Below are 56563 nucleotides of genomic sequence, written 5' to 3'. Positions count from 1 at the left end.
CGGGCATCGACCCGGGCAGGTCGGGGGCGCCCGCGCTCGACGAGGAGCCGCGGGCCGCCTGGACGCGGCACGCCCTGGACGCGCCCGTGATGTGCGTGCGCGGCGAGCCCGCGGACGAGGCGCCCTGGCTGGTTCCGGACGGCCTGAGCTTTCGGTCCTGGGCCCGCTCCGGCGCCCCGCGCCCGCCCACCCGCGCCGACCTCGACTACCACCTCACCACGCTGTTCCCGCCGGTCAGACCGCGCGGCCACCTGGAGTTGCGGATGGTCGACGCGCAGCCCGGCGAGGACGGCTGGATCGTGCCGCTCGCGGTGACGAGCGCGCTGTTCGACGACGCGGGCGCCGCGGAGACGGCCTACCGCACCGTCAAGCCCCTGGCCGAGCGCGCGGGTGCCACCCCGCCGCCGCACAGCCCGCTGTGGCTGGACGCGGCGCGCCACGGCCTCGCCGATCCGGAGCTGCACGAGGCCGCCGCGGCCTGTTTCGCCGCCGCGCTCGACGCGCTGCCGAGACTCGGCGCCGACAGCCACGTCCTGTCGGTCGTCGCGGCGCACGCCGACCGCTATGTGGCCCGCGGCCGCTGCCCCGCCGACGACCTGCTCGACGCGGCGCACCCGGACGGGGCGCACGGGGCCGACGCGCCCATGGACGGGACCCCTCTCTTCGGGAAGGACGCACACCGATGACCGGTTCCACGACGGGACCCCCGCACGGCTCCCCGACCGACCCCGAGGCGCTGCGGACCCGCGCGCAGAGCGCGCTGCTCGCCGCGCGCGAGCGCACCGCGCTGCTCACCTCGTGCGTCGAGGACAGTGAACTCACCGCCCAGCACTCGCCGTTGATGTCCCCGCTGGTGTGGGATCTCGCACACATCGGCAACCAGGAGGAGCAGTGGCTGCTGCGCGCGGTCGGCGGCCGTGAGGCGCTGCGGCCCGAGATCGACTCCCTGTACGACGCGTTCGAGCACCCCCGGGCGACCCGGCCCTCGCTGCCGCTGCTCGCCCCCGACGAGGCCCGGCGCTACGCCTCCGACGTGCGGGGCCGCGCGCTCGACGTGCTGGAGAGCACGCCGTTCCACGGTTCGCTGCTCACCGACGCGGGCTTCGCCTTCGGGATGATCGCGCAGCACGAACAGCAGCACGACGAGACGATGCTGATCACCCATCAGCTGCGTGCGGGCGCCCCCGCGCTCACCGCACCGGACCCGGATCCGGCGCCCCCGTTCGCGGGTCCGCCCGAAGTCCTCGTGCCCGGCGGCCCGTTCATGATGGGCACGTCGGCGGAGCCGTGGGCGCTCGACAACGAACGCCCCGCGCACCGGCGCCTCGTACCGCCGTACTTCATCGACACCACGCCGGTCACCAACGCCGCGTACCAGCGTTTCATCGACGACGGCGGCTATGACGAGCCGCGCTGGTGGCACGAGCGGGGCTGGGAGGCGGTGCGCCGCAACAAGCTGACGGCGCCGCTGTTCTGGCGGCGCGAGGCGGGCCAGTGGCTGCGGCGCCGCTTCGGCGCCCTGGAGCCGGTCCCGGCCGACGAGCCGGTGCTGCACGTCAGCTGGTACGAGGCGGACGCGTACGCGCGCTGGGCCGGGCGGCGGCTTCCGACCGAGGCCGAGTGGGAGAAGGCCGCGCGCCACCACCCGGGCGAGGACCGGTCGCTGCGCTACCCCTGGGGCGACGCGGACCCGACGCCGGAGCGGGCGAACCTGGGGCAGCGGCATCTGCGCCCGGCCCCCGCGGGCAGCTATCCGCTGGGCGAGTCGCCTCTCGGCGTACGGCAGTTGATCGGCGACGTGTGGGAGTGGACGGCCAGCGACTTCCTGCCCTACCCGGGCTTCGTGGCCTTCCCCTACCGCGAGTACTCGGAAGTGTTCTTCGGCGGCGACTACAAGGTGCTGCGCGGCGGCGCCTTCTCCGTCGACGCGGTGGCGTGCCGGGGCACGTTCCGCAACTGGGACCATCCGGTGCGGCGGCAGATCTTCTCCGGCTTCCGCACGGCGCGCGACCTCACGGCCGCCGAGACCTCCGAGGGGGTTCTCTGATGTGCCGTCACCTCGCTTTCCTGGGTGCGCCCGAGGCGCTCGGCGCGCTGCTCGTGGAGCCCGCGCACAGCCTGTTCCGGCAGTCCTGGGCGCCGCGCAGGCAGCGGCACGGGACGGTCAACGCGGACGGTTTCGGCGTGGGCTGGTACGCGGACGGCGATCCGGTGCCGGCGCGCTACCGCAGGGCCGGGCCGATCTGGGGCGACCAGTCCTTCGCGGACCTGGCCCGGGTGGTGCGCTCCGGCGCGGTGCTCGCCGCGGTGCGGGACGCCACCGAGGCGGGCGCGGACGGGGAGGCCGCGGCGGCGCCGTTCGCCGCGGGGCCCTGGCTGTTCAGCCACAACGGCGCGGTGTCGGGCTGGCCGGACTCGCTCGCCGCGGTCGCCACCACGCTGCCGCCCGCCGACCTGTTGGCCCTGGAGGCGCGCTGCGACTCGGCGCTGGTGTGGGCGCTCGTCCTGGAGCGGCTGCGGCGCGGCGACGAGGCGGCGCAGGCGCTCGGCGACGTCACCGTGGAGGTCGCACGGGCGGCGCCCGCCTCGCGTCTGAACCTGCTCCTCACCGACGGCGAGACGATCGCCGCGACGGCCTGGGGCGACACCCTCTGGTACCTGACCGCGCCGGGCCGCCGCACCGTCGTGGCCTCCGAGCCCTACGACGACGACCCGGCCTGGCGCGAGGTGCCCGACCGCACCCTGCTCGCCGCCACCGCCACCGACATCCTGCTGACCCCGCTCAAGGAGCCCACCGCGTGAGCCCGTTCCTGCTGACCCGCACCCTGCCCGACGACGCCGCGGGCGCCGCACTGCGCGCCGACGTTCTGCACGGCCTCACACGGACACCGAAGTCGCTGCCGCCCAAGTGGTTCTACGACGCGCGCGGCAGCGCCCTGTTCGACGAGATCACCACGCTGCCCGAGTACTACCCGACGCGCGCCGAGCGGGAGATCCTCATCGCCCGGGCCGCCGAGATCGCCACGGCGACGGGCGCGCGCACCCTCGTCGAGCTGGGCTCGGGCTCCTCCGAGAAGACCCGGCACCTGATCGACGCGATGCCCTCCCTGCACACCTACGTCCCGGTCGACGTCAGCGAGTCCGCGCTCACCGGCGCGGCCAACACGCTGCTCGCCGAGCGGCCCGCGCTCGACGTGCACGCCCTCATCGCCGACTTCACCCGGGGCCTGGCACTGCCCGGCACGCCGGGGCCGCGCCTGGTCGCGTTCCTCGGCGGCACCATCGGCAATCTGCTGCCCGCCGAGCGCGCCGCGTTCCTGACCTCGGTACGCGGCCTGCTGTCCCCCGGTGACGCGCTGCTCCTCGGCACGGACCTGGTCAAGGACGAGGGGGTGCTCGTCTCGGCGTACGACGACTCGACGGGCGTGACCGCCGCGTTCAACAAGAACGTCCTGCACGTCATCAACCGCGAGCTGGGCGCGGACTTCGACCCCGACGCGTTCGCCCACGTCGCCGTCTGGGACCGCGACCACGAGTGGATCGAGATGCGGCTGCGCTCCCGCACCGCCCAGACCGTGAAGGTCCCGGCGCTCGACCTCGCCGTGCACTTCGCGGAGGGCGAGGACCTGCGCACGGAGATCTCCGCGAAGTTCCGCGAGGAGGTGGTGAAGTCGGAGCTGGCGGCGGCGGACCTGTCCCTGACCCACTGGTGGACGGACGAGCGGGCCCGCTTCGCGCTGTCGCTGAGCACGGTGTCCGGGGCCGAGGCCTGATGCCGGCCGCCCCGCCCACGGCGCCGCGCGGGGCCGGTGGCGCGCCCGGCTAGTCGGCCTCAGGGCCCCGCGGGGTCCAGCGCCTTGGTGATCCGGCCGGACGCGGCCTTGGCCTCGACGGCCGGATCACCTCCGGCGAGGACCTTGGACATGTACGCCTTGATGGGGTTGTCCGCCTCCACGGCCGCCCACGCGGGCGACTTGGGCGTGGCCCGCCCCCGCGCGGCGCCGACCGCCATCGCGGCGACCCCGGCCTCCCCGGACACGGCGGACGCCAGCGTCGTCTTGTTCGGTACGTAGTCCATCGTGCGGGCCAGGTCCTTCTGCCACTTGTCCCCGGCGAGGGCCTTCACCACCTCGACGGCGCCCTTGCGCTCGTCGGTGCCGTCCCGCACGACCAGGTCGGAGCCGCCGGTGAAGACGGCGCCGGGCTTGCCCGCGGTCTTGCCGGGGATGGGGAAGTAGCCGAGCTTGCCCTTGAGCTTGGGGTTCTTTGCCTCGATGGCGCGCGCGGTGCCGGGCACGGCGATGATCTGCGCGACGTCGCCCTTGGCGAACACGCCGGACTGCGGCGGGTGCTCCTCGTCGGCGTCGGGCGGCCCGTCGCCGAGCGCCTGGAGCTGCTTGTAGAACTCCATGCCGCGCAGCGCGGCGGGCGTGTCGAGGGTGCCCCGCCAGGAGCCGGACTTCTCCCCCTTGGCCAGGTCGCCGCCCTCGTCCCAGATGAATCCGGCGAGCGTGTACCAGTCCTGACCGGCCAGATAGAGCCCCTGGTTCCCGCCCGAGTCGAGCCGCCGGGTGTCCGCGAGCCACTGCTGGCGCGTCTTCGGCGGCTGCTCGATCCCGGCCTGCGCGAACAGGTCCTTGTTGTAGATGACGACGCGGTTGGCGGCGTACCAGGGGATGCCGTACTGGCCGCCGTCGTAGCGGCCGGGTTCGGCGAGGCCCGGCAGCCAGTCCTCCATGCCCAGGTCGCGCGCGGACTCCAGGGTGAGGTCCGCGAGGCCGCCCTGGTCGACGTACTGGGCGACCTGGGTGTTGCCGACCTCGATGACGTCCGGTCCGTCGTCGTCCTTCAGGGCGGCCTTGACCTTCTCGCCGATGCCGGTCCACTCCTGGACGCGGATGTCCAGGTCGATGTTGCCGTGCTGCTTCTCGAAGTCCTCCGTGAAGCGCTTGACGAAGGCGTCCGACGCGCTGCCCCGCATCAGCCACACCCGCACGGTGCTGCGGTCGTCCCCGCCGCCTCCGGGCAGATGGCCGCAGCCGGGCAGCAGGGCGGTGGAGGCGAGGGCCAGGGTGAGGGAGAGGGCGGTGCGGAGGCGGCGGCGGTTCACGTCGGTCACTTTCTGCCTGCGGACAGGGCGGGGGAAGCCCGACGTGGGGAAGAGCTGAAGCTCGAACGGGTGTGCAGGATTTTGGTATGGACCAACCCGCAGGTCAAGGGGCGTGCGCTCATTCGTGACACTTCGGTGGACGCGTGGGCACAGTTTCCCCCCACATCCGCCGACAGGCCCCCACCCGCCCCCGGCACTACCGTGGAGGGCACCGCAACGCCGCGGAGAGGAGAAGCCCGCTCATGTCCGACCACACCTACCGGGTCACCGAGATCGTCGGCACCTCGCACGAAGGCGTCGACCAGGCCATCCGCAACGGCATCGAACGCGCCGCACAGACCCTGCGCGGCCTCGACTGGTTCGAGGTCACGCAGGTGCGCGGCCATATCGAGGACGGACAGATCCAGCACTACCAGGTCGGCCTGAAGGTCGGTTTCCGCCTGGAGGACTCGGCCTGAGCCACCGGGCCCCGGCGCAGCCCGCCCTCACGTACGGCCTTGGCGCTCCTGCGCGTCCCGCAGTTCCGCGGACGCGCCGCCCCAGCGCGCCCGCACCACCGTGAACCCGGCCCGCTCGGCGTCGACGCAGACCAACTCGTCGTCGTCCACGAGCATCCGGATCTCACGGTCGCGGGCGAGGTCCCGCAGGGCCTCCAGCTTGGTGCGGCGCGCGGGCCGCCGGTCGTGGTCGGGCCGCATCCGGACCGGCCCCGCGGGCAGCCCCTGCGCGGCCAGCCACGCCTCGGTGTCGGCGCGGCAGCGCTCGGGCCGACCGGTGAGGTAGACGATGTCGCACTCTTCGGCGCTGTCCAGGGCGAGCCGCACGCCCTTCGGCAGCGGCGGGTCGTGCGGGGCGGCGGCGAAGAACGCCGCCCAGTCCCGCGGCCTGCGCTCCAGGAAGCGCTGGCGGTGCGCGGTGTCCGCGAGGGTGCCGTCGAGGTCGAACACGGCCAGGGGCCGCTCGGCAGCGGTGCTTTCGCGCTTCGGTCTGTTGTCGTGCGTCACGCCGTCAGCGTACGGAACGAACGCAGGCTGCGGCCCGGGAACCGATGGCGCCCCTGGTGCGCGGGGGCGACTGAACCGCGCCCGGCGGACCCGCCGGAGCGGAACGGAGGACGAGGTGCGCGGGATCGCGATCGTAGCCGGCCTACCGCGTGGCACTCCGGCTCGGGGAAGGGTCGGACACGGGAACGACGTTGCCCGCCGCGTTGCAGCGGACGGTCCAGGGCGTTCCGTAGCCCTCCTCGTAGACCCGTACGTCCACGTCGGGGGGCTGTTTGCCGTCGGCGACCCGGGCGTTGGCCGCGGTGCAGATGATCTGGCTGAGCCCGAGGCCGCCGCCACCGGTCGTCTGTGCCACCGGCACCGGAAGGCGCAGGTCCACGCCGCCGTCGTCGACCCGCGCGATCAGCCGCCCGTGGATCGGGGGCACCTCGGTGATCAGGCCGCGGGCGCGTTCGGCGGTGTCGGGGCCCTTGAGGAGCAGGTCGAGGGCCTGTTGCGGGGTCGCGGCGGATCCGACCTGACGGGTGACGGCCTGGATGCCGTACGGACCGACGAAGTAGAGCTGGGCGTAGTGGCTCGCGGATCCCGGATCCCGCAGGCCGGACGCCGGGGCCCCGGCCCGGACCGGACCCGTGGAGCCGACGCCGCAGCCCGCCGAGAGGACACCCAACACAGCGGCGAGGCAAGCGAGTTGGCGCTTCACGACTGGTCCTCATGCGGGAGCGCGCGCGGGATGGTGAGAGTGAACACCGCACCGCCGTCCGGGAGGTTGGCGGCGACCAGGGTGCCGTGGTGCAGCCGTGCGTTCTCCCTCGCGATGGCGAGTCCCAGTCCACTGCCCGCGGAGCGGGCGCGCGCGGCGTCCGCCTTGTAGAAGCGGTCGAAGACGTGCGGCAGCACCTCGTCGGGGATGCCGGGACCGCTGTCGGCGACGTCGATCACCAGGGACTCCCGCGTGGCGGTCGCCCGGACGGTGACGGGAGCGGCGCCGTGGCGCAGCGCGTTGCCGATCAGGTTGGCGAGGACGACATCGATACGCCGGGCGTCGACCCGGATGCGCGGATCCTCCCGCGGAAGCTCGGTGATCACCTCGTCCGGCTCGCGCCAGCCGCGCAGGTGAAGTGTCTTGTGGACGACGGTGGCCAGACTCACGTCGTCCAGGCGCAGCACCGCCGCGCCCGCGTCGAAGCGCGAGATCTCCATCAGGTCCTCGACCATGGCGGTCAGCTTGCGGGTCTCGTCGCTGATGAGGAGGACCGCGTCGGCGGTGTCCGGCGGCAGCGCCGCCGAACGGGCGTCCTCGTCCAGGGCGTCCGTGACGGCGGCCATCGCGGCGAGCGGGGTCCGCAGTTCGTGCGAGACGTCGGCGGCGAACCGACGGGCGTTGGCCTCCATCCGCCGCAGCTCGGCGTCGTCCCGCTCCAGGGTGGCCGCCATGGTGTTGAACGTGCCGGTCAGGGAGGCGAGTTCGTCCTTGCCGACGACGTCGAGGCGCGTGCCTAGGGCGCCCGAGGTGATCTTCTCGGCGGCCGTACGCAACTGCCGTACGGGACGCAGCACCCGGCGGGCCGCGAACAGGGCGGGCACGACGGCGAAGGCGAGCGCGGGCAGAGCGCCCGCCCAGGCCGCGGTGATCAGGGCGGAGATGTCGGCACGCTCGCCCTTCAGGGACATGACGGCGTAGGCGACCAGGCCCGACGGCTTCTCCGCTGCTTGGCTCCGGCCGGTTCCCGCGCCCTGGTCCGTGCCTTCGCTCTGGCCGGTTCCCGCGCCCTGTTCGCTTCCTGCGCTCCGGCCGCTTCCCCCGTCCCGGTCGGCCCCCGCACGCCCGTCGGTGTAGCCGATCGGCATGCCGATCAACAGGCGCGGCCCGTCGGCGTGCTCCACGCGCTCGTAGAAGGTGGCGTCGCCGCTCTTGGTCGCGGTGCGCAGGGCGCCGCCGATGTCGGCCGCGGTGCCGATGAGCGGCCCCTCGTCGCGGGAGACGGCCGTGCGCCAGGCGCGGGAGCCCGAGGCGCGGTCGAGTTGGCGTGCGAAGGTGCGCAGGTCCGTGTCGGTGGGGTCGGCCGGAAGGTTGGGGGCGAGCGAGTCGACCTGGAGGCGCAGGTCGTGGACGGCGTTGTTCTGGGTGCGGTCCAGGATCGCGCTGCGGGCCTGCCGGAAGGTGAGGGCTGCGGTGATCAGCGCGCTGAGGGCGGCGACGAGGACGAAGGCGACGACCAGGCGCGGGCGCAGGCCACGGGGCAGGGAGAGCTTCATGCGGGCAGCGGGCCGAAGCGGTAGCCGAAGCCGCGCACCGTCTGGACGTACACCGGGCTCCGCGGGTCCTGTTCGACCTTGGCGCGCAGCCGCATCACGCAGGCGTCGACCAGGCGGGCGTCCCCGTAGTAGCTGTGCTCCCAGATGTCCTCCAGCAGCTGCTGGCGGCTGAAGGTCCGCTCCGGGGCGGCGCTGAGGAAGAGCAGCAGCTTCAACTCGGAGGGGGCGAGCGGGAGTTCCTTGCCCTGCTTGCGGACGATCAGCGCGTCGCGGTCGATCTCGAGGTCGCCGACCCGGGTCGGCCCCGCACCCGCGGCGGTGTCGGCCTGGGCGGGGGCGACGCGGCGCAGCACCGCCCGGATCCGGGCTTCGATGACCGCGGCCCCGGCGGGTTTGACGACGTAGTCGTCGGCGCCCGCCTCCAGGCCGATCACGACGTCGATGTCGTCGCCGCGCGCGGAGAGGATCACGAGGGGGACCTGACTGGTCTCGCGGATGCGCTGGCACACGTCGAGGCCGCTCATGCCGGGGAGCATCAGATCCAGGAGCACGATGTCGGGCTTGAAGGCGGCCAGGGCTTCGAGGCCGTCCTCGCCGGTGCCGACCGCCTCGGTCTCGTGCCCGTTGCGGGACAGGCCGAGGACGACTCCACGGCGTACGGCCGGATCGTCCTCGATCAGCAGGACACGGGTCATGCAGGGGTCCTTCCACAGCGGGCGGGTTTTCCGGCATCGCGTGAGCCATCCGGTGGATCGCTCAATGTACGGGTGGGGCGCGTGGGGCTTCCCGCTCGCCCGGGCGTCACCTCAGCTGCTCGACGTCGACCGTGCCCGCCCCCGTCACCGGCTCGGGCACCACCGCCCACAGCACGGCCCCCGCCAGCGCCAGCGCGGCCACCGCGGCCAGTCCGCGCCCGCCCCGCGCCCACCCCGCCCGCAGCCGCACCGGATCCTCCACGAACCGCGTCGTCACCACGGCGGCCCCCAGAGACACCCCGATCGCGACGGCCGTCCCGCCCAGGTCCCCGAGCGCCGACAGCCTCGGCAACAGCAGCAGATACACCGGCCAGTGCCACAGATACAGGCTGTACGAGACCTTGCCGAGGCCGCGCGGCAGGCGGCTGCCCGCGATCCGTGCCGACCGGGTGCCCGGCACCCGGGCCAGCAGGACGATCAGGACGGCCGCGGCCAGCGAGTGCAGGAAGAGCCCGCCCTGGAAGAGCAGGGGCGCCTTCTCGCCCTCGGTCACCGTCCACGCCACCGCGAGGCCGCACGCCAGGGCGAGGCACACCGGGTCGGCGGCGCGGGGCGGCACCCGGCGCGCGAGGTTCCGTACCGGCGCGGTGGCCATGAGCGCCCCGAGCAGCAGGGCGGCGCCCCGGGTGTCGGTGCCCTCGTAGGCGCGGGTGGTGTCCACCGCGGCGCCGAGCGACACGGTCAGGGCGAGGGAGACCAGGGCGCCCGCCCCGGCGAGCGCGGCCACGACGCGCTCGCCCCACCGCCCCCGGGCGGCGACCGCCACGACCAGCGGCCAGGCCAGATAGAACTGCCACTCCACGCCGATGCTCCACAGATGCGCGAAGACGCGGGTGTCGGAGGCGTTCCAGTAGCCGATCCGCTCGGCGATGTAGTGCCAGTTGACCGCCTGGGCCCCGACCCAGGGCAGGTCGTCGCGCGCGAACCGCAGCTGCTCCGCGCTCCCCCACGCCCACGTGGCCGCCACGGTCACGACCACCACGCAGCACAGGGCGGGCAGCAGCCGGCGGACACGACGGCCCCAGAACGCGGCCAGGGCGACCCGGCCGCGCCCCGCCGCCTCCCCGAGCAGCAGCCCCGTGATCAGGAAACCGGAGAGCACGAAGAACAGGTCGACGCCGAGGAACCCGCCGCTCAGGTGCCCGGCGTGGAAGAGCAGCACGGCGGCGACCGCGAACCCGCGCAGCCCGTCCAGGGCGGCGATGTGCGCCCGGCCCGCCTCACCGGGGTGCGCCGCACCGGGGCCCGCCGCACGGGCCGTTTCCTCACGCGGCACAGCGGAGCTTGCCGTAGCGCTCGTCGCCGGTCCAGGTCCGCTGGGCCCAGGAGTCCACCGGCGCCGGGGTGAACTTCTCCCGCTTGCCGAGTTCCCCGGTGAACCACTTGGCGAAGGCGGCCGCGCCCTGCTGGCAGTTGTGGATGCCGTCCGGGGCACGCAGCGCCTTCTTCGCCGCGTGGTCCGTGCCCCACACCTGCGAGGCGTCGAGGAACGCCGCCGCGCCACCGCTCTTCCTGGCGACGTCCGCGGCCACCTCGGGGGCCGTACGCATCTGTGCCTCGTGCTGCTTGTAGAACCCGTCGACCTTGATGGGCGGCGACGGCACGAACACCACCTCGGCGCCCGCGTCCTTGGCCGTGTCGACGAGCTTCTCGTAGGCGGTCCGCTGCTGCTCCCTGCTTCCCCAGTCGTACGTCGTGACCTGGTAGGCGACGACGGTGGGGCGGAACGACCCGATGTCCTTGGCCAGTTGCTTCCAGGTGTCGTCGGAGATCATCCGCGTGATCTTCTCGCCGCTGTCGACGACCGTGCCCCCGCCGTCCGACGAGGAGTCCTTGAACTCCACACCACTGGCCTTCAGGGCCGCGCCCAGTGCGGGGGCCTCGGCGCCCGCGATGGAGTCGCCCACCCACAGCACCTTCGTACCGGTCGCCGCCGTCGTGCTCTTCCCCTCGTCCCTGGTGCCGGAGCCCTTCTCCCCGCATCCGGCCAGGGCGAGGCCGAGCGCGGCGACTGCGGCGGCCCCGCCCGCGGCGTAGCGGGCCGAGCGGCGGGACATACGGGAACGGGATGTGCGCTTGCTGTTCATGCGCCCAGCACAACAGCCTCCGAGCGCCCCACCGGCCGCCGTCATCGTTTGCTCATACTCCGGGCAAGGAGCGCTCATAAAAACTTCCCGGACTCCCGCTTTGCCCCGCGGGAGACGGGAACGAAGGGGAAGGCGAGTGCCTCGCCACACCGCGCGAGGCTCATGGTGAACGGCGCGACATCATCCGCACGTGACGACGGAAGGGACCGCGATGCCTCTTGAGGGCGAGTACGAGCCGAGTCCGGCGCAGTGGATCCGCGATCAGGTCGAGCTGTACGAGAGTTCGGGCGGTACGCGGGGCACCACGCTGTGGGACACGGGCCTGCCCGTCGTCATCGTCACCATGCGCGGCGCGCGGACCGGCAAGCTCCGCAAGGTCCCGCTCATGCGCGTGGAACACGAGGGGCGGTACGCGGCCGTGGGCTCCAAGGGCGGCTTCCCGCGCCACCCGGTCTGGTACTTCAACCTCAGGGCCGACCCGCGCGTGGAGCTCCAGGACGGGGCCGAACGCCGGGACATGACGGCCCGTGAGGTCACCGGGGACGAGAAGGCCGAGTGGTGGGAGCGCGCGGTAGCCACGTTCCCGACGTACGCCGACTACCGGGAGAAGGCCGGCCGCACGATCCCTGTCTTCGTGCTGGACCCCGTGGACGCCGTGGGGCCGGACGGTCCCGCCTGACCCTGCTCGCGGAGCACGGACGGAAGGTCACTCGTCGAAGACCCCCAGCCGGTGCGCGATGGCCGCGGCCTCCCCTCGGCCCGACGCGCCCAGCTTGGCCAGGATGTTGGAGACGTGCACGCTCGCCGTCTTCGGCGAGATGAACAGCTCCTCCGCGATGAGCCGGTTGCTCCGCCCGGCGGCGACCAGCCGCAGCACGTCCCGCTCCCTGGCGGTCAGCCCCAGCGCCGCCGCCGGGGGCGGGGCCGCCTCCCCGTCGGCCTGCCGCAGCGGGATCCGGGCGCGGCCGGCCAGCGTGGCGATCTCCTCCTCCAGCGGCGCCGCGCCCAGCTCGCGCGCCACCGCCTCGGCCTGCCGCAGCAGTTGACCGGCCGCTTCCCGGGAGCCGCCGTGGGTGATCAGGGCCTCCGCGAGCCGCAGCCGGGCGGTGGCGAGGAGCATGGGGGCCCGCAACTGCTCGGTGGCGGCCACGGCCTCCGTCCAGAGCGCGGTGGCATCGCCGCCCTCGGCCGTGCGCAGCTCGGCCTTGATCATCAGGGCCTGCGCGGCCCACAGCGGTACGAACTCGGGCTGGCCCCGCATCGCCTCGCGGATCCGCGCCACCGCCGCCTCGCGCCCCGGCTCGGCCACCGCCTGCCCGCGGGCCCGCGCCTCCGCCGCCGCGGCCTCGTACAGGAGCGGCCAGCCGTAGCGCTGGTGGCCCGACGGGATGGCGTCGCCGACCGCCGTCTGGAGGAGGGAGCGGACGTCGAGGATCCGGCCGTCGGCGGCCGCGAGGGCGATGGTGACGCGGGCGACGGTCAGGGTGTGCTGCGGCTCCGGGTAGGGCCCCGTGGTCCAGCCGCCGGACTCCTCGATCAAGCGCAAAGTGTCGTCGTACGCGCCCCGGGCCAGGGCCAGTTCGGCCCGCTGCTCGGCGACCTGCCCCCAGGTGCGGGCGCTCACCCCGCGGCGGCCGATGGCCCGGGCGAGCACCGCGTCGGCGTCGGCCCACCGGCCGAGCTGGGTGAGGGACTCGGCGAGGTTGCCGTCGATGAACGAGGCGATGTCCGGCAGCCCGTGCCGCTCGGCCAGCGCTGTGCCCTCCTCGGCGACCTCGACGGCCTCACCGAAGCGACCGATGCCGTGCAGCGCCGTGGACAGGTTGCCGTAGCCGCGCAGCACGACGTCCGTGTTGCCCGGCGCCAGCTCCCGCGCGCACACGTCGCGGGCCAGTTCCAGCCCAGCCTCCAGGTCGCCCGTGTCCATGATGAGCCAGGCCAGGGTGTGCTGCGCGGCGAGGCCCGTGGTCTCGGCGCCCGTCAACCGGCAGAGCTCCACCGCCTGTTGAGCGATGTCGAGAGCCGTCGGCCCCGGCTGGTGCACCGCGTACCAGTACGCCGCGTTCATCAGCACTTCGGCGTGGACGACCGACGGCGGCAGGCCCTTCACCAGTTCCTGGGCGTGGGCGATCTCGTCCCAGCCGTCGGAGCGGGAGAGGGCGCGCATCAGCCGGTGGCGCTCGGTCCAGAACCAGGCCGCCCGAATCGGATCCCCCTCGCCCGAGCGGGGTCGGGAGCTCACGGAAGGGGCACCCTCCAGTTGGCGCAACGCCCGCTTGCAGAGGGCCAGCGCCCGCTCCCGCTCCCCCGCGAGACGCGCGGCGACGGCGATCGCGGCGAGCAGGTCCACGAAGTCTCCGGGGACGTCCGGCGAGAGGGCCAGGCCAAGGCCGTCCTCGACGCCCTGCCGCATCGTCCGGCGGCGCAACTCCTCGGGCGTGTCGTCCCACAACTCCAGTGCCCGCTCCAGCAGTTGGTGCTGCTCGGCGAACGCGTGCCGCCCCCGGGCGGCGGCCGCCGCGGCGATCACGGCGGGCAGTGCCCGGGCCGGGTCACGGGCGCCGAACCAGTACCCGGCGAGGCGTCCGGCCCTCTCCTCGGACCGTACGAGCGCGGGGTCGGCCTCCAGCGCCTCGGCGTAGCGACGGCTCAGCCGGGAGCGCTCGCCGGGCAGCAGGTCACCGGTCACGGCCTCGCGCATCAGGGCGTGCCGGAAGCGGAAGGACTCGCCCTCGTCGCAGGGCTGCAGGACGGCGGCGCCGACAGCGGTGCGCAGGGTCTCGATCAGCTCGTCCTCGGTGCGGCCCGTGACGGTGGCGAGGAGCGGGAACTCCACCGCGGAGCCGCCCTCGGCGGCGATCCGCACCACGCGCTGCACCTCGTCCGGCAGCGCCTCGACCCGGACCAGCAAGAGGTCCCGCAGGGAGTCGCTGATGCCGCCCGGGGAGCCTTCGAGGATGCTGCAGGCCAGCTCCTCGACGAAGAACGCGTTGCCCTCGGAGCGGTCGAAGATCCGGTCGATGACCTGCTCGGACGGGGCCTCGCCGCGGATGGCGGCGAGCTGGCGGCGGACCTCGGCGCGGTCGAAGCGGAGCAGTTCGAGGCGGGTGACGGTGCGCAGCCGCTCGTACTCGGCGAGGGCGGGGCGCAGCGGGTGGCGGCGGTGCAGGTCGTCGGTGCGGTACGTGGCGACGATGAGCATGCGGCTGTCGGTGAGGGCGCGCAGCAGATAGCTCAGCAGTTCGCGGGTGGAGCGGTCCGCCCAGTGCAGGTCCTCCAGGACGAGGACGAGGGTGCGGTCGGCGGCGAGGCGTTCGAGGAGGCGGACGGTGAGTTCGAAGAGCCGGGCGCGGCCGTCGGTCTCCAGGTGGCCCACGGGTGCCGCCAGGGGTTCGCCGAGTTCGGGCAGCAGCCGGGCCAGCTCGCCCTCCTGCCCGGCGACGGCGTCGTCGAGCTCCGCGCCGAGCTGGCGGCGCAGGGAGCGCAGGGCGGCGGAGACGGGGTGGTACGGCAGGGCGTCGGCGCCGGTCTCCACGCAGCCGCCGAGGGCGACGACGGCCCCGGCCGCGGCGGCCCGGCCGAGGAACTCCTGGATCAGCCGGGTCTTGCCGACCCCGGCCTCGCCGCCCACGAAGAGGGCGCGGGGCTCCCCGGCGTTCGCCCGGGCCAGGGCCTCGCCGAGGGCGGTCAGCTCGGCGCCGCGGCCGACGAAGACGGGGCTGGTGTGCCTGCTCTGCATGGTGCCGAGCATCGCATGCCGTGCGAGAAGCGGGACAACCGTTTCGAGGTCGGTGGGGGGTGCGGCGGCCAGGGGTGCGATCGAGGTGAGGGCTGCGGCGGCCGGGTGCGCGATCGAGGCGGGGGCCTCGGCGACCGGGTGCCCGGTCCCGCGGCGCCCTTGCTCCGTCACGCGGTGCGGACGTAGTGCGTGCGGCTGTCCGGGCCGGGGCCGTTGTCGGCGGCGGCACGGGCCGCCTTCGCGGCCGCCTCGGCCTCGCGGACCAGGCGGCGCCGCGCGGCGCGGGACAGGATCTCGGCCTGCCGGGCGGTCTGGAACTCGTGATGCATCGTCACGACGGCCTCCTTGAACGAGCTGGTCACTTGCTGTGTTTCCAGCGTCGTCACCGAGGTGGGGGCGCCACATCGGGAGGCTTGCGCATCCTGCCGCACGCGGGCTGCCTTAGGTCCGGGGCCGGGGCACCTTAGGGCCTGTCCGGCGGGCCCCGGGGTGACTCATTGCCGACAGCGGATGGCCCTCTGGCCGACGCCTGCCACCGGCTCATGGCGGAGCGACGTGACCGCCCTCGCCGCCCGCGCCGCGAGTGGATCATCTCGCCGCGATCCGCCGGGCCGCGTCGTGGGACGGCTCGGGGTACGAGCGGACCTCGCGGCGGACGTGGCTCGCCGGTCCCAGGCCGTCCAGGGCCTGGCCGACCTCCCGTCGGCTCCGCCCGTCCGGTGTCACGTCCAGCAAGGCGATCGTCGCACCGTCGATGTCGCCGGGGCGCAGATTCGCCAGCTCGGTGACGTCGCGGACCCGTACGCGGGCCGCGGCGGCCTGTGTGATCGCGTTCCTGACCGCGGGGGCGGAAGCCTGGCCCGCGACCAGCAGCGTGTCGGACTGGGCCAGCGTCGAGGCGACGACCGTGTGCAGATCGTCCATGGTGTAGCACCATTCCCGCGGATGCTGGCCGCGCAGCCGGGGGCAGCGTCGGCGCAACACGTGCAGGATCTCGGTCACCGCGGACACGACGGCACCGGGGGCGACGACGAATGCCAGGCGGTCGGGGTCGGCGAGGGCGACGAACTCCGCTTCGTGCGGGGTCCGTACCAGGACGGCGCTTCCCCCGAGGGTCTGCGCCGACCATGCCCCGGCGCCGACGGCCGGTACCCCCACGACGACCACCTGGTCCCCCTGGTCCAGGAACCGGCGCACGGCGCGGTGCGCGTGCGCGGCCGCGGGGCACGGGACATCGGCGGGGCAGCCGCACGGCTGCCCCGGGCCGCGGGGACCGTCGGTCGTCTGCGGCGGCACCGCGGAGCCGGGCGTGCGAGGTCCCCCGGCAGCGCCCCCGGCCGTCGGTGCGACCACGTACAGCACCCGGCGTGTGCGCAGTACGGCTCGCCAGGACTCGATCTGTCGGCGTGCGAAGGCGATCGCGGCGGGGTCGTCGCCGCGCGCGGCGAGGGCGAGGCCGCGATGCCCGCCTTCCGGCTTCTCGTAGGAGACGGTGAAGACCATGGTCGGCGCCTCCGGGAGGGCGTCCCACAGGTCGGTGTCCGGTAAGCAGAGGCTGTTGGCGGTGAGGCCCGCTCGCCGGGCATGCGCGGCGAGCAGGTGGTGGGCCGGGCAGTCGACCAGGCCGCGCGTGGGGTGCTTGAAGGATCTGGCCACGACGAGCGCGCCCTGGGTGATGTGCAGGGTGGTCGAGTGAAGTACTTCGGAGAGGACGCTTCGGTTCATCTTCCTGGTGGGGGTCGCAGGAACATACGTAGGTGAGTCACAGGAACAGACGTAGGTGATGGGGGTGGGTGCAGGAGAGGCCGCGACCACCATCCAACAGGCCGGAATCGCCTCCTATCCACCTTGGTTTCCGATTTCACCCTGCTGGGGCAGCGGAGGCAGAGCGGAGCGGCGCCCCGCCCGGATCGCTCACGGAACGCGTCCGGGACGGCGCGTGCGGTCGCCGCCGCGACTGCCGCCACGGCGCATCTCGCGTGACCGCGCCAGGAGCGCCGCGGCGGCGGGGTGCGTGGCGTTGGGCCGGAGCGCCGCGATCAGGGCACGCAACCGGTCGTCGGCGCGAGCACTGCGTACCTGGGGATGCACATCGAGGAAGTCGCGCCAGGTCCGGCACGCCTGCTCGAGGTGACCGGCCGCCAGCTGGACCTCGGCCAGTTCGGCGAGGCCGAGGGCACCGGACCGGCGTTCGTCGACCGGGCGGGACCGTAGAGACAGGCCGAGTGCCCGGGTGGCCGCGCGGTTGTCACCCAGGCTTCTGGCCACGGCGGCGTGCTGAAGGGCCAGGGAGCCGTGGTGGAAGGCACCGACCGGTGAGGCGCTGGACGACGACTTTTCCAGGCACCGTTCGGCCGCGGCCAGCAGCCGGCTGGCGCGGGTGCCGCCGAGCCCTACCTCGGCGACCGCCAACTGACCGAAGAGGAACGCCTGTTGGTGCGGCGGTACGTGACGTGCGCCCGTGCGCACGGAGGCTTCGGCCAGGCGCTGGGCTTCGGTGAAGTGCCCCAGAGCGTGGGCCTGCACGCTCAGTCCGCGCAGACCGAGCGCGTGTCCGACCGGGTCTCCCGCCTCGCGGGCGAGTTCGATGCTGGTGAGGTAGAGGCGTTGCGCGGCGGCATGGCGGTTCATGTCGAAGTGGGTGAACGCGCAGAGGTAGGTGAGCTGGGCGGCCACGGTGAACAACTCGCGCCGGACGGCGGGCTTCATGGCGCACCTGAGCCAGGGAAGCAGCGTCGTCGAGAGGAACAGGCGCAGTGGTTCGCGTACCGGCCCGGCCCCGAAGGAGGCGTCGGCTCGGGAGAAGAGGGCGAGCAGTTCCCTGGCGGAGGCCACGTGGGCGCTGCCGACGCGCGCCGGCGGGGCGGCCGTGGACGCGCTCAGGCCTGTCGAGGGCAGTGGTCCGTGCGGGACGGCCAGCGCCGCGAGCGAGTAGGCGCCGAGGAGTGCGACGCTGCGCCGACCGGTGTCGCGCAGTACCCGGTCGAGGCGTTCCACGGCGCTCCCTTCACCCGGCGGTGTCCCGACGCCGTGGTCCCACGGTCCGGTGCCGAGCAGGCCGGTGTCCTCCGCTCGGACGGTCCTGCCGAGGTGCCGGGAGAGGGCCTCCGCGACGAGCTCGGGCACGGGTGGGCGCGGGCGGCTGCCGGCCAGCCAGTGGGCGACCGCGGTGCGGTCGTAGTGGCGTGGGGTTCCCTGGGCCGCGCCGAGCGCGTTGACCTGGCGCGCCAGGTGGGCACCGGTCCATCCGGCTTCGGCCAGGAGGACGCGCAGGGCCTGGTTCGGTGTACGGGGCGATCGCACGCTCCTTTAACTGTCCCACTTCGCCGTGCGTCAGTACCGGCGTTCAACACGCGCATGTGTTCAACAGGTTTGCCTCCCGCATAGCCACTGGAAGCGCTTTCGGGCGTGCAGGCTCAGGGTGTGCCTCCATGGGCGGCCGCGCACAGTGCGCACGGGTCGAGCACGCGTCGCGGCCGTACGCCCCTTGTGCACAGCTGACCTGTCCGAACGGAAGGGTGAGATGTACACCAGCACCGCGCTCAGACCGGGGCGTCCGTCCGACTGGCGGCGTTCCGTCCATCTGTTCCCAGGGCAAGGGGACTTCTCCGTCAGCGCTCTGGTACGTGCCGCCCGCGCCGACGGCGGCGTGCTCTGCGTCGTCCGTCAGGTCTTCCAGGAGGTCGACGACATCGCGGTGGCGCGCGGTGTGCGGCCGCTCGGCCCCTGGCTGCTGGGACCGAATCCCCCCAACGGCAGGGAGCTCGCGCACGAGGCCACCGGCGTGGCTCAACTCGTCCTGTTCGGCGCGTCCGTGGCGGTCCACGAGGCACTGTGCGCCGCCTATGGAGCGCCGTCGGCCGCCGTCGGCGTGAGCTTCGGCGAGATCGCCGCCCTGACCGCCGCCGGAGTCCTCAGCGTCCACGACGGCGCACACGCGGCCCATGATCTCGCGCTTGTGCTCGCCTCCTGCCCCGGCGGACTGACCCTGCTCTCCTGCCCGGAGCCCACCGCCCGGCGTCTGCTGGAGCGGGCGGGGGCGGCGGACGCGGTGGTGGCCGTGGTCAACGACGACCGGTCGGTGGTGGTGGCCGGGCCCGTGCCCGACCTGGTCCGTGTCGAGAGGACGGCCGCGGACTCGGACGTGCCCGCCGCACGGCTGCGCCTGCCGTTCTCCTCCCACCACCCGTCGTTCGCCGTGCAGGCCGAGGCGTTCGCCACCTCACTGCGCGCCCGCACCTGGTCCGAGGCCCGCTTCCCGGTGTACTCCGCCGTGGCCGGGCGCCCCTACCGTCCGGACGACGACCTGGCGCGATGCCTGGCCGACTGCCTGGTACGGCCTGCCGTCGTGCCCGCTGTCCTGCGCCGGGCGGCCCGGCATCTCCCGGACGTCGTCTTCGAAGCGGGAACGGGGAACGCCCTGGCCTCCAGCGCCCGCAGGGTGCTGTCCGCGGACACCGCACCACCCGTCCACGCGCCCCTCGCGGAACCCGACTTCCCCTGGTGACCCCCGCTCCCCGACCTGGAGAACCAGCGATGCCCCTCGCGTCCCTGCCTGTGGCCACCCATGACGAGATCCAACGACTGCTCCACGGCCCTTGCGACTCCTCCTTCCTCTCCTCACTGCACAAGGCGCTCGCCGCCGCCTGCGCTCCCGGCGCCGCGAAGGGCGATGGCGGCCAACTGCTGCACCAGCTCCGGCTGCTGGGTGCGACCCTGCCGACGGCGGACCGTCTCCTCGACCATCCGGCGCGGCTGACCGCCGTCCACGCCTGGGCCGCGGTCGCCGACCCGTCCCTGTGCCTTGCGGCCCTGGTCCACCACCTGCTCTGCCTGGGGTCCATGGCCCAACTCGCCGACGGCCAGGGTCAACACCTGGGGCCGCGCATGGAGGCGCTGCGGGCGGGCCGGGCCAAGGGCGTCTACCTGATCACCGAGGTCGGCCGGGCCAACAGCCACCTCGCCACCCGGACGCGTGCGGAACTCGACCGGGACACAGGTGCGTTCGTCCTGCACACACCGGACCCGCAGGCCGCCAAGTTCGGCAGCGCCGGAACCCTGCACGTACCGCAGACGGCCGTGGTGCTCGCGCGCCTGGTCACGGACGGAACCGACCGCGGGACCTTCGCGTTCGTGGTCGATCTCACCGACGACGAGGGGCTGCTGCCCGGCGTCGAGGTCTCCTCGCCGCTCGGCCTGGGCGCACTGCCCCTCGACTACGTCCTGGTGCGCTTTCATCACGTCCGGGTCCCGTACGCCGACTGGCTGGCCGACGGCGCGAGCATCGGAGCCGACGGCACGTTCCACGACCCGGCCGGGTCGGACGAGCGGCGTCTGCAGCGCACCCTGCGTGTGGGGCAGGGACTGTGGGCGACCATGCCCGCGGTCGCGGCCGCGACCGCACGCCAGTCGTCCGTACAGGCCGTCAACTACGCGCGGCAGCGCCGCACTCAGGGGAGGCTGGCGCCCGGCGTCCCGTTGCTCGCGTACCGGACCCAGCAGCGCGCCGTGCTGGGGGCGCTGGCCGACGCGTTCGCCCTGACGTGCGCCGCCGCGGGGGCGCGTGCCCTGTGGGCGGAGTCCCTCGCGGCCCCTGCCGCCCCGGCCGGTGACGGAGTCGGGGCGATGGGGTTCTCGCCGTGGGCCGCCGTCAGCCGCCCGCTGGCCGCGTACAAGGCGGCCGCGGTCCGGCTGGCCGCCCGGGTCGCGGCCGACTGCCAGAGCCGCTGCGGCTTCTCCGGGCACCTCGATGTGAACGGCCTGGCCGCGTACCACGGCTTCCACCACGCCTTCGACGCGGCCGGCGGGGACAGCCGGCTCATCTTCTACGACATCGGCCGCGCCCTGGTCGAAGCAGGGGGACCGGCTCCAGAGGCAGCCCTGTCGGCATCACCCGCGTCCCCGCACTGGTGGCCCGCGACCGTGCGGCGGCATCGAGGCAGCCTGACCCGACGCCTGTCGGAGCAGGTGCGCGCCACTGACCCGAGCGCCCCGTTCGACGCCTGGAACCCGCTCCTTGAGGACGTCGGCCTCCTCGGCGAGGTCTACGCGACCGCGCTCGTGGCCGAGGACGTCACGCGAACGCTGGACGGGGTGCGCGACCGCGACCTGGCACAGGCCCTTGGGCCGCTGGCGGCCCTGCACGGCGTCATGGCCGCGCGCCGCTGGGCAGGTTCACTCCTCGCTCACGAGACGCTTCGACCGGCGGACATCCAGGCCCTGTCCGCCGTCGCCGACGATCTGTGCGACGCGGTCGGACCTCATCTGCCGCTGCTGACGGAGGCGTTCGCCCATCCCGATGACGTGGTGGGCTCCCCGCTGGCCGCCACGGACTACGACACCGCGCTGCGGGCCACGCTCACCTGGACCCGAGGAGGTACGCGATGACGTACGAGCGCCGAATCGGCGTCCTCGGCATGGGCGCCCATCTCCCGCCGACCGTACGCACCAACGCCGAGGTCGCCGAGGGCGCCGGTGTGACGGCGAAGTGGATCGGCGAACGCACCGGTGTCCTCAAACGCCACGTGGCCGGACCGGACGAGGCGGCCTCCGACCTGGCGGCGCACGCCGTCCGGTCGGCGGCCGAGGCCGCGGGCATCGACATCGCCGACATCGGGCTGCTGGTCTGCGGCACCTCGACCCCCGACGAACTGGGACCGTCGACCGCCTGCCGGATCCAGACCCTGGTGGGTGCCTCCGGTGCCGTCGCCCTCGACGTCAGCGCCGCCTGCTCGGGCTGGCTCTTCGCGGCCAAGGTGGCGCACGACTGGCTGCGCGGTACCGAGGGGATCCGGTACGCGGCCGTGGTGGGCGTCGAGACGTACTCGAAGTTCCTCGACCCGGCGGACCGGGGCACCGCCGTCCTGTTCGCCGACGGCGCCGCGGCGGCCGTCCTGGGACCGGTGGCCGACTCCCAGGGGTTCACGGACTTCAGCCTCGGCTCCGACGGCGCCCTGGCCGACCGGGTCCTCATCCCTGCGGGCGGCAGCCGCCTTCCGGCGAGCGCGGCCACGCTCGCAGGCCGCGACCACTGCATCCGCATGGACGGCCGCACCATCGGCCGGTTCATCACCGACGTCTTCCCCAGGCTGATCACCGATGCGCTGGAACGCGGCGGGCTGGCCATCGGGGATGTCGACTGCGTCGTCGCCCACCAGCCCAACCCCGTACTGCTGCGGCGGATCGGCGCCGACCTCGGCATCCCCGCCGACCGTTTGGTGGTCGTCGGCGACGAGGTCGGCAACATCGGTGCCGCGAGCACGCCGTACGCGCTCGCCCGCGCCGCCGCCCGAGGACAGTTGGGGCCCGGCGACCGCGTCCTGCTGGCCGTCTTCGGCGCCGGCATGACCTGGGGCAGCGCGCTCCTCACCTGGAGCGGGGCCCGCGCCGTCACCCCGGAGTCGGCCGCCGCACCCGTCTCCACCACGACCGCGACCTTCGCCGCACCGGCGCCCGAATCCGAAGGAGTCCCTCGATGAACGCCATGGACCTGTTCCGCCTGGACGGCGCCCGCGCGCTGGTGACAGGCGCCTCCCGGGGCATCGGCAAGGCCGTCGCCGAAGCCCTGGCCGACGCGGGCTGCGAGCTGGCGGTGACCGCCCGGACGCTGCCCGCCCTCGAAGGCACCGTACGGGCGGTCGAGGACCGGGGCCGCAAGGCCGTGGCCCTCTCCGGGGACTTCGGGGAGCCGGGCGTCGCGGCCGACCTCGTCGACGGGGCGGCCGCCGCACTGGGCGGCCTGGACGTCGTCGTCCACAACGCGGGCACCCTCCCGACGGCAGCGGACGGAAGCCCTCTCCTGACACCGCTCCAGAACAGCCGTCAGCAGGACTGGGACACCGTCGTCACCGTCAACCTCAACGCGACGGCCGCGGTGTGCCGGGCCGCCCACCCCCACCTGGCCGACTCGGGCCGCGCCAGTCTGGTCCTGATGTCCTCCGTCGCCGGACTCGTCGGCACCCCGATGATGGAGGCGTACGCCGCCACCAAGGCGGCCCAGCTCTCCCTCGCCCGCAGCCTCGCGGTCGGCTGGGCGCGTCAGGGAGTCCGCGTCAACGCCCTGTGTCCTGGCTGGACGCGCACCGACATGACCGCCTTCGCCAGTGGGGCCGGGGCGCTCTCGGACTGGCTGACCAGCCATGTGCCGCTCGGCCGCTGGGCAACCGTGGACGAGGTGGTCGGGGCCACGCTCTTCCTCGCCTCCCCGGCCTCGTCGTTCGTGACCGGGCACGCGCTCGTCGTCGACGGCGGCCTTGCCGTACCCGACGGCGGCCTGGCCGGGCATCCCAAGCCCCCCTCGCCGTTCGCCGCTGCATGAACGCCGACGAGCGAGCGCTCGTGCGCCCGGCTCCCCCCACTGCGGCCATCACCGGAGTCGGAGCCTGCCTCCCGCCCCGCGTCGTCGACAACGACACGGTCGTCGCACGCGGGGCCCTTCGCACGGACGACGCCTGGATCCGCGACCGCACGGGCATCGCGCGCCGACGTCACGCGGACCCCGCAACCAGCACCGGCGACCTGGCCGTCGGCGCGGGGCGTGCGGCCCTCGCCTCCGCCGGGGACCACCGCCCCGAGATGCTCCTGCTGGCCACCGGCACACCCGACCACCCCTGCCCCGCCACAGCTCCGTCCGTCGCCCACCGGCTGGGGCTGGGCCACATCCCCGCCTTCGACATCTCGGCCGTCTGCTCCGGTTTTCTGTACGCCCTGGCCACGGCCACGGCTCTCGTCCGCAGCGCCACCTGCTCCACGGTCCTGGTGATCGCCGCCGACACCTACACCAGCATCGTCGATCCCACGGACCGGGAGACCGCGCCGATCTTCGGGGACGGGGCAGGGGCCGTGCTGTTGGGTCCGGGCACCCGGGACGCCCCCGGAGCCGTCACGGCCGTCGACCTCGGAGCCGACGGCAGCGGCAGCGACCTCATCACCGTCCCGTACGGCGGATCCCGCCATCCGCACCACCTGCCGCCGCCCGAACCGGACGCACGCTACTTCCACATGCGGGGGCGCGCGGTCTACGCCCACGCGGTCCGCCGGATGACCCAGTCCGCGGGCTCGGCCCTCCGCCGAGCCGACTGGGCGCCGGACACCGTGCGGGCCTTCGTCGGCCACCAGGCCAACCAGCGCATCCTGGACTCCGTCGGCGACCGCCTCGGCATCGCCCCCGCCCACCGGTTCGGCAACATCGGCGAACTCGGCAACACCGCGGCCGCCTCCATCCCCCTGGTCCTGGCCGATCCCGCCGTCCACCGAGCCGTCGCCCCCGGCGAACGGTCGCTCCTGACCGCCTTCGGCGGCGGGCTCACCTGGGCCTCCGTCGCGCTGAAGTGGCCCGCCGCCGTCCCCCGGTCCGAAGCACCGCCCACCGACCTGGACACCACGCCCCTGTGCACGCCCGACCTCTCAAGGAGCCATCCGTGGACCCCGTCTACGACCACCTCGTGACCCTCATCCGCGACAAGTTCGAGGTCGACGCCGACCGCATCCGCCCCGACGCCACCCTCGCCGACCTGGACCTGGACTCCCTCGCCGTGGTGGAGCTGTACGTCACGCTCCAGGAGGAGTGGGGGATCCCGCTCGACGACTCCGCCGCCGTCGCCGACCGCACCGTCGCCGACGTGGCCCGTTCGGTGACCTCGCTCCTGGACGCGCCGGCGTCCGGACGCGAGGCCGTGCAGTGAGCGTCCGGACGCGAGGCCGTCCGGGGAGCGGGAGAATCGCCGTCACCGGCGTCGGTCTGGTGACACCGGCAGGGGTGGGAGTCCGACCCACCTGGGAGACCGTGTGCGCGGGTCGGCCCACCGCCCAGGCCGACCCCGCCCTGAGCGGCGGCCCGGTGACCATGTCGTGCCGGGTACCGCCCATGGAACGCGGGCGGGGGCGGCTCTGGCGCTTCGACCCCGGCATGCGCTTCCTGCTGACCGCCGCCCGAGAGGCCCTCGACGCGGCCCGCCTGGACCCCGCCGCGTGGGATCCCACGCGCGTGGCCGTGGTCGTCGGCACCGCGGCGGGCGGCATCGGCACCCTCGAGACCCAGCACCGCAAGCTGCTCACCACCGGCCACGGCGTCGTTTCGCCCATGACGCTGCCCGCCTTCCTCCCGAACATGACGGCCGGCCATCTCGCCCTCGAACTCGGCGTCACCGGCCCCTCCCTGCAGACCTCCACGGCCTGCGCCTCGGGAGCCACGGCCCTCATCACCGCCGGACTGCTCCTGAACTCCGGGGCCTGCGACATCGCCCTCGCGGGCGGTACCGACGCCATGGTCACGCCCCTGTGTGCCGCCGCCTTCGCCAAGATGGGCGCGCTGTCCCCCCGGAGCCACGATCCCGGCAGCGCCTCACGCCCCTTCGACAGGGACCGGGACGGATTCGTCCTCGGCGAGGGGTGCGGAATGCTCGTCCTGGAGCGCGAGCGGCACGCGGCCTCCCGCGCCGCCCGTCCGCTGGCGTTCATCGCGGGCCACGGCAGCACCAGCGACTCCCACCACCCCACGGCACCGCACCCCGAAGGGGCGGGGCTGCGAGCCGCGACCCGCACAGCCCTGGAGCAGACGGGGGCCGGACCGGACGACGTCGACCACATCAACGCCCACGGCACCAGCACGCCCCTCAACGACAGCGTGGAGGCCACCGTGATCCGGGAGCTCTATCCCCGCAGGCCGCCGTCGGTGACATCTGCCAAGGGAGTTCTGGGACACACCATGGGGGCCGCGGGAGCCATCGAGGCCGCCCTCACCGTGCTGAGCATCGTCGGCGGCACGGTGCCACCGACCGCCAACTTCACCGCACCGGACGACAGCACCACCGGCATCGACATCGTGACGACGGCCGCCCGGGCGCAACCCGTACGCCTGGCACTCAGCCACTCCCTGGGCTTCGGCGGACACAACACGGTCCTGGCGTTCGCCGCGGCCTGAGACGTGGCTCGATTCCTGTCAGCGACGGCCCAGCAGTTCGGCGACCCGTATGAACCCTTCGGCACCGTGGCCCTGTCCGATGGCGCGGCGGGCCAGGCCTTCCGCCGCGCGCATCACGCCCGCGTCGATGCCATGGGCCTCGGAGGTGTGGACGATATGAGCCATGGACGACGCGACTGAGGTGAGCGGGCTGCCCTCGGCGGAGGCCGTTCCGTTGTCCACCTCCACCGACAGCCCTTCGAAGATGGGCGGGAGGATGTCGCCGATCCCCTTGGCGAACGGCGCCAGCTCACGCGCGGTGATCCCTTCCGCCCGTGCCACCGCCACGGCGTGGGCATAGCCCGCCATGGCGGTCCAGAAGATGTCGAGCAGCGCGATGTCGTACGCCGCCGCCCGGCCGATGTCCTCGCCGAGGTGGGTGTGGGTGCCGCCCAGCGCCTCAAGGACGGGCCTGTGCTCGTCGTAGAGGTCCTTCGGGCCGCTGTGGATGAACACCCCGGCCGGAGTGCCGATGGTCACCGTCGGCGTCATGATCGCACCGTCCAGATAGCGCACGCCGTGCCGGTCCGCCCATGCCGCGGTGTCCCGGGCCCGGTCCGGTGTGTCCGCGGTCAGGTTGACCACCGTGCGCCCCTTGAGCGCGTCGGTGACGGCCTCGCGCCGCAGAATGGTGTCCACCGCGTCGTAGTTCACCACGCAGACCACCGTCAGCCCGCTCGCGGCGATCGCTTCCTCCACCGACGGGGCGCTGGCCGCGCCCCGCGCGACCAACTCCTGGTCCCGGCCCGGCGTCCGGTTCCAGACCGTGGTGCGCAGACCGGCGTCCAGGAACGCGCCCGCCAGGGCTCGACCCATCGGCCCCAGACCAAGGACGGTGACGGCAGACTGTTCCGTGTGTACGGACATGATTCAACTCCGTAGATAGATATATCGACAACGTGTATTGATGGACGAGCTGTACTGACTGATGAGGGGGACGACCATGACGCGCAGTCGCGCTCTGGACCCGGATGTCTGCGGAGTGACCGCCGCGATCGCGGTGATCGACGGGAAGTGGAAGACCACCCTGCTCTGGCAGTTGGAATCCGGTCCGCGCCGCCCCGGCGAGCTGCGGCGACGGTTGCCGGGCCTCACCGAGAAGGTGCTGACCCAGGCGCTGCGCGAGATGGAGACCGACGGGCTGGTGCACCGGGAGGTCCACGACGGGCTTCCGCTGAAGACCTTCTACTCCCTGACCACGTTCGGCCGGGAACTCTCCGAGGCGTTGGGTCCCGTCTCCGAGTGGGGCCACCGCCGCCTGCAGAAGCTCAGCGACATCCAGTCGGCTTCCTGACGCATCTCGCGATCACCCCGTCTCCCACTCGGCTCCGGTGGCCCCGCGGCCGCCCTTCATCAGGATCACCCCGTTGCCGCACGCCGCCAAGTACCCACAAAAAGGTGGCCACCCCGCCTGGTGAAGGGCTCCGCGGCGCACGGCTGCCGCGGCCGAGCGCCCACGAGGTCCCCGGCACCGCGGAGATCAGAATCACTTTGCCCACCCCGCACACCTGCCGGATCATGGAAGCCGCAGAGGAATTCAGTCGGCCACCACTCCCCCGGAGCACCCGTGCGAGAGCGACAGCAGAGCGATGTGCCGCGGACGGCGGCCCTCGGTGCCGGGGGCGTGCGGTTCTCCGTCCTCGACCGCTCCCGCACCCGTGAGGGGCACGACGGCGCGGAGCCCCTGCGGGACACCGTCGCCCTCGCGCGGGAGCTGGAGGCGCTCGGCTACCACCGCTTCTGGGTGTCCGAGCACCACGGCGTGCCCGGAGTCGCCGGTTCCGCACCGACGGTGCTCGCGGCGGCGGTCGCGGGGGCCACGCGGACGATCCGGGTGGGCACGGGCGGGGTGATGCTGCCGAACCATCAGCCGCTGGTGGTGGCCGAGCAGTTCGGGGTGCTCGAAGCGCTCTTCCCGGGGCGGATCGACATGGGGCTCGGCCGCTCGGTGGGGTTCACGGACGGGGTGCGCAAGGCGCTCGGCCGCGACAAGCACGACGCGGACGACTTCGCGGAGCACCTCACCGAGCTGCTCGGCTGGTTCCGCGGCACCTCGGACACGGGGGTGCACGCGCGTCCGGCCGAGGGCATGCGCGTCCCGCCGTACGTCCTCGCCATCGGCGAGGGGGCCCGGATCGCCGCGGAGGCGGGGCTTCCGATGGTCGTCGGCGACATCAGGGGCCGCGAGAAGATGCTCGCCGCCGTCGACCGCTATCGCGCCGCGTTCCGGCCCTCCGCCTGGTCAAACGAGCCGTACGTGATCATCTCGGGGACCATCGCCGTAGCGGAGTCCGAGGAGGCGGCCCGCCGTCTGCTCATACCCGAGGCCTGGTCGATGGCGTACTCCCGCACGCACGGCACGTTCCCGCCGCTGCCGCCCGCGGAGAGCGTCGAGGAGCGCGCGGCGACGGGCGCGATGACGGAGAAGGAGCGCGGCTTCTACGAGTCGGGGCTGCGCGGGCACATCCACGGCACCGAGGACCAGGTCGCCGCCGAGCTGGAGACGCTACTCAAGGAGAGCGGCGCCCAGGAGGTCCTGGTGACCACGAGCACGTACGACCGCGAGGGTCTGAAGGACTGCTTCCGGCGGCTCGCGCGGGTCGCTGGCCTGCGGGCTCCCGGGACGCTGGCACCCGGGCCCTGACACCGGCCGCCGGGGCTCGCCCCCGGGCCCATGCCCCGCCGCCCGATCCGCCCCGGGGTGCGGATCGGGCCCCGGCCTAGAATCGTGGGGTTTGCCCCCGAGCCCGGTACGGAGCCCGCCCATGCACAGCCGCCCCGCCCACGAGCACGACCCCTTCGTACGGGTCCGGGGTGCCCGCGAGCACAATCTGCGCGGGGTCGACGTGGACGTCCCGCGTGACGTCCTCGCCGTCTTCACCGGCGTCTCCGGCTCCGGGAAGTCCTCGCTCGCCTTCGGGACGATCTACGCGGAGGCGCAGCGGCGCTACTTCGAGTCGGTCGCCCCGTACGCGCGCCGGCTGATCCACCAGGTGGGCGCGCCGAAGGTCGGGGAGATCACCGGGCTGCCGCCCGCCGTGTCGCTCCAGCAGCGGCGCGCGGCGCCGACGTCCCGCTCGTCGGTGGGTACGGTCACGACGCTCTCCAATTCGCTGCGGATGCTGTTCTCGCGCGCGGGCGACTACCCGGAGGGCGCCGAGCGGCTGGACTCCGACGCGTTCTCGCCGAACACCGCGGCCGGGGCCTGCCCCGAGTGCCACGGCCTCGGCAAGGTGCACCGCACGACCGAGGAGCTGCTGGTCCCCGACCCCTCGCTGTCCATCCGCGAGGGCGCGATCGCCGCCTGGCCCGGCGCCTGGCAGGGCAAGAACCTGCGGGACGTGCTCGACACCCTCGGCCATGACGTGGACCGGCCGTGGCGCGAGCTGCCGCGGGCCGACCGCGACTGGATCCTTTTCACCGACGAACAGCCGGTCGTCACGGTCCACCCGGTGCGCGAGGCGGGCCGCATCCAACGCCCCTACCAGGGCACGTACATGAGCGCCCGGCGCTATGTGATGAAGACGTTCTCCGACTCCAAGAGCCAGACGCTGCGCACGAAGGCCGAGCGTTTCCTGGCCAGTGAGCCGTGCCCGGCGTGCGGCGGCAGCAGGCTGCGCCCCGAGGCCATGGCGGTCACGTTCGCGGGCCGCACCATCGCCGAGCTGTCCGCACTGCCGCTCGCGGAGCTGGCCACGTCCCTTGAGGAAGCGGCCGGTTCGGGCTCGGGGGCGGCCGGGGCGGAGACGGCCGGGGTGCTGACCGCCGACCTGCTCGCCCGCATCGGCACCATCACCGAGCTGGGCCTCGGCTACCTCTCCCCCGACCGCGCCACCCCCACCCTCTCGGCGGGCGAACTGCAACGCCTGCGCCTGGCCACGCAGTTGCGCTCCGGCCTGTTCGGTGTCGTGTACGTCCTGGACGAGCCGTCGGCCGGACTGCACCCCGCCGACACGGAGTCCCTGCTCACCGTCCTCGACCGGCTGAAGGCCGCGGGCAACTCGGTGTTCGTGGTCGAGCACCATCTGGACGTGATGCGGCACGCCGACTGGCTCGTCGACGTGGGCCCGCGCGCGGGCGAGCACGGCGGGCAGGTGCTGCACAGCGGGCCGGTGGCGGAGCTGGAGCAGGTGGCGGATTCGGCGACGGCACGCTTCCTCTTCGACCGGACTCCCATGAGAGTACGTCAGGTGCGGGAGCCGCAGGGCTGGTTGAAGGTGGGGCCGGTCTCGCGGCACAACCTGCGGGACGTCACCGCGGAGTTCCCGCTCGGCGCGTTCACCGCCGTCACGGGGGTCTCGGGCTCCGGCAAGTCCACGCTGATCGGGGAGATCACGGAGGACCTCCCCGGGGTGGGCCGTCTGGTGTGCGTCGACCAGAAGCCGATCGGGCGCACACCGCGCTCCAACCTCGCGACCTACACCGGGCTCTTCGACGTCGTCCGCAAGGTCTTCGCCGAGACGGACGAGGCGCGGGCGCGGGGCTACGGCGTGGGCCGCTTCTCCTTCAACGTGGCGGGCGGGCGCTGCGAGACGTGCCAGGGCGAGGGGTTCGTGAGCGTGGAGCTGCTCTTCCTGCCCAGCACGTACGCCCCGTGCCCGGACTGCGGGGGTGCCCGCTACAACCCCGAGACCCTTCAGGTCACCCACGCCGGGCTGACCGTCGCGGACGTCCTCGACCTCACCGTCGAGGCCGCCGTCGACTTCTTCGCCGACACCCCCGCCGTGCTGCGCAGCCTGCGCACGCTCCTCGACGTCGGGCTCGGCTATCTGCGGCTCGGGCAGCCCGCGACGGAGCTTTCCGGCGGGGAGGCCCAGCGGATCAAGCTGGCCAGCGAGTTGCAGCGGGTGCGGCGCGGCCACACCCTCTACCTCCTCGACGAGCCCACCGCCGGGCTGCACCCGGCGGACGTGGAGGTCCTCGTGGGGCGGCTGCACGAGCTGGTCGACGGGGGCAATTCCGTGGCCGTCGTCGAGCACGACATGGCTGTCGCGGCCGGGGCGGACTGGGTGGTGGACCTCGGGCCCGGGGGTGGTGCCGACGGAGGGCGGGTGGTCGCCACGGGGACGCCCGCCGATGTGTCCCGGGCCGCCGGGAGCCGGACAGGGCCGTATCTGGCGCGGGCGTTGGGGCGCTAGTTCGGGGACCTCGACGAGCGCCCGAGTCGGCCCGGGTGCCGCTGGGCGGCGTGCCGGCTCATCGGACAGCCCTGGGCCCCGGCGTGAGGGCCGCCGCATCGGCAGCGATGTCCGCCACGATCCGTCCCGCCGGGGCGACGTCATGGACGAGTCCGGCGCTCTGGCCCGCGTAGAGCGCGAGCGCCTCCACGTCGCCCGCCACCGCGGCCACCAGCTCGGGGGTGACCGCGGACCCGATGGGCGCCTGCAGCACGGGTACCTCGATGCCCAGTCGCCGACACAGCGGCGTGGTCAACGTCATGCGGTCCTCCTCGCGCGGGTGCTTCGGAATTCGAATCACCAGGGGCGTGGGACTCCAGGAGCGCGGGTCCGCAGGAGAGTGGCGCACTGGGGTTCCGTGCCCTGCGCCGACGCTGCGGCGACATGTCGTCCAGCGTGCTGCGTCAACGCCTCGTCGAGCTGATCGAGGCGGGTCTGGTGCACCAGACCCCCGAAGGTCACTACGCCCTCACCGCGCTGGGACGAGGGGCCCACACGGCGCTCAGCCCCCTCGTGGACTGGTCCGTCGCCTGGGCCGACGAACTGGCCACGCACTCCGCCGACCACGAAAACGCTGCCGCCGACGACGCACCGGACACCCTCTAGAAACCAGCGTGCCGCGCCACTCGGAACCGATCCAACCTGCGGCGATATCTCAACTCATATCAATGCGCGACCAATTCACTCTTGGACATGACGATCTGTCACCTGCTTCGCTGCCGTCATGGACATCAACGGGAGATCCTCACGACCAGGCCGCCGCACCCTCCTGCGCGGCGCCGCCCTCGGGGCGGCCACGCCGATGCTTTCGGGGACCGCGCTCGCCGACGACGGGCCGACGGCAAGGCGTACGCGGGGGACGGGCTCCGTCACGTACCGCTGGCTCGGCACCTCGGGGTGGCGGATCGACATCCAGCGAGGGCAGGGGCGGAAGAGACCGGCGGCGGCCACCGTGCTCGTCGACCCCTACATCACCCGCTTCGACACCGGCCTGTTCAACGGCGCCTTCGACCCCGCCACGCGCCTGCGCACCGACAAGCAACTGGTGCGCAGGCACGCGGGCACGCCCGAGGTCATCTGCGTCACGCACACCCACTGGGACCACCTCAACGACGTGCCGTTCCTCGCGCGGGCCACGGGAGCGCGGGTCATCGGGACCGAGACGACGTACCACGTGCTGCGCTCCCTCGGCGTGGACGCGTCGCAGCTCGTCGTCGTCAAGGGCGGTGAGGTGCTCGACTTCGACGGGTACGTGGTGGAGGTCGCGAGTTCGCGGCACAGCCGCAACGCCGCGTACTCCTACTTCGCGCCCGGCACCCTGACCGCGCCGCCCGCGACCGCGCCCCGGACGATCGCGGACCTGCCGGAGGGCGACACGCTGGCCTTCAAGGTGACGCCGGACGGCGCGCCGTCGGCGCTGTTCATGGGGGCGAGCGACTTCGACGAGCGGTCCTTCACGGGGCTCGCGCCGGACCTGGCGATGATCGCGGTGGCGTCGACCGGGTCGACGCACCGCTATGTGCCGCGCCTGCTCGCGGCGCTCGGCCGTCCCGGCGTGGTCGTGCCGGTGCACTGGGACGACTTCGAGAAGCCGCTGAGCGAGCCGCCGCGCAAGGACGGCACGGCCCTCGACGACTTCGTCGCGCGGGTGCGCGAGGCGAGTCCGGAGGCGCGGCTCGTGGTGCCGGACTACGAGACGGTGTACGGGGCGGACCTGCGACCGCGCAGGCCCACCCCCTGACGTACCGTCAGCATGCCGCCCCCGAAGCCCGGTCGGCACATCGTCCCCGCTGCCGCGTCAGCGCACCTTCCGCGTCGCCCGCAGCCACTCCTTGTTCATCGCCGCGATCGACGGCAGCGGGATGCCCTTGGGGCAGGCCGTCGCGCACTCGCCGGTGAGAGTGCAGCCGCCGAAGCCCTCGGAGTCCATCTGGGCGACCATGTCGAGGACGCGGGTCTCGCGCTCGGGGGCGCCCTGCGGAAGGACGTTGAGGTGGTTGACCTTGGCGGACGTGAAGAGCATCGCCGAGCCGTTGGGGCAGGCCGCGACGCAGGCGCCGCAGCCGATGCACTCGGCGTGCTCGAAGGCGAAGTCGGCGTCCGGCTTCGGCACCGGGGTCGCGTGGGCCTCCGGGGCGGCGCCGGTGGGGGCGCTGATGTAGCCGCCGGACTGGATGATGCGGTCGAAGGCGGAGCGGTCGACGACCAGGTCCTTGATGACCGGGAAGGCGGCCGCCCGCCACGGCTCGATGTCGATGGTGTCGCCGTCGTCGAAGGACCGCATGTGGAGCTGGCAGGTCGTGGTGCGCTCGGGGCCGTGCGCGTCGCCGTTGATGACGAGCGAGCAGGCGCCGCAGATGCCCTCACGGCAGTCGTGGTCGAAGGCCACCGGCTCCTCGCCCTTGACGATGAGCTCTTCGTTGAGGGTGTCGAGCATCTCCAGGAAGGACATGTCCGAGGAGATTCCGTCCACTTCGTACGTGGACATCGCGCCGTCGGCGTCGGCGTTCTTCTGGCGCCAGACGCGCAGGGTGAGCTTCATGCGTAGCTCCGCTGAGTGGGGTGGACGTACTCGAAGGTCAGGGCTTCCTTGTGCAGCACCGGGGCGTCACCCGTGGCCGTGAACTCCCAGGCGGCCGCGTACGAGAACTCCTCGTCGACGCGGGCGGCCTCGCCGTCCGGGGTCTGGGACTCCTCGCGGAAGTGGCCGCCGCAGGACTCGGCGCGGTGCAGCGCGTCGAGGCACATCAGCTCGGCCAGCTCCAGGTAGTCGACGACGCGATTCGCCTTCTCCAGGGACTGGTTGAACTCCTCGCCGGTGCCGGGCACCTTGATGCGGCGCCAGAACTCCTCGCGGATCTGCGGGATGCGCTCCAGGGCCTTGCGCAGCCCCGAGTCCGTGCGGGCCATGCCGCAGAACTCCCACATCAGCTCGCCGAGTTCGCGGTGGAAGGAGTCCGGGGTGCGGTCGCCGTCGACGGCGAGGAGGAGGTTCAGACGGTCCTCCGTCTCCGCCAAAACCTCCCGGACCACCGGGTGTTCGGCGTCGACCTCGTCCTTGTGCGGGTTGCGCGCCAGGTAGTCGTTGATGGTGGACGGCAGGACGAAGTAGCCGTCGGCCAGGCCCTGCATCAGGGCGGAGGCGCCGAGGCGGTTCGCGCCGTGGTCGGAGAAGTTGGCCTCGCCGATCGCGAACAGGCCGGGGACGGTGGTCTGGAGGTCGTAGTCGACCCACAGGCCGCCCATCGTGTAGTGCACGGCGGGGTAGATCCGCATCGGCACCTCGTAGGGGTTCTCCGCGGTGATCCGCTCGTACATGTCGAAGAGGTTGCCGTACTTCTCCTCGACCGCCTTGCGTCCCATGCGCCGGATCGCGTCGGCGAAGTCCAGATACACGCCCTGGCCGCCGGGGCCCACTCCCCTGCCCTCGTCGCAGACGTTCTTGGCGGCACGGGACGCGATGTCGCGCGGCACGAGGTTGCCGAAGGACGGGTAGATCCGCTCCAGGTAGTAGTCGCGCTCGCCCTCGGGGATCTCGTTGGCCGGACGCTTGTCGCCCTTGGCCTTCGGCACCCAGATCCGGCCGTCGTTGCGCAGCGACTCACTCATCAGGGTGAGCTTGGACTGGTGGTCGCCGGTGCGCGGGATGCAGGTGGGGTGGATCTGCGTGAAGCAGGGGTTGGCGAAGTACGCGCCGCGCCGGTGGGCCCGCCACACGGCCGTCGCGTTGGAGTTCATGGCGTTCGTCGACAGGTAGAAGACGTTGCCGTAGCCGCCGGACGCGAGCACGACCGCGTCGGCGAAGTAGGTGTCGATCTTGCCGGTGATCAGGTCGCGGGCGACGATGCCGCGCGCCCGGCCGTCGACGACGATCACGTCGAGCATCTCGGTGCGCGGGTGCATCTCGACGTTCCCGGCGGCGATCTGGCGCGAGAGCGCCTGGTACGCGCCGAGCAGGAGCTGCTGGCCCGTCTGGCCGCGGGCGTAGAACGTGCGGGACACCTGGACGCCGCCGAAGGAGCGGGTGTCGAGCAGGCCGCCGTACTCGCGGGCGAACGGCACGCCCTGCGCCACGCACTGGTCGATGATCTCGACGGAGATCTGCGCGAGGCGGTGCACGTTGGACTCGCGGGCGCGGAAGTCGCCGCCCTTGACGGTGTCGTAGAAGAGACGGTGCACCGAGTCGCCGTCGTTGCGGTAGTTCTTCGCGGCGTTGATGCCGCCCTGCGCGGCGATGGAGTGGGCGCGGCGCGGCGAGTCCGAGTAGCAGAACTGCACGACGTGGTAGCCCTGTTCGGCGAGCGTCGCGCCCGCGGAGCCGCCCGCGAGGCCCGTGCCCACGACGATCACGGTGTGTTTGCGGCGGTTGGCGGGGTTGACCAGCTTGGCCTCGAAGCGGCGGGTGTCCCAGCGCTCGGCGACGGGCCCCTTCGGGGCCTTGGTGTCGACGACGGGCTCGCCGGTGGTGTACTCAACGAAGTCGTTCATCGGTCAGCTCACCACTCCGGTCATGACGCCGACGGGTACGGAGACGAAGCCCACGGTCAGCAGCAGCGCGAGGCCGTTGGCGCAGGTCTTCAGGAAGCGGTCGCGGGTCGCGTTGCCCACGCCGAGGGTCTGGGCGGCGCTCCAGAACCCGTGCCGGACGTGGAAGCCGAGGGCGACCACGGCCGTGATGTAGATGACGTTGCCGTACCAGGTGGAGAAGGTGTCGACGACGTTCTGGTACGGGTGCAGGTGCTCGTAGCCGCCCGGGTGCACGGTGCCCGTCGTCAGGTCGAGGATGTGCCAGACGATGAACAGGCCGAGGATGATCCCGCCCCAGCGCATGGTGCGGGTCGCGTAGCTGGAGCGCGGCTTCTTGTGCACGTACTTGCTCGGGCGTGCCCTGATGTCGCGGCGGCTGAGCTGGTACGCGGACACGGCGTGCGCGACGACGGCGGCGACGAGTCCCACGCGGACGACCCACAGGGTCCACTCCCAGCGCATCACGGGCTCGCCGAGGGTGCGCAGCCAGTGCGCGTAGTGGTTGAAGTCACCGGGACCGAAGAAGATCTTCAGGTTTCCGACCATGTGGGCGACCAGGTAGAGCAGCATGATCAGGCCGCTCACCGCCATCACGGTCTTCTTGCCGACGGTGGAGTCCCACACCGTGCGCGGTAGTGACGGCCGTCGGTCCGTCCGCGTTGCCAGAGCCATGCCAGGAACGCTACGGCCGAAGGTCCCGATCAGTCCAAGAGATGGTTACGCTCATCTCCATAGGCTCGCCCTATGCATGGCCTATCGTGGTGCCCATGCAGTTCCAGCAGCTTCTGTACTTCGTCGCGGTCGCCGAGACCCGCCACTTCACGCGGGCCGCCGAGCAGGTGCACGTCTCCCAGCCCTCGCTCTCGCAGCAGGTGCGGGCCCTGGAGAAGGAGCTGGGCGCCGAGCTGTTCAGCAGGGCGCGCGGGAACATCGCGCTCACCGACGCGGGCGAGGCGCTGCTCCCGCTGGCCCGCCGCATCCTCGCCGACGCCGACACCGCCCGCATCGAGGTGCAGGAGCTGGCCCAGCTGCGCCGGGGTCGAGTGCGGCTCGGGGCGACCCCGAGCGTCTGCACGGGTCTCCTTCCGCAGGTCCTGCGCGACTTCCACGACCGGCACCCCGGCATCCAGCTCCTGATCGAGGAGGGCGGCAGCCACGACCTCGTGCGCCAGCTCGCGCGCGGGGCCCTGGACCTGGCCCTGGTGGTGCTTCCCCTGCCGACGCCGTCGCCCGCCCTGACGACGGTGGAGCTGCTGCGCGAGGACCTGGTGGTGGTGTCGTCGCCGGACGCGCCAGGACTCGGCGCGTCCGCGCGCGTCGCCGACCTCCAGGGTGAGCGCCTCGTGATGTTCCGGCACGGCTACGACCTGCGGGAGCTGACGGTCGCCGCGTGCCGTGCGGAGGGCTTCGAGCCCGAATTCGCCGTCGAGGGCGGCGAGATGGACGCCGTGCTCGGCTTCGTCCGCGCGGGGCTCGGTGTCGCCGTCGTCCCCCGCATGGTCGCGGAGCGGGCGGGCAGCGGGCTCCGGATGACCCCACTGTCCCGGCCGCGCCTTCGCCGCACCATCGCGCTGGCCCACCGCAGCGATGTCGCGCCGCCGCGGGCGGCGCGGGAGCTGCAACGGATGTTGCTGGCGAGGTAGCCGTGGCCTGACGCCCCGGCAAGGGTCGCCCCAAGGGGCGCGCGCCCCCACGCGCGCCCCCCAATATGCCCTGTGCGCTGGGTATTTCACGCCATCCGACGGGTCCCCCAAGGTGTGCGCCCGGCTCTAACCTGGCCGTCCGTGAGCGGGAGGGGGCGCCCATGGCAACAGCTGCGGGCGGGGGCACGACGACGGGGAGCAAGGCGGTGACCGCGGGCCGGAGGGCAGTGGTGGTGCTGCTGTGCGCGGTGGTCGTGGGGTGTGCCGTGTGGGCGTCGGACGAGTGGGGGGACACCACGCGGCGGCAGGTGGCCGCGCAGAACCTGGAACGCTGGCAGACGCAGCGGGGGATGATCGTGCCTCCGGGCAACGCGGCCCTGCCCGTGGCGGATCCGAAGCTCCTGCCGGGCAAGGGCGGCAGCGGCGAGATCTCCGTGCGCGTCAGCCGGGCGAAGGGCGACGACTGGCGGGTCACCGCGCGCTACCGGCTCCGGCTGCGCGAGTCGGACCCCCTCGTCGAACGGCTCCGGCCCACGCCGACCGCCTTCAGCCAGGTGTCCAACGCCGTCCCAGGCGGATACGGCACCCTCGTCGCGATGCGGCCCGCCGTGAAGGAGACGGAAACGGCCTTCCCCTCCCGCTGCACTGTCAGCCAGGCGTCCGCGCGCGGCGTGGTGACGGTCACGGCCGAGCACGGCGTCACGTTCGCCGATCTCGCACCCGGCCGTCGGATCTCCTTCGCCCTCAACTCTCGGGCCCCCGACGCGAAGGGGCACCTGGTGCCCAATCCTCCGGGCCGCTGGCGGTGGAGCCTGGACGTCCCGCACGGCTGGGGATTCAGTGTGTACGGCCAGCCCTCCAGCCAGACGGCCCGCACCGTCCAGCTCACGCTGCCCCAGCCCGAGCGGCGCACGTCGACGTTCGTCTCCGCCGAGTTCGTGCGCGCTCCGGCACCCAAGAAGGACACGGGTCCGCCGGTCTGGCAGGTCCGCCCCGGCAGCAGCCCCGAGGCCCTGCTGTCCCTGCTCGCCCTGGGCGCCGTGGCCGGCGGGGCGCTCACGGCCTTCCTGACCGCGCCGGGCGGCTCCGCGGCGAGCCCCCGGCGGACCCGCGCCGCCATCGTCGTCACCGTCACCGCGCTGCTCCTCGCCGTCGGGTCGCTGCTCCTGCACGCCTACTCCACCAAGTGGCGGGTGCTGTTCTGGCTGTGGGGATCCGTCAGCTACCCGCAAACCTCGCTGATGACCAACACCCTGCCGCTGGAGTCCCGCACCCAGGGCACGCTCCTCGGCACCGTCCTGTTCGTCCTGCCGGTCCTCGCGGTCACCGTCACCCTGCACCTGCGCGGCGGACGCTTCCCGCGCCCCTGGGAGCTGTGCATGCTCGCCGCCCCCGCCGTGGCCCTCGTCCTGATGGCCTGGCTCATGGGCGCCGACGGCTGGACCCGGGCGGTGGTGACCTGCCTGGTCACCGCGTCCGTCGCGGCCGGCGCCGTGTACGCGGCGCTGCGGCTCGGCCTGTGCGGGAGCGGCGCGCGCCCCTGGGCCGCGCCGCTCGCCGTGGCGGCCTGGACGGCCGTGGCCACCTCCGTCGTCCTGCAGGTCCTGCCCTGGGACTTCCAGTGGTCGCCCACCGACAACGCCTGGACGATCGACGACCGCACCGTCGGCGTCTCCTGGCCCCTCGCCTTCCTGCTGCCCGTGCCCTGGGTGATCGCCCTGCTCCTGCTGACCTGCCCGCTGCTTCCGCCGCTGATCCGGCCCGGCTGGCGGGGCCGCCTCGCCCTGGGCGCGGTCCTCGTCACCGCCCTGCTCCCGTGGTGGACGACCCTGCGCAAGCCGCAGCGCCCGCCCACCAGCGACCTCTTCGCACAGCTCGCGGGCCAGTGGCCCGGCGACGACTTCATCTACGGCGTGCGCACCCTCGCGCCCGGCGCCCAGATCATGTGGTGCGCGGCCGTCGTCGTGCTCGTCGCGCACCTCTACTCCACCGGCACCGAGCCCCGCCGCCTCGGCCCCGGCGCCCGGCGCGACTGCGTCACCCTGCTCCTGTTCGCCGCGGCCGCGACCGTGATCGGCGCCCCGGACACCTGGCTGCCGTACTGGACCACCGCCGCCGCGCTGTTCATGGCCTGGGCGGGCGCCCATCTGGTGCTGCCGCCCGCCCGCGCGGAGCACGCGAAGAGGCTGCACCGCCTGACCGGCGCCGCGCACGCCCGGCTGCTCAACTCCCTGGCCCGCGCCCTGCTGTTCGCCGAGGGCCGGCACCGCTTCCTGACGTCGTCCCGCGGCACCCTCGCCGACACGTCCCTGCCCGCCGACGACTGGGAGGACAAGTGGAAGAGCCTGCGCCGACCCACCGCGGGGGACGCGGCGGACGAGACGGCACGGCTCAAGAGCGTCGCGCTCGGCGGCTCCGGGGGCCGCACCGCCTGGAACAACGGCCTGACCGCGGCGGCCGCCACCGCGCTGCTCAGCCTGCCGTGGACGGCGTGGACGGCATGGCAGGCCCAGGGCTACAGCGGGGTGCCGGAGGCGGTGACCGTCGCGGGCGCGCCGACCTGCGTGTGGCTCGCGCACGGCTTCGTGTACGGATATCTGTATCCGTGGCTGCGGGGCAACACTCCCGTGGGCAAGGCGGGTTGGCTGTGGCTGGTGATGTCCGCGGTGCAGGTGCTGCTGCTCGTGCCGCGGCTGCGGGTGCCGCAGGGCCCGGTCGCGCTCTCGGTGTTCCTGCTGCTCGCGCAGAGCACCGTCCTCGCCCTCGGGCTCGCCCTGTACTGGGAGATACGCCTGGTGCGCCGCGCGGACCTGCTGTGGGGCCACATCCGCAACTTCCGCCGCCTGTCGTCGCTCGCCACACCCGTGAGCGCGGTCCTGGTGGCGACGATGGCGGCCGTGGCCACGGTGCTTGCGACCACCTGGGCGAACAACGTCACGTCCCCCGTGGAGAACCCCAGCCCGTCCCCGTCGGCGACGTCGTCGGCCCCCGAACGCCCCTGACCACCAGGGGAAGGGCGCCCCCGAAGGGGCGCGGGGAACTGCGCGCTCAACCACAAAGGACCCGCAGCCGCGCTCACAGGACCAAGAGGCACCCCGCAGCGCCAAAGCCAAGCCCCCCACCGGCTCCGGGAAACGGAAACCCATCCCCGGGCAAGGCGCCCCGCCGGGCAAGGCGCCCCCGCCAGCTCACGTCGCGTCCGCGAGGGCCAACTCGTGCAGCCGGTCCGGCGGCCCGGGCCGGGCGTAGTACCAGCCCTGGGCCGTGTCGCAGCCCAGTTCGCGCAGCTGGTCGGCCTGGGCGCCGGTCTCCACGCCCTCGACCGTGACGGCCAGGTCCAGGCTGTGCGCGAGGGACACGATGCCCTCGATGATCTTCAGGTCGACCGGGTCGGCGGGGAAGTGCTGCATGCCCTGGGTGAAGGCGCGGTCGAGCTTGAGGACGCTGACCGGCAGGCGGCGCAGGTTCGCGAGGTTGGAGTACCCCGTGCCGAAGTCGTCGAGCGCGATGTCCACGCCCATCTCGGCGAGCCTGCGCAGCGGCTTGAGCAGGTCGTCGTCGGCGCCGATCAGCGCGGACTCGGTGACCTCAAGGCACAGGGAGCCGGGCGCGAGGCCCGCGCGCTCCAGGATCTCGACGGTGTCGGAGACCAGGCCGGGGTGGGTGAGCTGGCACGGCGACAGGTTCACGTTGACGCGCAGCGGGCCCGCGGCCTGCTCCGCCCCGGTCGCCGCCTCCCAGGCGCGCGCCTGACGCACCGACTGCTCAAGGACCCAGCGTCCGAGCGGCACGATGAGACCGGTGTGCTCGGCGAGCGGAATGAAGCGGTCCGGGCTGATGACGCCGTGCTGCGGGTGCAGCCAGCGCACCAGGGCCTCCGCCCCGCGCACGCTGCCGTCGCCGAGGTGCACGAGCGGCTGGTACTCGATGAAGAACTCGCCGCGCTCCAGGGCCACCGGCAGGGCCGTGGTCAGACCGTGCCGGGTGATGGCGCGGGCGTCGGCCTCCGGGTCGGCCAGCTCGTAGCGGTTGCCGCCCGCGTGCTTGGCGCGGTACATCGTGATGTCGGCGCTGCGCAGCACCTCGGCGGCGCCGCGCTCGGCCGCGGGTCCCTCGACGATGCCGATGGAGCCGCGCACCGTCAGTTCGCGGCCGTCGACGCGGATCGGGGTGGCGAGCGCGTTCATGATGCGCCCGGCCAGCTCGTCGACCTCGTGCTCGGTGTCGGGGCCCGTGGTCAGCGCCACGAACTCGTCGCCGCCGAGGCGCGCGACCATCTCGCCGGGGGCGGTGGCGCAGGCCTGGAGGCGGTCGGCGACCTCGACGAGGAGGCGGTCCCCCGCCGCGTGCCCGAGGCTGTCGTTGACGGTCTTGAAGCCGTCGAGGTCCAGGTAGCACAGCCCGAAGCGGGAGCCCTCGCCCGCCGAGAGGGCCTTCTCCAGGCGCTCGAAGAACAGCGTCCGGTTGGGCAGGCCGGTGAGCGCGTCGTGCGTGGCCTCGTAGCGCAGGCGCAGATTGAGCAGGCGGCGCTCGGTGGTGTCCTCCATCAGCGCCAGCTGGTACTGCGGCACGCCGTCGGCGTCGCGCAGCAGGGACACCGTCAGATTGGTCCACAGGACGGTGCCGTCGGGGCGGTAGAAGGCCTTCTCGACGCGGTAGTGCTCGCGGTCGCCGCGCACCAGCTCCTCGTAGAGGCGCCAGACGTGCGGGGAGTCGTCGGGGTGCGTCCACTCGGCGACGTTGCGCCCGCGCAGCTGGTGCTCCAGGCCGCCGAACATGCGGATCAGGGCGTCGTTGACCTCAAGGACCGTGCCCCTGAGGTCGGCGATGCCGATGCCGATGGCGGCGCCGTGGAAGACCGCCCGGAACCGCGCCTCACTGGCGTGCAGGGCCTCGGCGACGGTGCCGCGCGCGTCGAGGGCGGCCCGGGATATGGCTTCCTGCTCGGCGCGGGTGCGCTCGCGCAGCGCCCGGGCGAACCCGGCGGCGACGGCGTGCTGGATCCGGGAGCAGCGGGCCCGCAGCTCCTCGCGGTCACCGGTGGCGGCGTCGGCGGGCGCGCCCTCGTCGGTGGCGACGGCCTCGCAGTACAGCACCAGGTAGGCGTCGACGACGTCGAGCGTGCGGCTCAGGGCCTCCGGCTCGGTGCAGTGCGCCCCGACGAGCTCGGCGCCCACGGCCTCGCTCCCGGCGGCGCGGAACACCCGCTCCGCAAGGGCCGACCGCAACTGCCGGGCGAGCGGCAGCAATTGGCTCTCGAACTCGGGGCGGGTGAGCGAGGTGGCGGTCACCGGGAACAGCGCGCGGCTCCAGATGGTGGCGAACCTGCGCAGTCTGTCCTCCGGCCCGTCCTGGTCCGCGCTCAACGCTTGCGCCCCACGCCGGCGAACCCGGAGAAGGACCAGGGGTCCTCCTCCGCGAGCTCCGTGTCGGCCCGCCAGTGCGGCATCGGCACGAGGCCGGGTTCCACCATGTCGTATCCCTCGAAGAACCGCGCGATCTCGGCACGCGATCGCATGATCAATGGAGTGCGGATGTCCTTGTACACGCCGACGGTCCCGTCGGCCTGTTCCTGCGGGACCGGTATCCCTTCGTACGAGGCGTGCGTCACGGCGATCAGGCTGCCGGGCGGCAGCGCGTCCCGCAGTTCGGCGACCGCCGCGTAGGGATCGTACGCGTCCTCGACGAAGTGGAGTATGGCCACCAGTAAAAGCGCCACTGGCCGATCGAGGTCCAGGAGGCTTCCGACTTCGGAACTGCCCAGGATGTCGCGGGGTTTCCGCAGATCCGCGTAGGCCGCCGCGGCCTGGTCATTGCCTTCGAGAACCGCACGGCTGTGCGCCACGGCGACCGGATCGTGGTCGACGTAGACGACGCGCGCGGCGCTTTCGGCCCGCTGCGCGACCTCGTGGACATTGTCGAACGTGGGGATCCCCGAGCCGATGTCGAGGAACTGAGTGACGCCCTCGTCGACACAGAAACGCACTGCTCGGCGCATGAAGGCACGATTCGCCTGCATGATCTTGGGGAGCCCCGGCATGAACTCCATCGCCTTGCGCGCGGCCTCCCGGTCCGCCTCGAAGTTGTGCGAACCGCCCAGATAGTGGTCGTACATCCGGGCCACGCTCGGCATCGTGATGTCGATGCCCGGCGGGGCCCAGTCGGGACGCTCCATCAACACTCCAGGGCTTAGGCGTAGTCAAGGCGAGCCGGTGTTCGAAGGTGAGGCTACTGATCGTCAGCCAACGGAGCGAGTCAAAACGGAAATTGGCCGTCCGTTCTCGGTCACTGCCTATGGCAAGTGCCGTACACAGCCCAAAGAACCGGTCCATTCCTTCCCTTTGGTGCGGAAGGAACGGACCGGTCGGCGTGGGGGGAGGTTGTGGGGGGGGGAGGCTGCCGTGCCCGATGGACTACATGGCCTACTTCGTGGCGCCCACCGCCTTGCCGGTGGGGGCGGCGGCGAACCAGGTGCCGCCCACGCCCTGCCCGTTGGTGTCGCCGGGCTTCTTGTCACCGGCGAAGGTGTACAGCGGCCAGCAGTCGATCGTCTGCTGCTTGAGGCCGTCGGGGCGGTTGAAGGTGACGAAGCCCTTCTTCAGGATGCCCTTGGTGTCGTTCTTGGCCACCGGCTTGACCACGGGCCACTTCTCCAGGCAGGGGCCGGTGCACGCGGACTTCATGGGCCAGGCGGAGTCCTTGGTGAAGCGGTAGACGGTCATGCCGTTCTTGTCGACGACGATCTCGCCGAGCTTGGGGTCGTTGCGGGTGGAGAGTCCGGCGAGGTCGGCGGGCTGGGCGGCGTCGCCGCCGGAGTCCGCGCCCGAGTCGGCGGCGGGCGCGGCCTTCTTCCCGTCGGGCGCGGCGGCATACCAGGTGCCTCCCACGCCCTGGCCCTTGGCGTCGCCGGGCTTGGCGTCCTTGGCGAACCGGTACATCGGCCAGCCGTCGATGGTCAGCTGCTTGCTGCCGTCGGACCGGGTGACCTCGCCGAGCAGCGACTTGTCGACGCCGGGGGCGGCCTTGGCGCCCTTGGCGGCCACCACGGGCCAGGTGGTCTCGCAGGCCCCGTCGCAGTTGGACTTGGGGGGCTCGGCGGTGTCCTTGTCGAACCGGTAGAGCGTGAAGCCCGCGCTGTCGATGACGACCTTGCCGAGCTTCTTGCTGTCCCACACGGCCAGCTGCCCGGCGGCCTTCGTCTTGCTCGCGCCGCTCCCGGAGTCCGAGCCGTAGCCACCGCCCGAGCCGTAGCCGTCGCCCGCGCCCGCCCCGTCCTTGACCGGGGCCTCGTTGCCCACGTTCTGGCCCTTGGGGGTCTGCTCCCCCTTCTCCTGACCGCACGCCGTCGTCAGCGCCAGCATGGCCGCAGCTGCCGCTACGAGCGAGGCGCTCCGCCAGGCCCTGGGGGAACCCCCTGATACATGCTGCATCTTCAACTCCCGCTGTGTGCTTGGCTGTTGTGACGCCAGTAGCGTCCCGGCGACGCCTGCTGCGTCACGCATGGCCCTAGGTACGGGCGGGACCGGGCGCAGCGTTCAACGCGGTCTCAAAAAAGTTTCCGGTGCCGCCGAAAGGGTTGCGTCGGCGCCCTGACGCGTCGGGGGCGCGCGAACCCGCGTACGGCCGCTCCCACGTTCGGACGATTCGACGCCCGCTCGCGCCCGCGCGAGGGGGCGCGCGGTCCATGATCTCGGTCGTGCCCGGATCCTCCAGGGGCCGCACGGCCCCCGTCACGCGCGCCCTCGCGCTGCTCACCCTGGCCTGGCTCCTCGGCGCACCGGCGGGCGCCGCGGCGGCGCCCGCCGACGCGTGCGCGTCCGCGTCGACCGGTCGGGGCGGGGTCGTCCTCGCGGGGAGCGGCCCGGGGTGTACGCCGCCGCCCACACCCCCGCCGAAGCCGAAGCCCACGCCCCCGAAACCCACCCCGAAGCCCCCCAAGCCCACGCATCCCCCCAAACCCACTCCGACCCCCAAGCCGACACCCCCGAAGCCGACCCCCACACCCACCCCGGCCCCGACCCCCAGGCCGACGCCGCCGCCGGAGCCGCCCCCACCCCCGGCGCCCGCGCCGCCACCACCCCGCGTGGCCCCCGCACCACCCGCGCCCCGCCCGCCCCTCGCTCCCCCGCCGACCGTCGAACCCCAGGTCACACCCCCTCCCCCGACCGCCCCCAAGACCCGTCGGCCCGCCCCGTCGCCCCCGCCCGTCACCTACCCCGTGTACCACGCGCCGCCGCGCAAGCAGCCGCCCCGCGGCGGGCCGTCCCTGGTCTCGCTCACCCTGCTCGTCACCGCGCCCGCGGTGTTCGCCGTCGCCGCCCTGCGACCGCGCTGACCGCCGGAGGAACCCTTGTCGGAATGGCTTGTTCTCACCCTCGCGATGGCCGCCGCGTGCGCCGTCGTCCTCGTCATCGTGGTGCTCCGGCACCGACGAACCTCCACGGACTACGACACTTCGGAAACTCCGGATGTCATGGAGTACATGACGATGATGATCGGCGTGGTGTACGCCATCGTCCTCGGCCTCGCCATCGCCGGTGTGTGGGAGGCCCGCAGCGCCGCCCAGGATCATGTGCGTGCCGAGGCCCAGGCCCTGCACGAGGTCAATGAACGGGTCCGGGTGTACCCGCAGGATGCCCGGGATCGGATCCGTGCCGATGTACGGGCGTATGTCGGCCATGTCGTGACCACCGAGTGGGACACCATGACCAAGCGCGGCGAGCTGACCGGGCGCGGGGACGAGTTGCTTGCCCGGCTGCGCCACGACGTCACCGACTTCGAGCCGAAGTCCGACTTCCAGGCCCAGGCCTACCAGCCCCTGATCGACCAGGTCGCGCTCGCCGACGACGCCCGCGGCGCCCGTGCCGACAGCGCGGGGGCCACCATGCCGGGCGTCGTGTGGTTCGGCCTCATCAGCGGCGGCCTCGTCACGGTGGGCCTCATCTTCGCCCTCCAGATCCGCCGCACCGCCCGCGAACTGATCCTCGCCGGGCTCTTCTCCGCCCTGATCGCCTTCCTGCTCTTCCTCATCTGGGACTTCGACGCGCCCTACAGCCGCGGCATCGCGGCGACGGCGGAGCCGTTCGAGTCGCTGTTCCCGGACGTGGGCTAGGCCGTATCCGGGACGCGCGCCGGGCCGTGTCCGGCGGGTCGGCGGCGCCGGGCGCGGGGCAGGGCCGGGTCGGGATCACCCCTTCGGGAGGCACGGATCCGATCCCGCCCGGCGGCCGCGGGGGCCACCGGCCCTGGGGAAGTACCGGTGGCCCAGCCGCCGGACGCCCCCGTGTTCCCCCGTGGCGTTCCATCCGTGCGGCATATGCGTCATCAAACCCCCCGCCCCCGCCCCGCGGGGAGTGTGTGCGCCGGGCCAATGTGTGCGCGGCGAGCACACGGTGTGTGACCCGCGCGGACCCGCGAGCACCGGAAGCCCACCCTCCGCCCCGGACCGCCTCCAGCCCCCGTCCGACCGGGTCCGCCCGACCGGCTCCGCCCGGCCCCCGCCCGCGCCTGACGCCCTGCCACATTCCCGCGCCCGCACCGCCGCGCCGCGCCGTCGCGTTCCCCTGTCCGGCCCACAGGAATGCCCCGTTCGCACGACACCGATCGCGGGCGTCCCGGGCCCTGCCTAGCGTTCGGGACATCGAGGTGCATATCAGGCGCAAGCGGAAGAAGGTCCGCGGCTGCTCCTCGGGGACCCGGAGGAATTGCTCATGCGCGCGATACGCGTCGCTTCGGCCGCTCTGCTCACCGCCACCGCCCTCACCCTCACCGCGCCCCCGGCGTCCGCGGCCGTCGCGGGCGAGGAGAACATCACGTCGTTCGGCTTCCGGGTCACGCCGTCGACGATCGCCGCGGGCGGCCAGGTCACGCTCAGCGTGGACGGCTGCGAGCACAACACCAAGGTGACGTCGGGCGTCTTCGACGACGTGACCATCCCCAAGGGCCAGTCGTCGGCCACCGCGATGGTCTTCTGGGACGCCAAGCCCGGTGCCATGTACGAGGTGACGTTCATTTGTGGCCAGGAGTCGGGCACGACCGACCTGACCATCGTCGGCGGCCACTCCAGCAGCAGCCCGAGCCACCACCCCACCCCGCACCACACCCGGGGTGTCAAGGCGGGCGTCGGCGGCAGCTCCGGCGGCTTCGACGGCCAGCAGCTCGCCCTCGGCGGCGCCCTCATCGCGGGCGTCCTCGGCACGGCGTACTACTGGACCCGGCGGCGCACCGGCCAGGACGAGTCCTGACCCACCCCGGCACAGGCGGCCGGCCCGGCGCGGAAGGGGACGCGCCGGGCCGGTCGGCCGTGTGGGTGCCGGACGGGCCGTCACGCTCCGTCCGGCCGCGGGAGCCGTCAGGCCTTGCTCTCGGACCGGCGGCGCATCCAGAACACTCCGCCGCCGACGGCCGCGGCCGCCACCAGGGCGCCGCCGATCGCCATGTCGGTCCGCGTCGCCCCGGACGTGGTGCTGCCGCCGATGCCGCCGCGGACACCGCCGTGGATGACCGTGAAGGCGGCGGGCCGGGTGAGGGGCTTGCCGCCGCAGTTCGCCGTGATGTCGTACGCCCCGGGGTGGGCGTTGTGGTTGACGGTGACCGTGGCGCTCGCGGTGGAGCCGCCCGGGATGTGCTTCAGGTTGGTCCGGGGGAACGCCGGTGACTCGACGTAGCTGCCGGGCGAGCTGCAGGAGCTGCCGTCGACGGTGACCGTCAGCTGGCCACCCCTGGCGATGACGCTGGGCATGGCGACGATGTTGCTCGGTTCCGCCCAGGCCGCGGCGGACGGCGCCGCGAACCCGACCAGGGCGCCTGCGGCGACCACGGCCGCCAGAGCACGAGAATTGCGCATGGGTATCTTCCTCCGCGGCAGGCGCCCCGGGGACACCATTTCCCCGGTCGATCGGCGAGAGCGCCTCCCAGATAGACCCTCAGACGCCCTGCATGCAGCCGCATTTCGGGAATCGGCCGTCCTGGTGAGGTGACACGCCGGAGCGCGTCCGCGCGAGTGGATATTGCCGCAGGTCACGGACCGTCAGAAATTTCCTGCGGGCGACGACTCGGATGGCGCAGAACCCTCTCTGCCGCCACCCGTTCGCTCCCGCCCTTTCGCACGCCGCGCGCGCTGCGCATAGCGTTTTTCCCACGCGCAATGGACGCGGCCGAAATGCCGCGTTGAGAGGGGATAGAGAATGTCTTCGTCCCAGCCTTCGGAAGAATTCGACGAGGAGGAAAGGCAGCGGAAACGCGCGCCGTGGGGCGTCATGGCGCTGGTCCTGCTGACCGGTCTCGCCCTGATCCGCAACGGCTCCGGCGAGTTCGACGTCGGCCCGCCGCAGCCCGCGTCGGCCGCGGCGGCGGACCGCGCGCCCACCAAGTCGGACGGCCCCGCGCCGCTGGCGTTCTCCCCTGCCGACCGCGTCCGCGTCAAGGCGATCCGGGTCGACGCTCCCGTCATGGCGGTCGGCCTGGACGCGGAGGGCTGGGTGGACGCGCCGCCGCCGGACGACCCCAATCTGGCGGGGTGGTTCACCGGCGCGGTGTCGCCGGGCGAGAAGGGCACGGCCGTGGTCGTCGGGCACGTCGACAACCAGCGCGGGCCCGCCGTCTTCTACGGCCTCGGCTCGCTCAAGAAGGGCAACCGCGTCGAGGTCCTGCGCAAGGACCGGCGCACGGCCGTCTTCGAGATCTACGGCATCGAGGTCTTCGAGAAGAACAACTTCCCCGGCGGCCGTGTGTACGCGAGCGGCGCCACGCCCGAACTGCGGGTCATCACCTGCGGCGGCGGCTTCTCCAAGCAGAACGGCTACGACGGGAACGTCGTGGTGTTCGCCCGCCTCGTCGAGGTGCGCTGAGGCACCCGGCCAATCGGCGGTCCACGATCGGGGCGCGGGCACCGGACCCGCGCCCCCTTCCCTGCGCCCGCACACCCCGCCCGGGCCCGGCGCCCAGACTCCCCGACCTGACCCGGCGCCCGGACGCCTCGACCGGCCCCGTGCCTAGACGCGGTACCGGCTGGGAACGGTGAGCCGGTACCCGGCGTCCACCAGCTCCGGCAGATAGGCCCGCAGCGCCTGCACGCTCTGCGAGCGGTCGCCGCCCGCGTCGTGCGAGAGCACCACGACGCCGGGGCCCGCGCCGCCGAGGACGCGGCGCACGATGGTGCCGGTGCCGGGGGTGCGCCAGTCGAGGGTGTCCACGGTCCAGGCGAGGGGCTCCATGCCCAGCTCCGCGCCGAGTTCGAAGGCCGCCCGGTTCCAGGCGCCGTACGGGGCGCGGAACCACTCCGGCGGCCGCCCCACGGTGGCGTCGACGATGTCGCAGGTGCGCTCCATCTGACGGCGGATCGACTCGCGCGAGAGGCGCGGAAGCAGCGGGTGGCTCCAGGTGTGGTTGCCGATCACATGCCCGTCGTCGACCATCGCGCGCAGCAGGTCCGGGTGGGCCGCCGCCATCTCGCCGCACACGAAGAACATCGCGCGGGCGTCGTGCCGCCGCAGGGTGCGCAGGATGTCCGTGGTGTAGCGCGGGTCGGGCCCGTCGTCGAAGCTCAGGACCATGGAGCGGACGCGGCCGGGCAGCCGCAGGATCGGCGCGCGGCGCACCGGCGGGCGCGCGGGGGCACCGCGCTGGGGCCCGTACCCGGTCATGGGACGCAACCGGTACGCGGAGGCCCGCGCCGGGGACTTCGGCGGGCGGCCGGTCTGCGGCCCCGCGGCGGGTCCGGCCGCCGCGGTCGCGGACGGGGCCCGGCCGGGGGTCGCGGCGGTGTCCGCGGTCAGGAGCCGGGCCGTGGTGGCCGCGCCGAGCACGGCGGCACAGCGGAGCAGCGCCCGGCGCCCCGAAGGCATCTGATCGGTTTTCATCATTAATCCGTCGCATGGCCGAAGGCCGCGACACCTCCGCGACACCGGCGGGACGCGTGAATGCACCCGATGGGACCAGCCGGGCCGCGCGCGGCGGCGGGCCGGTCAGCGGCGGCGGACCAGCGGGAACGGCAGGGTCTCGCGGATGGTCAGGCCGGTGAGGAACATGACGAGCCGGTCCACGCCGATGCCGAGCCCGCCGGTGGGCGGCATGGCGTACTCCAGGGCGTCGAGGAAGTCCTCGTCGAGCTCCATGGCCTCGGGGTCTCCCCCGGCGGCGAGCAGCGACTGCGCGGTGAGGCGGCGGCGCTGTTCGACGGGGTCGGTCAACTCCGAGTAGGCGGTGCCCAGTTCGGTACCGAAGGCGACGAGGTCCCAGCGTTCGGCCAGGCGCGGGTCGGCACGGTGCTGGCGGGTGAGCGGGGAGACGTCGGTGGGGAAGTCCTTGTAGAAGGTGGGCAGCGTCGTCGGCTCCTCGACGAGGCGTTCGTACATCTCAAGGACGATGTCGCCGCGGCCGTCGTCGATCGTGTACGGGACGTGCGCGCGGTCGCAGAGCCGGTGCAGGGCGGGCAGCTCCGTGTCCGCGTCGACCTCCTCCCCCAGCGCCTCGGAGAGCGCGCCGTAGACGGTCTTGACCGGCCAGGCCCCGGAGATGTCGTGCTCGGTGACGGTGCCGTCGGCGGCGGTCCTGCGGGCGATCGGGGTGCCGAAGGCGGCGGTCGCGGCGCCCTGGACGAGTTCGCGGGTCAGGTCGAGCATGACGTCGTAGTCGGCGAAGGCCTGGTAGGCCTCCAGCATGGTGAACTCGGGGTTGTGCTTGTAGGAGATGCCTTCGTTGCGGAAGGTGCGGCCCATCTCGAAGACCTTCTCCATGCCGCCGACGCAGAGCCGCTTCAGGTACAGCTCGGGGGCGATGCGCAGATACAGGTCGAGGTCGTAGGCGTTGATGTGGGTGGTGAAGGGGCGGGCGTTGGCGCCGCCGTGGATCTGCTGGAGCATCGGCGTCTCGACCTCCAGATAGCCGCGGTCGAGCAGGCCCTGGCGCAGGGCCTGGACGGCGGTGGAGCGGGCGCGCACGGCGTCGCGGGCGGCGGGGCTCGCGACCAGGTCGAGGTAGCGGCGGCGGACCTTGGCCTCGGGGTCGGTGAGGCCGCGGCGCTTGTCGGGCAGCGGGCGCAGGCACTTGCCGGTGAGCTGCCAGGAGGCGGCGAAGACGGTCAGCTCGCCGCGGTCGCTGCGGCCGACCTCGCCGGTGGCGACGATGTGGTCGCCGATGTCGGTGCCCGCGGTGAAGGCGTCCAGGACGTCCGGGCCCGACCGGTCGCGGGTGAAGGCGAGTTGGAGGTCGCCGGACCAGTCCCGGAGTACGGCGAAGACGACGCCGCCGAAGTCGCGTACGAGCATCACGCGGCCCGCGACCGTCACTTGATCGCCCGTCATGTCCGGGCGGATCGCGGCGAGTTCATGGGTGCGGGGTGCGATGCCGACCGGGTAGGGGTCGATGCCGTCCGCGCGCAGCCGGTCGAGTGTCCGGTGCCGGATGCGGATCTGCTCGGGCAGGGACTCCACGGGGTCGCGGATGGTGTCGTCGGCGGCGCCGAGGCCGAGCGCGGTGAGGGGCGGCAGGCCCTCGGTGGTGGCGGGCTTGGTGACGCCGCGGGGCTTGGTGTGCCCCTTGCCCCACAGCTTGCGCAGCGACGGCACGGAGACGAAGCCCTCGGCGATGCCGGAGGCGAGGCTGATGCGGGCGAGGGAGCCGGTGTCGCCGTAGCAGATGAAGCGCGGGTACCACTCGGGGTGGTACTTGGCGTTGGACCGGTAAAGGGCCTCCAGCTGCCACCACTTGGAGAAGAACAGGAGCAGCCGGCGCCACAGCCGCAGCACCGGGCCCGCGCCGATCCGGGCGCCCTCCTCGAACACCGACCGGAACACGGCGAAGTTCAGCGAGATCCGCTTCACTCCGAACTTCGGTGCCACCGCGCACAGTTCGGCGACCATGAACTCCATGACCCCGTTGGGCGCGCTGCGGTCGCGGCGCATCAGGTCCAGGGAGATGCCGTCACGGCCCCAGGGCACGAGCGAGAGCAGCGCGAGCAGGCGCCCGTCGGCGTCCTGGGCCTCGACCAGCAGACAGTCGCCGTCCTCGGGGTCGCCGAGCCGGTCCAGAGCCATGGAGAAGCCGCGCTCGGTCTCGGTGTCCCGCCAGGCGTCCGCCTTGTCGATGATCTCCTCCATCTCCTCGTCGGTGAGGGTGGAGTGGCGGCGTACGCGGGCGGTGGCGCCGCTGCGGCGGACCCGGTTGACGGCCTGGCGCGTGACGCGCATGTCGCGGCCGTCCAGGTCGAAGTCGGGCACGTGCAGGATGGCCTCGTCGCCGAGTTGCAGCGCGCCGAGCCCGGCGCGGGCGAAGGCCTTCGCGCCCTCCTCGGACGCGCCCATCACGGCAGGCGCCCAGGCGTAGCGCCGGGCCACGTCGAGCCAGGCCCCGATCGCGCGCGGCCAGGCCTCCCGGTCGCCGACGGGGTCGCCGCTGGCCAGGCACACGCCCGCCTCGACGCGGTAGGTCACGGCCGCCTTGCCGCTGGGTGAGAAGACGACGGCCTTGTCGCGCCGCGTCGCGAAGTAGCCGAGGGAGTCCTGGTCGCCGTACCGGCCGAGCAGGGCGCGGATGCGGGGCTCCTCGTCGCCGTGCAGCGCCGCCTCCATGCGCTGCGAGCGGAACAGTGTCATCGCGGCGTTCAGGAGCGCGAGCGCGCCGAACAGGCCGAGGAAGAAGAACAGCGGACGCGGCGGCGCGCCGTCGAAGTAGTCGTGGCCGTGGATGAGCCCGCCGCAGACGCGGTTGGCCGCCCAGAGCAGCCGCTCGCCGCGCGGCAGCGTCCCGGGGAACAGCTCGACGAGCCCCCAGCCGAGGAGCACCGCCACGCCGAGCCCGGCGGCGAGCACGCCGACGGCCCGCCGTACGGCCCCGCGCCGCGAGTCGGCGTAGAACTCGCCGCGCGCCAGGATCAGGAACACCAGCGCGACGCCGCACACCACCAGGGACGGCACCGACTCGGCCCAGTAGCCGAGGGCGATGCCGAGCACGTCGAAGGCGAGCAGCAGGCCCAGGTAGATGACGACGAGCCACCACGCGACCTTCTTGCGGGCCGCGATGGCGGCGGCGAGCAGGAAGAGGAACACGGCGTACGCGAGGTTCGCGCTGACGGGGACGGTGATCAGGTCGAGGAAGCGGATCACCGGCCGCAGCAGGTGCCTGAGCGGCGCCATGACGGCCAGGACGGCGCAGAAGAGGCCCAGGGCGCCGAAGAAGAGGGCGAAGCCCTCCGGGACCTTGGCCAGGATGCGGCGTCGCTCCGCCGCGCGGGGGGCTGCGCCCGGCTCGGCCACGGACTCACTCATGCACCCGACTCTAGGAACCCCGGGCCCGGGCCGCCCGTCGGCCGCCACTCTCGGGGCCGAGGTGCGCCCCTTACGGGGCGCCCCCCAGGGCCCCGGGCCCGGGTGCCCCGGGACCTGGGCTAGCCTCGGAGGGTGACGGAAGACGCTCCTGCGCAGGGCCATCAGTTCGAACGCGGCACCGACGGGCCGAAGGTGATCGTCGTCGGGGTCGACGGCTCGGACTCCTCGCTGCGCGCAGCGGCATATGCCGGAGGCCTGGCGCGGCGGCAGCGGGCGCTGCTCGCGGTGGTGTACGTCCAGCCGGTCCTCGCAGCGGGCGCAGCCCTGGGCGCACCCGTCGCGGACACCACCGAGGCGATCGCGGAGAACCTGATCGCCGAGATCCGCGACGCCACGGAGCGCGTGAAGGGGATATTCGACGTGCGCTGGGAGTTCCACACCTTCCGCGGCGACCCCTACAACGGCCTGGTCGGCGCCGCCGACGAGCTCAAGGCGGACGCCGTCGTGGTCGGCGCGTCCGAACAGGCGGGACACCGCATCGTCGGCTCGGTAGCGGTGCGCCTGGTGAAGGCCGGGCGCTGGCCGGTCACCGTGGTGCCGTAGCGCGTCCCCCGGGCCACCTCGGGAGGCCGTCGTAGGCCGACCGGGCGAACCTCGTCCCCGGCGCGCGCCCGCGCGCGCGGCGGGTGCGTGGCGTCTTCCCCGCCTCCGGCCGCTGGGCCATCATGATCGGCCATCAGCCGACCGCCGCCAGCGAAGAGGTGAGGCTCATGGCCGGACTACGACCGGGGCAGGGCGTCCTGCGCCGCAAGCCCATCGACCGTATCGACGACACCGAGACAGGCGGTGCGGGCGGGCAGCTCACCCGCACCCTCGGCCTGTGGCAGCTCACCGCGATCGGCGTGGGCGGCATCATCGGGGCGGGCATCTTCACGCTCGCGGGCACCGTCGCCAACGAGAAGGCCGGCCCCGCGGTCCTCATCTCGTTCCTGATCGCGGGCGTGGCGAGCGCCGCGGCCGCGTTCTCCTACGCGGAGTTCGCGGGCCTCATCCCGAAGGCGGGCTCGGCGTACACCTACGGGTACGCCGTCCTCGGCGAGCTGGTCGGGTGGTTCATCGGCTGGGACCTGATCCTGGAGTACACGGCGATCGTCGCGGTGGTCGCGATCGGCATCTCGGGCTACTTCAACTTCCTGCTGGGCGAGATGGGCGCGGAGCTGCCCACCTGGATGCTGGGCGCGCCCGGCACCGGCGACGGCCACAAGGTCGACCTGTTCGCCGCCGTCCTGTGTCTGTTCATCGCGTACATGCTGACGCTCGGCATCAAGAACGCGGCACGCTTCGAGATGGTCGTCGTCGTCCTGAAGGTCCTCGTCGTCCTCCTCGTCATCGGCGTCGGCTTCTTCCACGTCGAGACGGGCAACTACTCGCCGTTCTTCCCGTTCGGCGTCAGCGGTGCCTTCACGGGCGCGGCCACGGTGTTCTTCGCGGTCTTCGGGTACGACGCGATGAGCACGGCCGCCGAGGAGTCCAAGGACGCGCAGCGCCACATGCCGAAGGCGATCCTGTACTCGCTCGCCATCTCGATGGTCCTGTACGTCCTCGCCTGCCTGGTCCTCACCGGCATGCAGGACTACAAGGACATCGACCCCGAGAGCGGCTTCTCCTCCGCGTTCAAGGCGGCGGGGCTCGGCGGGCTCGCGGACGTCATCGCCGTCGGCGCGATCATCGGCATCCTCACCGTGATGTTCACGTTCATGCTGGGCTGCACGCGCGTGTGGTTCTCGATGAGCCGCGACGGGCTGCTGCCCAAGTGGTTCGCGAAGACCAGCGAGACCCGCCACGTGCCGACCCGCGTCACCTGGATCGTGGGCGTCGCGTCCGCCGCCATCGCCGGGTTCCTGCCGATCGGCGAGGCGGCCGAGCTCACCAACATCGGCATCCTGCTGGCGTTCGTCGTGGTCTGCATCGCGGTGATCGTGCTGCGCTACAAGCAGCCCGACCTGCCGCGGACGTTCCGCTGCCCCGGCATGCCGGTGGTGCCCGCGATCGGTGTCGTCTTCTCGATCTGGCTCATCACGTTCCTCGAGTGGCAGACCTGGGTCCGGTTCGCCGTGTGGTTCGCGCTGGGCCTGGTGGTGTACTTCGCGTACTCCTACCGCAAGTCGGAGCTGGCCCGGACGGAGCCGGGGACGACGGAGAAGAATGTGCCGTAGCCGTACTGGCTGACCCGGCACCGAGGAGGACTTCCGATGCGCAGCGTGACCTATTCGATGAGCGTCTCGCTCGACGGCTACATCGTCGGGCCGGACGGCGGCTTCGACTGGACGGAGCCCGGCAAGGAGGTCTTCCGCTTCTGGATCGACGACATCCGCGGGGTCGGCGTCCACCTGATGGGACGGCGGCTGTACGAGACGATGCTGTACTGGGAGACCGCCGACCAGGACCCCTCGCTCGACGACGCCATGCTCGAGTTCACCGCGCTCTGGAAGCCGCTTCCCAAGGTGGTGTTCTCCACCACGCTGTCGACGGTCGAGGGCCATGCCCGCCTGGCTTCGGGCAGCGTGGCGGAGGAGATCGAGCGGCTGCGGGCCGAGCCGGGCGAGGGCGAGATCGCGATCGGCGGCGCGACCCTCGCCGCGGAGGCGGCCGCGGCGGGTCTGATCGACGAGTACCGGGCCATGGTCTACCCGGTGCTCGTCGGCGGCGGCATCCCGTTCTTTCCCCGGAACGAGCGCCGGGTGGACCTGGAACTCGTCGAGTCCCGCACCTTCGACTCCCGCGTGACCTACCTCCGCCACCGCGTGACGCGCTAGGTCCTCAGCGGCCCATCATCAGGCCGTCCTTGGCGGCCCCCCGGCTCAGGGTGATGCGGCGGATGCGGTCGCGGACGTCGGTGACGTCCGCGCCGCGGGGGGGGGGGGGGGGGGGGGGGGGGGGAGGAGGCGCGCACCCCGCTCACCCACCCAACCAAAACCCACACCACCCCCCCCCCCCCCCCCCCCACCCGAGGTGCGCGATGGGACAAAAGAAGGGA

49 protein-coding genes (1 of these 49 running past the window's edge) are annotated in these 56563 nt (G+C 73.1%); 27 read left to right on the top strand and 22 right to left on the bottom strand.

All coding sequences use genetic code 11. The features are described 5' to 3' along the window. The 4 genes in view from egtA to egtD are tightly spaced (each overlapping or abutting the next) and all read left to right on the top strand, a layout consistent with a single transcriptional unit that may run on beyond the window. A protein-coding gene (gene egtA / locus ACZ6AA_RS35340) for an ergothioneine biosynthesis glutamate--cysteine ligase EgtA (protein ID WP_468483351.1) crosses the window boundary here: on the top strand, window positions 1-686 show its 3' portion. The gene continues 661 nt to the left of window position 1, outside the view; the window shows 686 of its 1347 coding nt (coding positions 662-1347); its start codon lies beyond the left edge, outside the window; its stop codon occupies window positions 684-686. Further along, window positions 683-2047: an ergothioneine biosynthesis protein EgtB gene (egtB, locus tag ACZ6AA_RS35335; protein WP_471462543.1), complete on the top strand. Its 1365-nt coding sequence runs from the start codon at window positions 683-685 to the stop codon at window positions 2045-2047. Before egtA ends, egtB begins: the two co-directional genes overlap by 4 nt. Beyond that, a complete protein-coding gene (gene egtC, locus ACZ6AA_RS35330; RefSeq protein ID WP_468460652.1) occupies window positions 2047-2802 on the top strand; it encodes an ergothioneine biosynthesis protein EgtC in 756 nt (251 codons plus the stop codon). Before egtB ends, egtC begins: the two co-directional genes overlap by 1 nt. Further along, window positions 2799-3773 (top strand): L-histidine N(alpha)-methyltransferase, encoded by a 975-nt coding sequence (gene egtD / locus ACZ6AA_RS35325; protein ID WP_471462541.1) that lies wholly within the window; start codon window positions 2799-2801, stop codon window positions 3771-3773. Before egtC ends, egtD begins: the two co-directional genes overlap by 4 nt. Before the next feature lie 59 nt (window positions 3774-3832). Here the strand turns inward: egtD and ACZ6AA_RS35320 are convergent, their stop codons facing one another. Beyond that, window positions 3833-5119 (bottom strand): extracellular solute-binding protein, encoded by a 1287-nt coding sequence (locus tag ACZ6AA_RS35320; RefSeq protein WP_468460656.1) that lies wholly within the window; start codon window positions 5117-5119, stop codon window positions 3833-3835. Between the two features lie 233 nt (window positions 5120-5352). Here ACZ6AA_RS35320 and ACZ6AA_RS35315 point away from each other — a divergent pair, with 233 nt between their 5' ends. Further along, entirely contained in the window at window positions 5353-5568 is a 216-nt protein-coding gene (locus ACZ6AA_RS35315; RefSeq protein ID WP_030362570.1) for a dodecin, read from the top strand. 27 nt (window positions 5569-5595) lie between these two features. Here the strand turns inward: ACZ6AA_RS35315 and ACZ6AA_RS35310 are convergent, their stop codons facing one another. From ACZ6AA_RS35310 to ACZ6AA_RS35285, 6 genes are all read right to left on the bottom strand, one after another. After that, window positions 5596-6114, bottom strand: coding sequence for a phosphatase domain-containing protein (locus ACZ6AA_RS35310; RefSeq protein WP_468483347.1), 519 nt, complete (start codon window positions 6112-6114; stop codon window positions 5596-5598). A gap of 142 nt (window positions 6115-6256) precedes the next feature. Further along, entirely contained in the window at window positions 6257-6817 is a 561-nt protein-coding gene (locus ACZ6AA_RS35305) for a hypothetical protein (RefSeq protein ID WP_471462538.1), read from the bottom strand. Next, window positions 6814-8373: a sensor histidine kinase gene (locus tag ACZ6AA_RS35300; protein WP_471462536.1), complete on the bottom strand. Its 1560-nt coding sequence runs from the start codon at window positions 8371-8373 to the stop codon at window positions 6814-6816. Before ACZ6AA_RS35300 ends, ACZ6AA_RS35305 begins: the two co-directional genes overlap by 4 nt. After that, window positions 8370-9068, bottom strand: a complete 699-nt coding sequence (locus ACZ6AA_RS35295; RefSeq protein ID WP_468460664.1) for a response regulator transcription factor — start codon at window positions 9066-9068, stop codon at window positions 8370-8372. Before ACZ6AA_RS35295 ends, ACZ6AA_RS35300 begins: the two co-directional genes overlap by 4 nt. A gap of 106 nt (window positions 9069-9174) precedes the next feature. Next, complete coding sequence (locus ACZ6AA_RS35290) at window positions 9175-10404, bottom strand: acyltransferase family protein (protein WP_471462534.1); 1230 nt, start codon at window positions 10402-10404, stop codon at window positions 9175-9177. After that, complete coding sequence (locus ACZ6AA_RS35285; RefSeq protein ID WP_471462532.1) at window positions 10394-11185, bottom strand: SGNH/GDSL hydrolase family protein; 792 nt, start codon at window positions 11183-11185, stop codon at window positions 10394-10396. The genes ACZ6AA_RS35290 and ACZ6AA_RS35285 overlap by 11 nt, the downstream gene beginning before the upstream one ends. A 241-nt stretch (window positions 11186-11426) precedes the next feature. Here ACZ6AA_RS35285 and ACZ6AA_RS35280 point away from each other — a divergent pair, with 241 nt between their 5' ends. Continuing rightward, window positions 11427-11894 (top strand): nitroreductase family deazaflavin-dependent oxidoreductase, encoded by a 468-nt coding sequence (locus ACZ6AA_RS35280; RefSeq protein WP_471462600.1) that lies wholly within the window; start codon window positions 11427-11429, stop codon window positions 11892-11894. A 27-nt stretch (window positions 11895-11921) separates the two neighbouring features. Here the strand turns inward: ACZ6AA_RS35280 and ACZ6AA_RS35275 are convergent, their stop codons facing one another. The 4 genes from ACZ6AA_RS35275 to ACZ6AA_RS35260 all read right to left on the bottom strand — a co-directional run bounded on the left by ACZ6AA_RS35275 (window position 11922) and on the right by ACZ6AA_RS35260 (window position 18257). Further along, on the bottom strand, window positions 11922-14966 hold the full coding sequence (locus tag ACZ6AA_RS35275) for a helix-turn-helix transcriptional regulator (protein WP_471462598.1): 3045 nt from the start codon (window positions 14964-14966) through the stop codon (window positions 11922-11924). Window positions 14967-15121: 155 nt separating this feature from the next. Continuing rightward, on the bottom strand, window positions 15122-15289 hold the full coding sequence (locus ACZ6AA_RS35270) for a hypothetical protein (RefSeq protein ID WP_468460670.1): 168 nt from the start codon (window positions 15287-15289) through the stop codon (window positions 15122-15124). 253 nt (window positions 15290-15542) lie between these two features. Further along, window positions 15543-16679 carry a 4-hydroxy-3-methylbut-2-enyl diphosphate reductase gene (locus ACZ6AA_RS35265; RefSeq protein WP_471462530.1) on the bottom strand — a complete coding sequence of 379 codons (1137 nt, stop codon included), beginning with the start codon at window positions 16677-16679 and terminating at the stop codon, window positions 15543-15545. Window positions 16680-16868: 189 nt separating this feature from the next. Continuing rightward, window positions 16869-18257 (bottom strand): hypothetical protein, encoded by a 1389-nt coding sequence (locus ACZ6AA_RS35260; RefSeq protein ID WP_468460674.1) that lies wholly within the window; start codon window positions 18255-18257, stop codon window positions 16869-16871. A 220-nt stretch (window positions 18258-18477) separates the two neighbouring features. Here ACZ6AA_RS35260 and ACZ6AA_RS35255 point away from each other — a divergent pair, with 220 nt between their 5' ends. From ACZ6AA_RS35255 to ACZ6AA_RS35225, 7 genes are read left to right on the top strand one after another with little or no spacing between them, the layout of a single operon-like run. After that, window positions 18478-19461, top strand: coding sequence for an acyltransferase domain-containing protein (locus ACZ6AA_RS35255; protein WP_468460676.1), 984 nt, complete (start codon window positions 18478-18480; stop codon window positions 19459-19461). A gap of 29 nt (window positions 19462-19490) precedes the next feature. Next, window positions 19491-21341 (top strand): acyl-CoA dehydrogenase, encoded by a 1851-nt coding sequence (locus ACZ6AA_RS35250; RefSeq protein WP_468483341.1) that lies wholly within the window; start codon window positions 19491-19493, stop codon window positions 21339-21341. Beyond that, window positions 21338-22432, top strand: coding sequence for a 3-oxoacyl-ACP synthase III family protein (locus tag ACZ6AA_RS35245; protein WP_471462528.1), 1095 nt, complete (start codon window positions 21338-21340; stop codon window positions 22430-22432). The genes ACZ6AA_RS35250 and ACZ6AA_RS35245 overlap by 4 nt, the downstream gene beginning before the upstream one ends. Next, the gene (locus ACZ6AA_RS35240) at window positions 22429-23271 is read left to right on the top strand and encodes an SDR family NAD(P)-dependent oxidoreductase (RefSeq protein WP_468460682.1); all 843 of its coding nucleotides are present in this window, start codon (window positions 22429-22431) and stop codon (window positions 23269-23271) included. The genes ACZ6AA_RS35245 and ACZ6AA_RS35240 overlap by 4 nt, the downstream gene beginning before the upstream one ends. Continuing rightward, the gene (locus tag ACZ6AA_RS35235; RefSeq protein WP_468460684.1) at window positions 23268-24401 is read left to right on the top strand and encodes a beta-ketoacyl-ACP synthase III; all 1134 of its coding nucleotides are present in this window, start codon (window positions 23268-23270) and stop codon (window positions 24399-24401) included. Before ACZ6AA_RS35240 ends, ACZ6AA_RS35235 begins: the two co-directional genes overlap by 4 nt. Then, window positions 24374-24637 (top strand): acyl carrier protein, encoded by a 264-nt coding sequence (locus tag ACZ6AA_RS35230; protein WP_468460686.1) that lies wholly within the window; start codon window positions 24374-24376, stop codon window positions 24635-24637. The genes ACZ6AA_RS35235 and ACZ6AA_RS35230 overlap by 28 nt, the downstream gene beginning before the upstream one ends. After that, window positions 24634-25875 carry a beta-ketoacyl-[acyl-carrier-protein] synthase family protein gene (locus ACZ6AA_RS35225; RefSeq protein WP_468460688.1) on the top strand — a complete coding sequence of 414 codons (1242 nt, stop codon included), beginning with the start codon at window positions 24634-24636 and terminating at the stop codon, window positions 25873-25875. Before ACZ6AA_RS35230 ends, ACZ6AA_RS35225 begins: the two co-directional genes overlap by 4 nt. Before the next feature lie 18 nt (window positions 25876-25893). On the opposite strand, the gene ACZ6AA_RS35220 is transcribed toward ACZ6AA_RS35225, so the two are convergent. Further along, on the bottom strand, window positions 25894-26781 hold the full coding sequence (locus ACZ6AA_RS35220; protein ID WP_471462525.1) for an NAD(P)-dependent oxidoreductase: 888 nt from the start codon (window positions 26779-26781) through the stop codon (window positions 25894-25896). Window positions 26782-26857: 76 nt separating this feature from the next. Between ACZ6AA_RS35220 and ACZ6AA_RS35215 the strand changes: the two genes are divergently transcribed. The 3 genes from ACZ6AA_RS35215 to ACZ6AA_RS35205 all read left to right on the top strand — a co-directional run bounded on the left by ACZ6AA_RS35215 (window position 26858) and on the right by ACZ6AA_RS35205 (window position 31052). Then, on the top strand, window positions 26858-27208 hold the full coding sequence (locus tag ACZ6AA_RS35215; protein ID WP_468460692.1) for a winged helix-turn-helix transcriptional regulator: 351 nt from the start codon (window positions 26858-26860) through the stop codon (window positions 27206-27208). A 273-nt stretch (window positions 27209-27481) separates the two neighbouring features. Then, complete coding sequence (locus ACZ6AA_RS35210; protein ID WP_471462523.1) at window positions 27482-28558, top strand: LLM class flavin-dependent oxidoreductase; 1077 nt, start codon at window positions 27482-27484, stop codon at window positions 28556-28558. Between the two features lie 121 nt (window positions 28559-28679). Further along, complete coding sequence (locus ACZ6AA_RS35205) at window positions 28680-31052, top strand: ATP-binding cassette domain-containing protein (protein ID WP_471462522.1); 2373 nt, start codon at window positions 28680-28682, stop codon at window positions 31050-31052. Between the two features lie 58 nt (window positions 31053-31110). On the opposite strand, the gene ACZ6AA_RS35200 is transcribed toward ACZ6AA_RS35205, so the two are convergent. Next, window positions 31111-31353 (bottom strand): hypothetical protein, encoded by a 243-nt coding sequence (locus tag ACZ6AA_RS35200; RefSeq protein WP_468460698.1) that lies wholly within the window; start codon window positions 31351-31353, stop codon window positions 31111-31113. A gap of 86 nt (window positions 31354-31439) precedes the next feature. Here ACZ6AA_RS35200 and ACZ6AA_RS35195 point away from each other — a divergent pair, with 86 nt between their 5' ends. Together ACZ6AA_RS35195 and ACZ6AA_RS35190 are read left to right on the top strand one after the other, a co-directional pair. Next, window positions 31440-31697 (top strand): winged helix-turn-helix transcriptional regulator, encoded by a 258-nt coding sequence (locus ACZ6AA_RS35195; protein WP_471462596.1) that lies wholly within the window; start codon window positions 31440-31442, stop codon window positions 31695-31697. A 118-nt stretch (window positions 31698-31815) separates the two neighbouring features. Continuing rightward, a complete protein-coding gene (locus ACZ6AA_RS35190) occupies window positions 31816-32832 on the top strand; it encodes an MBL fold metallo-hydrolase (protein WP_471462520.1) in 1017 nt (338 codons plus the stop codon). Window positions 32833-32889: 57 nt separating this feature from the next. Here ACZ6AA_RS35190 and ACZ6AA_RS35185 read toward each other — a convergent pair whose 3' ends face one another. From ACZ6AA_RS35185 to ACZ6AA_RS35175, 3 genes are read right to left on the bottom strand one after another with little or no spacing between them, the layout of a single operon-like run. Further along, window positions 32890-33633 (bottom strand): succinate dehydrogenase/fumarate reductase iron-sulfur subunit, encoded by a 744-nt coding sequence (locus ACZ6AA_RS35185; RefSeq protein ID WP_468460702.1) that lies wholly within the window; start codon window positions 33631-33633, stop codon window positions 32890-32892. Further along, window positions 33630-35579 carry a fumarate reductase/succinate dehydrogenase flavoprotein subunit gene (locus tag ACZ6AA_RS35180; RefSeq protein WP_471462518.1) on the bottom strand — a complete coding sequence of 650 codons (1950 nt, stop codon included), beginning with the start codon at window positions 35577-35579 and terminating at the stop codon, window positions 33630-33632. The genes ACZ6AA_RS35185 and ACZ6AA_RS35180 overlap by 4 nt, the downstream gene beginning before the upstream one ends. A 3-nt stretch (window positions 35580-35582) precedes the next feature. Continuing rightward, window positions 35583-36290, bottom strand: a complete 708-nt coding sequence (locus ACZ6AA_RS35175) for a succinate dehydrogenase (protein WP_471462516.1) — start codon at window positions 36288-36290, stop codon at window positions 35583-35585. A 95-nt stretch (window positions 36291-36385) separates the two neighbouring features. On the opposite strand from ACZ6AA_RS35175, the gene ACZ6AA_RS35170 reads away from it, so the two are divergent. Together ACZ6AA_RS35170 and ACZ6AA_RS35165 are read left to right on the top strand one after the other, a co-directional pair. After that, window positions 36386-37261: a LysR family transcriptional regulator gene (locus ACZ6AA_RS35170; RefSeq protein ID WP_190120202.1), complete on the top strand. Its 876-nt coding sequence runs from the start codon at window positions 36386-36388 to the stop codon at window positions 37259-37261. A 161-nt stretch (window positions 37262-37422) separates the two neighbouring features. Beyond that, complete coding sequence (locus ACZ6AA_RS35165; RefSeq protein WP_471462514.1) at window positions 37423-40263, top strand: hypothetical protein; 2841 nt, start codon at window positions 37423-37425, stop codon at window positions 40261-40263. 186 nt (window positions 40264-40449) lie between these two features. On the opposite strand, the gene ACZ6AA_RS35160 is transcribed toward ACZ6AA_RS35165, so the two are convergent. The 3 genes from ACZ6AA_RS35160 to ACZ6AA_RS35150 form a co-directional block, all read right to left on the bottom strand. After that, complete coding sequence (locus ACZ6AA_RS35160) at window positions 40450-42627, bottom strand: putative bifunctional diguanylate cyclase/phosphodiesterase (protein ID WP_468460712.1); 2178 nt, start codon at window positions 42625-42627, stop codon at window positions 40450-40452. Further along, the gene (locus tag ACZ6AA_RS35155; RefSeq protein ID WP_468460714.1) at window positions 42624-43436 is read right to left on the bottom strand and encodes an SAM-dependent methyltransferase; all 813 of its coding nucleotides are present in this window, start codon (window positions 43434-43436) and stop codon (window positions 42624-42626) included. The genes ACZ6AA_RS35160 and ACZ6AA_RS35155 overlap by 4 nt, the downstream gene beginning before the upstream one ends. Before the next feature lie 247 nt (window positions 43437-43683). Continuing rightward, window positions 43684-44691 (bottom strand): SCO0930 family lipoprotein, encoded by a 1008-nt coding sequence (locus ACZ6AA_RS35150; protein WP_471462512.1) that lies wholly within the window; start codon window positions 44689-44691, stop codon window positions 43684-43686. A gap of 266 nt (window positions 44692-44957) precedes the next feature. On the opposite strand from ACZ6AA_RS35150, the gene ACZ6AA_RS35145 reads away from it, so the two are divergent. The 3 genes from ACZ6AA_RS35145 to ACZ6AA_RS35135 all read left to right on the top strand — a co-directional run bounded on the left by ACZ6AA_RS35145 (window position 44958) and on the right by ACZ6AA_RS35135 (window position 47505). Continuing rightward, a complete protein-coding gene (locus tag ACZ6AA_RS35145) occupies window positions 44958-45596 on the top strand; it encodes a hypothetical protein (RefSeq protein WP_471462510.1) in 639 nt (212 codons plus the stop codon). A 15-nt stretch (window positions 45597-45611) separates the two neighbouring features. Then, window positions 45612-46373, top strand: a complete 762-nt coding sequence (locus tag ACZ6AA_RS35140) for a bestrophin-like domain (protein WP_468460720.1) — start codon at window positions 45612-45614, stop codon at window positions 46371-46373. A 598-nt stretch (window positions 46374-46971) separates the two neighbouring features. Then, entirely contained in the window at window positions 46972-47505 is a 534-nt protein-coding gene (locus ACZ6AA_RS35135) for a hypothetical protein (protein WP_471462508.1), read from the top strand. Window positions 47506-47612: 107 nt separating this feature from the next. On the opposite strand, the gene ACZ6AA_RS35130 is transcribed toward ACZ6AA_RS35135, so the two are convergent. Continuing rightward, window positions 47613-48107, bottom strand: coding sequence for a hypothetical protein (locus ACZ6AA_RS35130; protein ID WP_468460724.1), 495 nt, complete (start codon window positions 48105-48107; stop codon window positions 47613-47615). A gap of 340 nt (window positions 48108-48447) precedes the next feature. Between ACZ6AA_RS35130 and ACZ6AA_RS35125 the strand changes: the two genes are divergently transcribed. After that, complete coding sequence (locus ACZ6AA_RS35125) at window positions 48448-49110, top strand: class F sortase (protein ID WP_468460726.1); 663 nt, start codon at window positions 48448-48450, stop codon at window positions 49108-49110. 144 nt (window positions 49111-49254) lie between these two features. Here the strand turns inward: ACZ6AA_RS35125 and ACZ6AA_RS35120 are convergent, their stop codons facing one another. Both ACZ6AA_RS35120 and lysX read right to left on the bottom strand, forming a co-directional pair. Then, entirely contained in the window at window positions 49255-50121 is an 867-nt protein-coding gene (locus ACZ6AA_RS35120; protein WP_468460859.1) for a polysaccharide deacetylase family protein, read from the bottom strand. A 105-nt stretch (window positions 50122-50226) separates the two neighbouring features. After that, window positions 50227-53526 (bottom strand): bifunctional lysylphosphatidylglycerol synthetase/lysine--tRNA ligase LysX, encoded by a 3300-nt coding sequence (gene lysX / locus ACZ6AA_RS35115; RefSeq protein WP_471462506.1) that lies wholly within the window; start codon window positions 53524-53526, stop codon window positions 50227-50229. A gap of 132 nt (window positions 53527-53658) precedes the next feature. Here lysX and ACZ6AA_RS35110 point away from each other — a divergent pair, with 132 nt between their 5' ends. From ACZ6AA_RS35110 to ACZ6AA_RS35100, 3 genes are all read left to right on the top strand, one after another. Continuing rightward, complete coding sequence (locus ACZ6AA_RS35110; RefSeq protein WP_468460730.1) at window positions 53659-54129, top strand: universal stress protein; 471 nt, start codon at window positions 53659-53661, stop codon at window positions 54127-54129. Between the two features lie 167 nt (window positions 54130-54296). Further along, on the top strand, window positions 54297-55742 hold the full coding sequence (locus ACZ6AA_RS35105; RefSeq protein ID WP_468460732.1) for an amino acid permease: 1446 nt from the start codon (window positions 54297-54299) through the stop codon (window positions 55740-55742). 36 nt (window positions 55743-55778) lie between these two features. After that, window positions 55779-56342 carry a dihydrofolate reductase family protein gene (locus tag ACZ6AA_RS35100; protein WP_471462503.1) on the top strand — a complete coding sequence of 188 codons (564 nt, stop codon included), beginning with the start codon at window positions 55779-55781 and terminating at the stop codon, window positions 56340-56342. Window positions 56343-56563: the final 221 nt, after the last annotated feature.

This window comes from Streptomyces sp. NPDC040610, assembly GCF_055594065.1.
This window is presented reverse-complemented; position numbering and strand designations above follow the sequence as displayed.

Coding starts and splice junctions, on each gene's coding strand:
- egtB (WP_471462543.1), top strand. CDS start 683: ATGACCGGTTCCACGACGGGACCCCCGCACGGCTCCCCGACCGACCCC.
- egtC (WP_468460652.1), top strand. CDS start 2,047: ATGTGCCGTCACCTCGCTTTCCTGGGTGCGCCCGAGGCGCTCGGCGCG.
- ACZ6AA_RS35315 (WP_030362570.1), top strand. CDS start 5,353: ATGTCCGACCACACCTACCGGGTCACCGAGATCGTCGGCACCTCGCAC.
- ACZ6AA_RS35300 (WP_471462536.1), bottom strand. CDS start 8,373: ATGAAGCTCTCCCTGCCCCGTGGCCTGCGCCCGCGCCTGGTCGTCGCC.
- ACZ6AA_RS35295 (WP_468460664.1), bottom strand. CDS start 9,068: ATGACCCGTGTCCTGCTGATCGAGGACGATCCGGCCGTACGCCGTGGA.
- ACZ6AA_RS35285 (WP_471462532.1), bottom strand. CDS start 11,185: ATGTCCCGCCGCTCGGCCCGCTACGCCGCGGGCGGGGCCGCCGCAGTC.
- ACZ6AA_RS35280 (WP_471462600.1), top strand. CDS start 11,427: ATGCCTCTTGAGGGCGAGTACGAGCCGAGTCCGGCGCAGTGGATCCGC.
- ACZ6AA_RS35275 (WP_471462598.1), bottom strand. CDS start 14,966: ATGCTCGGCACCATGCAGAGCAGGCACACCAGCCCCGTCTTCGTCGGC.
- ACZ6AA_RS35265 (WP_471462530.1), bottom strand. CDS start 16,679: ATGAACCGAAGCGTCCTCTCCGAAGTACTTCACTCGACCACCCTGCAC.
- ACZ6AA_RS35255 (WP_468460676.1), top strand. CDS start 18,478: ATGTACACCAGCACCGCGCTCAGACCGGGGCGTCCGTCCGACTGGCGG.
- ACZ6AA_RS35250 (WP_468483341.1), top strand. CDS start 19,491: ATGCCCCTCGCGTCCCTGCCTGTGGCCACCCATGACGAGATCCAACGA.
- ACZ6AA_RS35245 (WP_471462528.1), top strand. CDS start 21,338: ATGACGTACGAGCGCCGAATCGGCGTCCTCGGCATGGGCGCCCATCTC.
- ACZ6AA_RS35240 (WP_468460682.1), top strand. CDS start 22,429: ATGAACGCCATGGACCTGTTCCGCCTGGACGGCGCCCGCGCGCTGGTG.
- ACZ6AA_RS35235 (WP_468460684.1), top strand. CDS start 23,268: ATGAACGCCGACGAGCGAGCGCTCGTGCGCCCGGCTCCCCCCACTGCG.
- ACZ6AA_RS35220 (WP_471462525.1), bottom strand. CDS start 26,781: ATGTCCGTACACACGGAACAGTCTGCCGTCACCGTCCTTGGTCTGGGG.
- ACZ6AA_RS35215 (WP_468460692.1), top strand. CDS start 26,858: ATGACGCGCAGTCGCGCTCTGGACCCGGATGTCTGCGGAGTGACCGCC.
- ACZ6AA_RS35205 (WP_471462522.1), top strand. CDS start 28,680: ATGCACAGCCGCCCCGCCCACGAGCACGACCCCTTCGTACGGGTCCGG.
- ACZ6AA_RS35200 (WP_468460698.1), bottom strand. CDS start 31,353: ATGACGTTGACCACGCCGCTGTGTCGGCGACTGGGCATCGAGGTACCC.
- ACZ6AA_RS35190 (WP_471462520.1), top strand. CDS start 31,816: ATGGACATCAACGGGAGATCCTCACGACCAGGCCGCCGCACCCTCCTG.
- ACZ6AA_RS35185 (WP_468460702.1), bottom strand. CDS start 33,633: ATGAAGCTCACCCTGCGCGTCTGGCGCCAGAAGAACGCCGACGCCGAC.
- ACZ6AA_RS35180 (WP_471462518.1), bottom strand. CDS start 35,579: ATGAACGACTTCGTTGAGTACACCACCGGCGAGCCCGTCGTCGACACC.
- ACZ6AA_RS35175 (WP_471462516.1), bottom strand. CDS start 36,290: ATGGCTCTGGCAACGCGGACGGACCGACGGCCGTCACTACCGCGCACG.
- ACZ6AA_RS35170 (WP_190120202.1), top strand. CDS start 36,386: ATGCAGTTCCAGCAGCTTCTGTACTTCGTCGCGGTCGCCGAGACCCGC.
- ACZ6AA_RS35165 (WP_471462514.1), top strand. CDS start 37,423: ATGGCAACAGCTGCGGGCGGGGGCACGACGACGGGGAGCAAGGCGGTG.
- ACZ6AA_RS35155 (WP_468460714.1), bottom strand. CDS start 43,436: ATGGAGCGTCCCGACTGGGCCCCGCCGGGCATCGACATCACGATGCCG.
- ACZ6AA_RS35150 (WP_471462512.1), bottom strand. CDS start 44,691: ATGCAGCATGTATCAGGGGGTTCCCCCAGGGCCTGGCGGAGCGCCTCG.
- ACZ6AA_RS35135 (WP_471462508.1), top strand. CDS start 46,972: ATGCGCGCGATACGCGTCGCTTCGGCCGCTCTGCTCACCGCCACCGCC.
- ACZ6AA_RS35130 (WP_468460724.1), bottom strand. CDS start 48,107: ATGCGCAATTCTCGTGCTCTGGCGGCCGTGGTCGCCGCAGGCGCCCTG.
- ACZ6AA_RS35125 (WP_468460726.1), top strand. CDS start 48,448: ATGTCTTCGTCCCAGCCTTCGGAAGAATTCGACGAGGAGGAAAGGCAG.
- ACZ6AA_RS35120 (WP_468460859.1), bottom strand. CDS start 50,121: ATGAAAACCGATCAGATGCCTTCGGGGCGCCGGGCGCTGCTCCGCTGT.
- lysX (WP_471462506.1), bottom strand. CDS start 53,526: ATGAGTGAGTCCGTGGCCGAGCCGGGCGCAGCCCCCCGCGCGGCGGAG.
- ACZ6AA_RS35105 (WP_468460732.1), top strand. CDS start 54,297: ATGGCCGGACTACGACCGGGGCAGGGCGTCCTGCGCCGCAAGCCCATC.
- ACZ6AA_RS35100 (WP_471462503.1), top strand. CDS start 55,779: ATGCGCAGCGTGACCTATTCGATGAGCGTCTCGCTCGACGGCTACATC.